The 57,671-nt window shown below is 60.4% G+C and carries 41 protein-coding genes, 3 tRNA genes and 1 pseudogene (1 of these 45 running past the window's edge); 26 read left to right on the top strand and 19 right to left on the bottom strand.

Annotated features, from left to right (window positions below):
• From phaC to M6689_RS14695, 4 genes are all read left to right on the top strand, one after another.
• A protein-coding gene (phaC, locus tag M6689_RS14710; protein ID WP_298273196.1) for a class III poly(R)-hydroxyalkanoic acid synthase subunit PhaC crosses the window boundary here: on the top strand, positions 1–407 show its 3' portion. The gene continues 709 nt to the left of window position 1, outside the view; the window shows 407 of its 1,116 coding nt (coding positions 710–1,116); its start codon lies beyond the left edge, outside the window; its stop codon occupies positions 405–407.
• Between the two features lie 81 nt (positions 408–488).
• Positions 489–1,247: an SDR family oxidoreductase gene (locus M6689_RS14705; RefSeq protein ID WP_298273195.1), complete on the top strand. Its 759-nt coding sequence runs from the start codon at positions 489–491 to the stop codon at positions 1,245–1,247.
• Positions 1,248–1,348: 101 nt separating this feature from the next.
• Positions 1,349–2,512: a thiolase domain-containing protein gene (locus M6689_RS14700; protein ID WP_298273194.1), complete on the top strand. Its 1,164-nt coding sequence runs from the start codon at positions 1,349–1,351 to the stop codon at positions 2,510–2,512.
• 3 nt (positions 2,513–2,515) lie between these two features.
• On the top strand, positions 2,516–2,737 hold the full coding sequence (locus M6689_RS14695) for an OB-fold domain-containing protein (RefSeq protein ID WP_298273193.1): 222 nt from the start codon (positions 2,516–2,518) through the stop codon (positions 2,735–2,737).
• Positions 2,738–2,809: 72 nt separating this feature from the next.
• Here M6689_RS14695 and M6689_RS14690 read toward each other — a convergent pair whose 3' ends face one another.
• A complete protein-coding gene (locus M6689_RS14690) occupies positions 2,810–3,646 on the bottom strand; it encodes a 3-oxoacyl-ACP reductase family protein (protein WP_298273191.1) in 837 nt (278 codons plus the stop codon).
• Between the two features lie 329 nt (positions 3,647–3,975).
• On the opposite strand from M6689_RS14690, the gene M6689_RS14685 reads away from it, so the two are divergent.
• From M6689_RS14685 to M6689_RS14665, 5 genes are all read left to right on the top strand, one after another.
• Positions 3,976–6,429, top strand: a complete 2,454-nt coding sequence (locus tag M6689_RS14685) for a PAS domain S-box protein (RefSeq protein ID WP_298273189.1) — start codon at positions 3,976–3,978, stop codon at positions 6,427–6,429.
• A gap of 12 nt (positions 6,430–6,441) precedes the next feature.
• On the top strand, positions 6,442–7,869 hold the full coding sequence (locus tag M6689_RS14680) for a sigma-54 dependent transcriptional regulator (RefSeq protein WP_298273187.1): 1,428 nt from the start codon (positions 6,442–6,444) through the stop codon (positions 7,867–7,869).
• A 363-nt stretch (positions 7,870–8,232) separates the two neighbouring features.
• The gene (locus M6689_RS14675; RefSeq protein WP_298273186.1) at positions 8,233–12,804 is read left to right on the top strand and encodes a biotin carboxylase N-terminal domain-containing protein; all 4,572 of its coding nucleotides are present in this window, start codon (positions 8,233–8,235) and stop codon (positions 12,802–12,804) included.
• A gap of 92 nt (positions 12,805–12,896) precedes the next feature.
• Positions 12,897–14,069, top strand: coding sequence for a hypothetical protein (locus M6689_RS14670; RefSeq protein WP_298273184.1), 1,173 nt, complete (start codon positions 12,897–12,899; stop codon positions 14,067–14,069).
• A gap of 115 nt (positions 14,070–14,184) precedes the next feature.
• Entirely contained in the window at positions 14,185–14,367 is a 183-nt protein-coding gene (locus tag M6689_RS14665) for a hypothetical protein (protein ID WP_298273183.1), read from the top strand.
• A 212-nt stretch (positions 14,368–14,579) separates the two neighbouring features.
• On the opposite strand, the gene M6689_RS14660 is transcribed toward M6689_RS14665, so the two are convergent.
• The 3 genes from M6689_RS14660 to icmF all read right to left on the bottom strand — a co-directional run bounded on the left by M6689_RS14660 (position 14,580) and on the right by icmF (position 20,218).
• Positions 14,580–15,746 (bottom strand): Xaa-Pro peptidase family protein, encoded by a 1,167-nt coding sequence (locus M6689_RS14660; protein ID WP_298273181.1) that lies wholly within the window; start codon positions 15,744–15,746, stop codon positions 14,580–14,582.
• A 43-nt stretch (positions 15,747–15,789) separates the two neighbouring features.
• The gene (locus M6689_RS14655; RefSeq protein WP_298273179.1) at positions 15,790–16,857 is read right to left on the bottom strand and encodes a hotdog domain-containing protein; all 1,068 of its coding nucleotides are present in this window, start codon (positions 16,855–16,857) and stop codon (positions 15,790–15,792) included.
• 112 nt (positions 16,858–16,969) lie between these two features.
• A complete protein-coding gene (gene icmF, locus M6689_RS14650) occupies positions 16,970–20,218 on the bottom strand; it encodes a fused isobutyryl-CoA mutase/GTPase IcmF (RefSeq protein ID WP_298273178.1) in 3,249 nt (1,082 codons plus the stop codon).
• 473 nt (positions 20,219–20,691) lie between these two features.
• Between icmF and M6689_RS14645 the strand changes: the two genes are divergently transcribed.
• On the top strand, positions 20,692–21,096 hold the full coding sequence (locus tag M6689_RS14645) for a MerR family transcriptional regulator (RefSeq protein ID WP_298273177.1): 405 nt from the start codon (positions 20,692–20,694) through the stop codon (positions 21,094–21,096).
• Between the two features lie 52 nt (positions 21,097–21,148).
• Here M6689_RS14645 and M6689_RS14640 read toward each other — a convergent pair.
• From M6689_RS14640 to serS, 5 genes are all read right to left on the bottom strand, one after another.
• Positions 21,149–21,225: transfer RNA gene (locus M6689_RS14640), tRNA-Arg, on the bottom strand.
• Between the two features lie 15 nt (positions 21,226–21,240).
• On the bottom strand, positions 21,241–21,729 hold the full coding sequence (locus tag M6689_RS14635) for a DUF2155 domain-containing protein (protein ID WP_298273175.1): 489 nt from the start codon (positions 21,727–21,729) through the stop codon (positions 21,241–21,243).
• A 50-nt stretch (positions 21,730–21,779) separates the two neighbouring features.
• Positions 21,780–21,872 (bottom strand) — tRNA-Ser (locus M6689_RS14630).
• A 19-nt stretch (positions 21,873–21,891) separates the two neighbouring features.
• Positions 21,892–21,977: transfer RNA gene (locus M6689_RS14625), tRNA-Ser, on the bottom strand.
• A gap of 108 nt (positions 21,978–22,085) precedes the next feature.
• The gene (gene serS / locus M6689_RS14620; RefSeq protein WP_298273173.1) at positions 22,086–23,357 is read right to left on the bottom strand and encodes a serine--tRNA ligase; all 1,272 of its coding nucleotides are present in this window, start codon (positions 23,355–23,357) and stop codon (positions 22,086–22,088) included.
• Positions 23,358–23,446: 89 nt separating this feature from the next.
• Here serS and M6689_RS14615 point away from each other — a divergent pair, with 89 nt between their 5' ends.
• Both M6689_RS14615 and thpR read left to right on the top strand, forming a co-directional pair.
• Positions 23,447–24,496: a CapA family protein gene (locus M6689_RS14615; protein ID WP_298273171.1), complete on the top strand. Its 1,050-nt coding sequence runs from the start codon at positions 23,447–23,449 to the stop codon at positions 24,494–24,496.
• 22 nt (positions 24,497–24,518) lie between these two features.
• On the top strand, positions 24,519–25,085 hold the full coding sequence (gene thpR, locus M6689_RS14610; protein ID WP_298273169.1) for an RNA 2',3'-cyclic phosphodiesterase: 567 nt from the start codon (positions 24,519–24,521) through the stop codon (positions 25,083–25,085).
• A gap of 50 nt (positions 25,086–25,135) precedes the next feature.
• On the opposite strand, the gene dnaJ is transcribed toward thpR, so the two are convergent.
• The 5 genes from dnaJ to hemW all read right to left on the bottom strand — a co-directional run bounded on the left by dnaJ (position 25,136) and on the right by hemW (position 31,262).
• Positions 25,136–26,251, bottom strand: coding sequence for a molecular chaperone DnaJ (dnaJ, locus tag M6689_RS14605; RefSeq protein ID WP_298273167.1), 1,116 nt, complete (start codon positions 26,249–26,251; stop codon positions 25,136–25,138).
• 93 nt (positions 26,252–26,344) lie between these two features.
• Positions 26,345–28,261, bottom strand: a complete 1,917-nt coding sequence (gene dnaK / locus M6689_RS14600; RefSeq protein WP_298273165.1) for a molecular chaperone DnaK — start codon at positions 28,259–28,261, stop codon at positions 26,345–26,347.
• 89 nt (positions 28,262–28,350) lie between these two features.
• Positions 28,351–28,923, bottom strand: coding sequence for a nucleotide exchange factor GrpE (gene grpE / locus M6689_RS14595; protein WP_298273257.1), 573 nt, complete (start codon positions 28,921–28,923; stop codon positions 28,351–28,353).
• A 25-nt stretch (positions 28,924–28,948) separates the two neighbouring features.
• Entirely contained in the window at positions 28,949–29,980 is a 1,032-nt protein-coding gene (gene hrcA / locus M6689_RS14590; protein WP_298273164.1) for a heat-inducible transcriptional repressor HrcA, read from the bottom strand.
• Between the two features lie 130 nt (positions 29,981–30,110).
• Positions 30,111–31,262, bottom strand: coding sequence for a radical SAM family heme chaperone HemW (hemW, locus tag M6689_RS14585; protein WP_298273163.1), 1,152 nt, complete (start codon positions 31,260–31,262; stop codon positions 30,111–30,113).
• Between the two features lie 124 nt (positions 31,263–31,386).
• Between hemW and M6689_RS14580 the strand changes: the two genes are divergently transcribed.
• The 7 genes from M6689_RS14580 to ybgF all read left to right on the top strand — a co-directional run bounded on the left by M6689_RS14580 (position 31,387) and on the right by ybgF (position 37,017).
• On the top strand, positions 31,387–32,166 hold the full coding sequence (locus tag M6689_RS14580; RefSeq protein WP_298273162.1) for a carbon-nitrogen family hydrolase: 780 nt from the start codon (positions 31,387–31,389) through the stop codon (positions 32,164–32,166).
• A gap of 60 nt (positions 32,167–32,226) precedes the next feature.
• Positions 32,227–32,901, top strand: a complete 675-nt coding sequence (gene tolQ / locus M6689_RS14575; protein WP_298273161.1) for a protein TolQ — start codon at positions 32,227–32,229, stop codon at positions 32,899–32,901.
• 9 nt (positions 32,902–32,910) lie between these two features.
• A complete protein-coding gene (gene tolR, locus M6689_RS14570; RefSeq protein WP_298273159.1) occupies positions 32,911–33,330 on the top strand; it encodes a protein TolR in 420 nt (139 codons plus the stop codon).
• Entirely contained in the window at positions 33,327–34,085 is a 759-nt protein-coding gene (locus tag M6689_RS14565) for an energy transducer TonB (protein WP_298273157.1), read from the top strand. The genes tolR and M6689_RS14565 overlap by 4 nt, the downstream gene beginning before the upstream one ends.
• The gene (gene tolB / locus M6689_RS14560) at positions 34,085–35,374 is read left to right on the top strand and encodes a Tol-Pal system beta propeller repeat protein TolB (protein ID WP_298273255.1); all 1,290 of its coding nucleotides are present in this window, start codon (positions 34,085–34,087) and stop codon (positions 35,372–35,374) included. Before M6689_RS14565 ends, tolB begins: the two co-directional genes overlap by 1 nt.
• Positions 35,375–35,510: 136 nt before the next feature.
• Complete coding sequence (gene pal, locus M6689_RS14555; RefSeq protein WP_298273155.1) at positions 35,511–36,089, top strand: peptidoglycan-associated lipoprotein Pal; 579 nt, start codon at positions 35,511–35,513, stop codon at positions 36,087–36,089.
• A gap of 91 nt (positions 36,090–36,180) precedes the next feature.
• Positions 36,181–37,017, top strand: coding sequence for a tol-pal system protein YbgF (gene ybgF / locus M6689_RS14550; RefSeq protein ID WP_298273153.1), 837 nt, complete (start codon positions 36,181–36,183; stop codon positions 37,015–37,017).
• A gap of 61 nt (positions 37,018–37,078) precedes the next feature.
• Here the strand turns inward: ybgF and M6689_RS14545 are convergent, their stop codons facing one another.
• Positions 37,079–37,402, bottom strand: a complete 324-nt coding sequence (locus M6689_RS14545; RefSeq protein ID WP_298273151.1) for a TatA/E family twin arginine-targeting protein translocase — start codon at positions 37,400–37,402, stop codon at positions 37,079–37,081.
• 226 nt (positions 37,403–37,628) lie between these two features.
• On the opposite strand from M6689_RS14545, the gene nadA reads away from it, so the two are divergent.
• Positions 37,629–38,543: a quinolinate synthase NadA gene (nadA, locus tag M6689_RS14540; RefSeq protein ID WP_298273150.1), complete on the top strand. Its 915-nt coding sequence runs from the start codon at positions 37,629–37,631 to the stop codon at positions 38,541–38,543.
• 115 nt (positions 38,544–38,658) lie between these two features.
• Here nadA and M6689_RS14535 read toward each other — a convergent pair whose 3' ends face one another.
• Positions 38,659–39,546, bottom strand: a complete 888-nt coding sequence (locus tag M6689_RS14535) for a pentapeptide repeat-containing protein (RefSeq protein ID WP_298273148.1) — start codon at positions 39,544–39,546, stop codon at positions 38,659–38,661.
• Between the two features lie 217 nt (positions 39,547–39,763).
• Here M6689_RS14535 and mfd point away from each other — a divergent pair, with 217 nt between their 5' ends.
• From mfd to M6689_RS14520, 3 genes are all read left to right on the top strand, one after another.
• Positions 39,764–43,240: a transcription-repair coupling factor gene (gene mfd, locus M6689_RS14530; RefSeq protein ID WP_298273146.1), complete on the top strand. Its 3,477-nt coding sequence runs from the start codon at positions 39,764–39,766 to the stop codon at positions 43,238–43,240.
• Positions 43,241–43,296: 56 nt separating this feature from the next.
• A complete protein-coding gene (locus tag M6689_RS14525; RefSeq protein WP_298273144.1) occupies positions 43,297–44,226 on the top strand; it encodes a peptidylprolyl isomerase in 930 nt (309 codons plus the stop codon).
• A gap of 73 nt (positions 44,227–44,299) precedes the next feature.
• Positions 44,300–45,262, top strand: a complete 963-nt coding sequence (locus tag M6689_RS14520) for a peptidylprolyl isomerase (protein ID WP_298273142.1) — start codon at positions 44,300–44,302, stop codon at positions 45,260–45,262.
• Positions 45,263–45,347: 85 nt separating this feature from the next.
• On the opposite strand, the gene M6689_RS14515 is transcribed toward M6689_RS14520, so the two are convergent.
• Complete coding sequence (locus tag M6689_RS14515) at positions 45,348–46,238, bottom strand: DnaJ C-terminal domain-containing protein (RefSeq protein ID WP_298273140.1); 891 nt, start codon at positions 46,236–46,238, stop codon at positions 45,348–45,350.
• A gap of 149 nt (positions 46,239–46,387) precedes the next feature.
• Between M6689_RS14515 and M6689_RS14510 the strand changes: the two genes are divergently transcribed.
• Together M6689_RS14510 and hemG are read left to right on the top strand one after the other, a co-directional pair.
• Positions 46,388–46,816 (top strand): MarR family transcriptional regulator, encoded by a 429-nt coding sequence (locus M6689_RS14510; RefSeq protein WP_298273139.1) that lies wholly within the window; start codon positions 46,388–46,390, stop codon positions 46,814–46,816.
• Between the two features lie 50 nt (positions 46,817–46,866).
• Positions 46,867–48,276, top strand: a complete 1,410-nt coding sequence (gene hemG / locus M6689_RS14505; RefSeq protein WP_298273137.1) for a protoporphyrinogen oxidase — start codon at positions 46,867–46,869, stop codon at positions 48,274–48,276.
• On the opposite strand, the gene M6689_RS14500 is transcribed toward hemG, so the two are convergent.
• A complete protein-coding gene (locus tag M6689_RS14500; protein WP_298273136.1) occupies positions 48,254–48,400 on the bottom strand; it encodes a hypothetical protein in 147 nt (48 codons plus the stop codon). The genes hemG and M6689_RS14500 overlap by 23 nt on opposite strands.
• 21 nt (positions 48,401–48,421) lie before the next feature.
• Positions 48,422–57,280, bottom strand: a complete 8,859-nt coding sequence (locus tag M6689_RS14495; protein WP_298273134.1) for an SBBP repeat-containing protein — start codon at positions 57,278–57,280, stop codon at positions 48,422–48,424.
• Positions 57,281–57,597: 317 nt separating this feature from the next.
• Here M6689_RS14495 and M6689_RS14490 point away from each other — a divergent pair.
• Positions 57,598–57,671, top strand: a pseudogene (locus tag M6689_RS14490) (IS3 family transposase); the annotation flags it as partial.

The raw sequence follows: 57,671 nt of genomic DNA, 5'->3' as shown, positions 1-57,671 counted from the left end.
GCGTGCAGAAGTACATAAACATGGTGCAGATCATGGACGACGCCGAAAAATTGGCCGACTTCCTGCGCATGGAAGCCTGGATTTTCGATAGTCCCGACCAGCCCGGCGAGACGCTGCGCCAGTTTCTCAAGGACTTCTATCAGGACAACAAACTGGTGAAAGGAGAGTTTAAGCTCGGGGGGCGCAAGGTGGAACTGAAAAACATCACCATGCCGGTGCTCATTATTTATGCCGAGCACGACACGCTGGTCCCCCCCGTCTCCTCCAAGGCACTGCAGAAGCACGTCGGCAGCAAGGATGTACAGGAGTTGGCCTACCCCGTCGGACACATCGGCATGTTTGTGTCCGGCAAGACGCAGCAAACGCTGGCGCCGAAAATCGCCGAGTGGATCAAAGCAAGAGTATGAGTGACTCGATCTTGATACGTTAGTATTTTCCGAGCCCCAAAGGCTTCTGCGTATTTCATTTTTTTATGACAGGAGGGTCCAATGGTCATCAAGGATAATATATTCGTTGTTACCGGTGCTGCTCGTGGATTGGGCTTCGCCTTCGCCAGGAACCTGACTGAAGCCGGCGGCAGGGTGGCGATGGTCGACCTCAACGCCGAGGTGTTGGAGAAGGCCGCAGAGTCGCTGCGGGACCAGGGGGCCGAGGTACGATTCTATGTCGCGAACGTTACTTCGGAAGGTGAGGTGACCACCCTTTTTGACAATGTGGAGAAGGATTTCGGCGGGATCGACGGCCTCATCAACAACGCCGGCATCACGCGCGATTCCATGCTGGTAAAGCGCAAGGGCGATGGGCTTGAAATGATGACGAAAAGCGATTGGCAGCAGGTTATCGACGTCAATCTCACCGGAGTATTTCTTTGCGGCCGAGAAGCCGCAGCCCGCATGGTTCGAGCGAATCGCCAGGGCGTGATCGTCAACATCAGCAGTATCTGCAGAAACGGCAATATCGGTCAGAGCAATTACTCGGCAGCCAAGGCCGGCGTCGCTGCCCTGACGTCCACGTGGGGCAAGGAACTTTGCCGCTACGGCATTCGGGTTGGGGCCATCGCTCCGGGGTATGTCAACACGGAAATGGTGCAGAAGATTCGTCCCGAGGTTTTGGAAATGCTCAAATCGAAAGTCCCGTTGGGGCGTTTGGCCGAGCCGGAGGAGATCGCTCACACAGCTCGCTACATCATTGAAAACGATTACTTCACCAGTCGGACCATCAGCGTGGATGGCGGTTTCCGTCTCTGACAGGCTGTTAAGCCCTTGCGGCTCAACGCAGAGCCCCCACTCCCATGATGAGAAGGGGGCTTCTTTTCTGTCGGCGTCACCCATGGGGTGAGAGGTACACAATGCGTAGCGTGTCGGTCATAGGTATCGGGGAAACCAAGATAGGCAGATATCCGGACAGGTCATTGAGAGGTTTGATTCTGGAGGCGGGAGAAAAGGCCATCGCTGACGCCGGGATAGGAAGAGAGGATATTCAAGCCCTCTTTATGAGCAACTTTAACTCCCAGTTTCTGTGCGGCCAGGGGCACATCGGGCCTCTGGCTTCCGAAATTCTGGGGTTGGGGAATATCCCCGCGATCCGTGTCGAGGGGGCGTGCGCCTCGGGAAGTCTTGCCTTCAGACAGGCTTTGATTGCCGTGGCGTCGAACATGTATGACATTGTGTTGGTCGGCGGGGTGGAGAAGATGACCCATCAGTCGACCGAGACCGTAACCGCTGGCATTGCCAGTGCCTCGGACTTTGAACTGGAGGCCAGCCTCGGAGCAACTTTTCCCGCAATCTTTGCCATGATCGCCAACCGGTATTTTCATGAGTACGGTAATGCTCGCGACGAAATGGCAATGTGCGCGGTACAAAACCATGAAAACGCATTGCTTAACCCCGACGCGCAGTTGCAGAAAAAAATTACCATCGACCAGGTCATAAATGGTATGCCGATAGCGTCTCCTCTTACAATCTTCGATTGCTCGCTGGTCTCGGACGGTGCCGCCTTCGTGGTGCTCGCGGCAACCGACCTGGCAAAGTCGATTTCCCGTAAGCGCATTGTGGAGGTGGTCGGCTGTGGACAGGCCGGCGACACCTTGACCATAGCATCCAAGAAAAGCCTGACAACATTCGATGTCACCGTGAATGCCGCCAGGCAGGCGTACGCGATGGCGGGGATCACACCCGCGCAGATTGATCTGGCAGAGGTGCATGACTGTTTCACCATCACGCAAATAATCAATACCGAGGATTTGGGATTCTTTGCAAAGGGGAAAGGGGCGGTCGCAGTGGCAGAAGGGAAGACTGCCGTCAACGGTCAGATTCCGATCAATGTGAGCGGCGGGCTAAAGGCTAAGGGGCATCCGATTGGAGCAACCGGTTTAAGCCAGATTTACGAAGTAGTCACCCAACTGCGCGGGGAAAGTGGAGCACGGCAGTTGAAGCGGGCGGACATCGGCTTGACTCATAACCTCGGTGGCACTGCAGCCACCTGCGTTGTGAGCATCTTCCGGGGGAGGTAGGACATGAGCCGACTCGGCACTGTCTATACATATTCAATCATTCATAGTGGAACAGGCAATTTCAAAAACAAGACGCCGTACGTGGTGGCCCTGGTAGAAGAGAATCAGCAGATGAGGCTAGCGCTTGTCGAAGGGTATACCCAGGATCTTCAAGTAAGAATCGGGATGGAAGTGGGGTATCTGACGGCAGATGAACGAAATAATCCCGTTTACAGGTTCATATAGTGCCTGAACTCTCAAACTGCCAGGGGCCCCCGGCTTTGCGTGGGGCCCCTGGTGCCACGGGCTAGGCACACATCACATGTCCATGCCGCCGTTCACGCCCCAGATTTGCCCGGTGATGTAGGTGGACGCGTCGGCAGCGATGAAGTGCACGACGCGCGCGACCTCTTCGGGCGTGCCGAGGCGACCAAGGGGGATCTGGGCCAGGATCTTCTCCATCACCTTTTCGGGGATGTGTTCGAGCATTTCCGTGGCGATGAATCCCGGCGTGACGGTGTTGACGGTGAGGCCTATCCCGTTGGGATCGGGGAGCTTCCCCGACCTGGCGAGCAGGAGGGCGGCTTCCCGTGCGAGCGTCTTGGTTAACCCGAACAGGCCCGACTTCGATGCGGCGTAGTTTGCCTGACCGATATTACCCATCTCGCCGACGACGCTCGACACGTTCACGATGCGTCCGCTGCCCCGTTCGGCCATGTGGCGAAGGGCTGCCTGGGAGAGAAAGAAGACGCCGGACAGGTTCACGTTGAGCACATTGAACCAGTCGTCGTCCGCCATCTTGAGCACGGTCTTGTCGATGGTGATGCCGGCATTGTTGACAAGGATGTCGAGACGTCCATGCGTTGCGATCACCTCGTCGACGGTGCGGCGGCAATCCGCCGGATCACCCGCGTTAGCCTTGTGGATGCTGATTGGCGTGGAGTATGTCCTGCTAAACGTGTCACGAAACTCTCCCGCTACCTTTTCATTGCCGGCATAGCCCGCGGCGATCACGGCCCCCTGGCTGGCGAGACTGCGACAGATAGCCGCGCCGATGCCCCGGGTGCCTCCCGTGACAAACGCCACACGGCCCTTGAGCTTGTCGCCGACTCGGCTCGTAACGTTTTCGTTCTGCGTGAGATCCGGATTGCTCATGCTGCCCTCCTTAATGCTCTGCGAGATAGGGATTGGTAGACTTTTCAATGCGTAACGGCACCGCTCCGAATGGGTAACCGCTTTTGATACAGCGTCGCACACCACATTCTTAATTATTGTTTTTTAACTCACCTCCTCTCCAAGATTGCGAATTGATTACCATAAATACACCATAACCGGAAAATCGTGTTATAAAATATCATAAAATTTATTATTTTCATTAGTGTCCCGACGTTTATCTGAATAAAAAACCTGAACTTGGTTGGAAATATCTAACGGAATGCTGTGAATCACCTGCATGCGGACGCAACTCTTCACCCGGGAATAATATGGATGCTTTTCCAGTAAATTCAAAGCTATCGGATCTGCGCAAATTCACTATCCTGATTGTTGATGATGATGCCAGCGGTCGGGAAGCAGTTTCAGCAGTTCTGAAAAAAGCTGATTTTGACATTATCGTGGCCGAAGACGGCGAAAACGGGCTGAAAAGGGCTCACGAGGCGAGGCCCGACCTCGTCCTGCTTGACGTAATTATGCCGGGAATAGACGGATTTGAGGTCTGTCGCAGATTGAAGGCCTCGGAAGAGACTCATGATATCCCGGTTATTCTCATGACGGCCCTGGCTGCCACTGAGCATAAGGTAAGAGGGTTTGAGGCGGGAGCCGTGGACTGTGTTACCAAGCCCTTCCAGCGGGCAGAGCTCCTGGCGCGCGTTGGCGTTCATCTGCGGATTCGAGAGCTTACCAGAAGACTTCAGGAAGCAAACGATTCTCTGGAAAAACGGGTCGATGAGCGGACCGCGGAGTTGATGACGTCTAAAAGACGATTGACTGACATTATCAATTTTCTTCCCGATGCAATCTTTGCCGTTGATCTGGAAGGAAGAATCACCTTGTGGAACCGAACGGCTGAAGAGTTCACCGGCGTAAAGGCACAGGATATGCTCGGCAAGGGAAACCGCGAATATGCCCTCCCCTTCTATGGAATCAGACGGCCTTTGCTCATCGACCTGGTGCTCTCGCCTTCCCTGCAAATCGAAGATCTGTACCCTTCGGTCAAAAGGATCAACGGAAAGGTCACAGGCGAGAGCTACGCCCGGAATGTCAAGCGCGGCGAAGCGTATATGCTGGTGACAGCTGCCCCTCTCTACGATTCCGAGGGAAAGATGGTCGGGGCTATCGAGTCGGTCCGCGACATCACCAACCGCAAGCAGGCCGAGGAAGAGGTGCAATTCTCGAACGCCATCCTGCGGACGCAGCAGGAGGTATCCCCTGACGGCATACTCGTTGTGGGCGAGGGAGGACAGATTCTTTCCTATAACCGGCGATTCGTCGATATGTGGCAGATTCCCGCCGATGTCCTTGCATCGGGGTCCGACGAGCGCGCTCTGCAATCGGTAGCGGACAGACTGGTCAAGCCTGAAGAGTTTCTTGAGCGTGTGCGATATCTCTACGAACACCCTGAGGAGAAAAGTCACGATGTAATTGAGCTGGTCGGCGGCATCATGTTCGAGCGGTACTCGGCACCGATGAGCGGCATCGACAAGAGCCATAACGGCAGAGTCTGGTACTTCCGCGACATCACCCGCCGCAAGAGAGCCGAGGAAGCGTTCAGGCAAAGCGAGGAGCGCTTCAGACAGATATTCGAGCAGCATCAGGATGCTGTCCTGCTTCTCAACAGCGCGACTCTGGCGCTAATCGACGCAAACGCTGCGGCGGAGCAGCTTTATGGTTTCACCCGTGAGGAATTGATCAAATCAGGTCCGGAGATATTCTTTGACCCGGGCGATTATGAGGAATTCAGGAGTTTCATCAGTGAAATCAGAAGGAGCGGCAGCGGATACCTTGCAAACAAGGTGAACCTCAGAAAAAACGGCGAGAAAATCCTTGTCGCCATACGCGGACAGTTGATTCAACTGCAGGGCGAAGAAGTTGCCTACTGCTCTTTCAAGGATGTAACAAAAAAAGTCCAGATGGAACGAGAGGCAAGGGAAACCGAAGCAAAGTTGATCCATGCGAACAAAATGGCATCGCTCGGCACGCTCGTTTCCAGTATTGCCCACGAAATCAACAACCCGAACAATTACATCATGTCGAATGCTTCGCTCCTCTCCGCCACCTGGAAGGACGCCATGGAAGTTCTGGAAGAATACGCCAAGGAGCATGGCGAGTTTTACCTTGACGGGGTACCCTTCTCAGCAGCCCGCAAGGAGATTCCGGAGCTCCTGTCGGGCTTGATGGGGGGGACACGCAGAATAAACGCCATCGTCAACAGTCTGAAGGACTTTGTCCGCCAGGATGGTTCCAACCTTGAGGAGCGTGTGGATGTGGGGAAAGCGGTCAGGATTGCGTGTCAGATTGTCGAGCATGAAATTAGAAAACATACCGTCAATTTCAATCTCGATATCGAAGAGAATATTCCTTACGTGCGGGGTAATGCGCATCAATTAGAGCAGGTAGTGATCAACCTGGTAATAAATGCATTGAACTCTCTGCCGGACAAAAACGGGAGGATGTTCGTCTCGGTCAGTCATCCTGAGCATACCGAGTACGTCGAAATAATTGTGCAGGACGAGGGGGTGGGAATGCCTGAAAACGTGCTTGCCAGGTTGTTCGAGCCGTTCTTTACCACCAGGAAAGACTCGGGGGGGACCGGCCTTGGGCTGTTCATTTCCCGATCAATCATTGAGAAGCATAACGGCGTCATGGAATTCGAATCCGAACCCGGGAAGGGGACGACCGTTACGGTGAAGCTGCCGATTACCAAGAATGGACGAGAGTAAAGGAGCCTTCCCATGGATCAGAAGAATCACGCCTCTTCAGCAATCGTTCTGGTGGACGATGAGCCGGAAATCCTGTTCAGTTCCGCGGCGATTCTGCGCAGGGCAGGACTGGACAATCTGCATACGCTTGAGGATAGCCGCAAACTCCTTCCTCTTCTTGCAGAACAAGAGGTGGCGGTAATCGTCCTGGATCTGTGGATGCCCCATGTCTCCGGGCAGGAGCTGCTCGAGGAAGTCGTTTCCAATTATCCCCAGGTGCCGGTCATCGTCATGACCGCGGCAAGCGAGATTGAAACCGCCGTGGCATGCATGAAGGCCGGCGCCTTCGATTACCTGGTGAAGCCGGTCGAGATGAGCCGTTTTATCTCCTGCATCAGGAGGGCGCTGGAAATGAGTTCCCTGCGCCGCGAAAATTCGTCATTGCGGGAGAGTCTGCTGACCGGACGATTGAAGTGTGAGGATGCGTTCTCGGACCTTATCACGCAGGACAGCAGAATGAAGGCGATTTTCGGTTATCTGGATGCGGTGGCGGAGACAGGCCAGCCGGTTCTCATCGCCGGAGAGACCGGGGTGGGAAAGGAGAGGCTGGTCAGGGCGCTGCACAGACTGAGCGGCCGAAAGGGCGACCTTGTTGCCGTGAATGTGGCCGGCCTCGATGACATTATGTTTTCCGATACCCTTTTCGGCCACAAGAAAGGGGCATACACGGGGGCCGAGCAGGCGCGGGAAGGGATGATCGCCAAGGCGGCAGGCGGGACCCTCTTCCTCGATGAAATCGGTGATCTGAACCTGGCATCGCAGGTAAAGCTGCTCCGCCTTCTGCAAGAGGGGGAGTACTATCCTCTCGGCTCGGATGTCATCAGGCGGAGCGACGCCCGGATCGTCGTGGCCACCAATCAGAACCTCCGCCAGTTCATGGCGGAGGGGAAATTCAGGAAGGATCTGTACTTTCGCCTGAGCGCCCACCAGGTTGATGTGCCGCCCTTGCGCGAACGCAAAAAGGATATTCCGCTGCTGCTTGACCATTTCCTTGCCGAAGCGGCAGCCACCTTCAACAAGAAAAAGCCGGCAGTCCCACCTGAGCTGGTCAGTTATCTTTCGGTCTACCATTTTCCCGGAAACATCCGGGAACTCAGGGCAATGGCTTACGATGCCATGGCACGCCATGAGCGGGGGGTGCTGTCGATGTCCGTATTCAGAAACCAGATCGGTCACCAGGCTCATTTCGAGGAATCTTCCCCGGCAACGCCCGAGTTCAACTGGCCGAAGGGCCCCTCAGGACGGTTTCCCACCCTGAAGGAGGCCGAAAACTATCTCATTGAGGAAGCGCTGGCGCGGGCAAAGGGAAATCAGGGTGCCGCCGCATCCTTTCTGGGCATAAGTCGCCAGGCCCTCAATCAGAGACTCGCCAGAATGCATGCCGACAAGAGCGGGACGTAAAAATCTCCGGAGTGAGCCCTGTCATTGGCATGCTTTAGTGGCCATCTCGGGTAGCCTGTCTGAAGACTCGTTTAGTGCAAGGTTTGATTCACCTGCAACGTTTATTGCAATTTAGTCCAACCACCTGTGTTTACATAAATTTTTTCATTTTAGCCCTTTCATCCTCGCAAGCTTTATTGCACCCCTTCCGTGTATCCTCACTTTGTCGGCCTTACGTAACCCACTGATCTAACTACAAATTTGTCCACGACTATACTGGGCATGCATCATGCTATTAGATAGCATGTGACTGAGCCAAAAAGTCAATCGAGAACCCGGGGCTCCGGGTCTTCACAATCCCAACTTAAGTGAGAAAACACATCTATGGCAAATGCACCAACCATCGACCGCTTTTTCGAACTTGCCGAACAACTCGCTTCCGATTTTTCACTGCTCAAGGGAGTCAGCCGATCGAATCGGGTCCGCCAGAAGCAGGAGGTGGAACTGGCCCTGGCGGGTCTCGTCGATCACCGTACCATCGAGGAGACCACCGAGCGCCTCAGGAATCTGGACGTCGACACCTATATCAGGGAAACCGTCGAACCGTCCGAGCAGAAGAGCCGCATCGGCTTCAAGGCCATCCTGAAACAGCTGAAGCTTAAAATTGTCGATGAAATCTCTTTCGGCCCCTTGCACTGCGTCGAGGCCGAGTTTGATTTCAATGGCCGCCAGCGCCGGCTCTGCCTGCTGGCCCAGGAGCGCAACACCAATAACGGCGTCTGGAGCCCTGAGCACCACCACAAGGCCATCGAAATCGTCCGCAAATACGAGCGTTACGCGATACCGGTAGTCACCTTTATCGACACCCCGGGCGCCGATGCCGGCGAGTTGGCCAACGCCAACAATCAGGCCCATTCGATCTCCCACTTTATCGCCGAGATGGCGAATCTCAACGTCCCATCGGTCGGCATCATCCTTGGAAACGGCTATTCGGGCGGCGCCATCCCGCTGGCCACCACCAACATTCTGCTCTCGGTCCGCGATGGCGTGTTCAACACCATCCAGCCCAAGGGGCTGGCCGCCATCGCCCGCAGCTTCGATCTCAGTTGGCAGGAGTGTGCCAAATACGTCGGGGTCAGCGCGTACGAACTTTACCAGCAGGACTTTATTGACGGGATCATCGACTACGTCCCCGGCGAAAGGGGGCCCCAACTGGAGAATCTGCGCAAGGCCATCGTCTCGGCCGTGACCGCCATCGAGAGCCGCGCCGTCGCCTTCGTCAAGGAGACCGACGGGGTCATGGATCACTACCGGGCGAGCCTCAATCGCTACCTCAACCCGTCGGAAAAACTCAAAGCCCTCAACAGCCTCTCGGCCCTATCCCTCACCCATCACCCGACTGAATATTTCAGCGTCTTCGGCATCACCTACCGGTACATGCGCTATCTCAGCCTGCGGGGGCGTATCCAATCAACCTCTTCGGCCAATTACAGCCGTTCCACCAATCTGGTTCCCCCCAAAGGAGACTTGTCGAAGCGGGTTCAGGAAGAGCTGGCCAATGCGTTTGCCAACTGGCTGGAAAAACCTCTGCACATCCGCTACGACGATCTTCTGGCCAAAAGCTACAAGACCTATCTCGACCGCAAAAAGTATCTGTTCGACGAGCGCGGACGCCTATCCAAACTGATCCTAGGCGATCCGAGCGAGAACTTCGAAAAAGCCCAACGCACCACCTACCTCACCTACGGCTTCCACCTGTACAACCTCTGGAAGGCTGGAAGCCAGCAAAACTTTCTCGCCCTGATCAAGTATCTCGGCTCGACGGCGGCCGACGCCAAGGCTTCGGATGCCTCGGAGATGACCGTTCTCGACGTGATCACCCTTCCTGATTTCCGCGAGGGGATGATTCAGGAATGCCAGAACTGCATTATCTTCGACCTGGTCTACGATCAGATCATCTCCGATCTGCGTCCCATCGCCGCCGAGGCCAAGGAGACCAATACCTTCTCCAAAAAGTCCTTCCAGGCGCTCTTGGGATCGTCGATCCAGGCGGCTACAACCAAGCTGAAGGCCATGTTCGGCGAAGAAGCCGTTGATGAGGCCCGTCTCGAAGACAACTTCTACGGCTGGCTCAACACCCTCCTTCAGCACCCGCAGATGAAGGATTTCATCCGTCCCGTGCAGGAATGGAAGAAGATCCAGTATCCCCGCATCTCGGAACCGCTGTTCGCCATTGTCACCTTCCTCTTCGAAAAGCTCCTGCTTGAATACGTGGAGTCCGAACGCGAAGGTAGCAGCTACGACGGCCGGATCAGGCTGCGCGATATCGGCATGAAGGATTTCTGGAACCGTTTGGCGACCGCCTACAACGGCCTGTTGATCCAGGATGTCCTGCTGCAGGTCAAGCGCTCCAAAAAGTGCGGGGTTGAAGCGATCATCTCGGAGTTCTTCACCGATTTCAAAGAGCTCGACGGCGATCTGATGACCGCCGACCCGGCGAACTTTCCCGGGTTTCGCCTCTCCATCGAGAAGGCGCTGGACAGCGGGGTTAAACCCTGCGGCGTCATTACCGGTCTGGCGAAACTGAAAAAAGATGGGGATCATCCCGCCACCAGGGTGGGTGTGCTGTTGTCCAATCTCGATTTCCAGGCGGGGGCCTTTGATATGGCTTCGGCCGAGAAGTTCTGCAACCTCCTGCTGCAATGCGCCCGCCGCAGGCTCCCGGTGATCGCCTTTGTCTCTTCGGGGGGCATGCAGACCAAGGAAGGGGCCGGCTCGCTCTTCTCGATGGCGATTGTCAACGACCGAATCACCCGCTTTGTGCGGGACAACGAGCTCCCCATCATCTGCTTCGGCTTTGGGGATTGTACCGGGGGTGCCCAGGCCTCGTTCGTCACCCACCCCCTGGTACAGACCTACTACTTCTCCGGGACCAACATGCCCTTCGCCGGGCAGGTTGTGGTCCCCTCCTACCTCCCCTCGACGGCAACCCTGTCCAACCACCTCAGCTGCACCCCCGGTGCCATGCAGGGGCTGGTGAAACACCCCTTCAACCACGACCTCGACCGGCAGCTTCGCGCCATCGACCCCGCAATCCCCACGCCGCTGGAAAGCGTCATGGATGTCTGCCACCGCGTGTTCAAGGGGCTCTATCTCCCCGATGTGGAACCGGCCGCAACCGAGGCCAATACCCTCGTGAACGAACGGGCCCTGCTGAAACCGGTCAGGCGTACCCTGATCCACGCCCGCGGCTGCACGGCCGCCAAGCTGATCCAGGTCGCCCAGCGCGAAGGGGTTGAGGTGGTGCTGGTCCAATCGGACCCCGACATGGATTCAGCGGTCGCAGGCCAGCTCACCGAGTGGGACACCCTGGTCTGCATCGGCGGCAATACCCCGGATGAATCCTACCTCAACGCCAAATCGATAATGCGGATTGCCGAACAGGAGAAGGTCGATTCGCTCCATCCCGGCATCGGATTCCTCTCCGAAAATGCAGACTTCGCCCTTCTGTGCCGCAATCGAGGGATCAACTTCGTCGGCCCCTGGGTCTCCAGCATGGAGTTGATGGGGAATAAGTCCAACGCCATCGACACCGCCACCAGGGCGGGCGTCCCCGTTGTCCCGGGGAGCCACGGCATCATCGACAGCGTGGAGACCGGGATGGAGGTCGCCGAGACCATCGGCTACCCCGTTCTGCTCAAAGCCGTCCACGGCGGCGGCGGCAAGGGGATCAAGGTGGTGGAAAGGCCCGAGGATTTCCGCGAGATCTTCTACACCATCTCTTCGGAGGCGAGGGCGGCGTTTGGTTCGGGGGACATCTACCTGGAAAAATATGTCACCAACCTGCGCCACATCGAAGCCCAGATCCTGCGCGATTCTCATGGCAACTGCTCGATTCTCGGCCTGCGCGACTGCTCGGTTCAGCGTAACAACCAGAAGATCTTCGAGGAGTCCGGCTCGACCATGCTCCCTGAAAACCTCGAACGGGATGTCTATCGCTACGCAGAGCTGATTGCGAACCAGATCGACTACGTCGGCGCCGGAACCGTCGAATTCATCTTCAACTTGGACAACATGGCCATCTACTTCATGGAGATGAATACCCGGCTCCAGGTAGAGCATCCGGTCACCGAGAAGGTGACCGGCGTCGACATCGTCGCCAACCAGTTCAAGATTGCCGGTGGCGGCTCCATTGCCGATCTCTCCTACACCCCCCGGGGGTATGCCATCGAGGCGCGCATTACCGCTGAACGCACTGCCGTTGAAGGGTCTGCCATCAAATTCATTCCGACCCCCGGCGTGGTAACGGCCTTCAGCATCCCCGAAGATGAGCATATCACGGTGATCAGGATGGTCGAGGCGGGTAAAGCGATCACCCCCTACTACGACTCGCTGATCGCCCAGATCATCGCCACCGGTGAAAACCGGGAAGACGCCGCGGACAAACTCCTTGCCGCCCTGGAGAAGACCGAGATCAAAGGCGTGCACACCAATATCCCCCTGCTCAAGCGGGTCCTGACGGATGAGACCTTCCGCAAGGGGATCTATAACACCCAATATCTCAACGGATTCCTTGATCGTATCGACGTCGAGGAGATGATTGCGGAGGGGGACGCGGCGTCCGATTCCGTTCAGGTGTCTCTCGATCGATCCGCGGTGGAGATCGAGGGGAGCACCGAACTCAAAGTCATCTCCCCCTCCACCGGGGTCTTCTACGATGCCCCATCGCCCAGCGAACCCCCCTTCGCCCCCATCGGCAAGGAGGTGAAGACCGGAGACACCATTGGCCTTTTGGAGGCCATGAAGCTCTTCTCTCCCCTCACTCTCAAAAACTGCAGCCCAGGGGGCAATTTCTACGATCCTGAAAAGGAGTATGAGGTGGTTCGTGTCATTCCCACCCCCGGACAGGCCGTGAACAAAGGGGATCTCCTCTTTGTCATCAGGGAGGCGGCATGACGACCTGAAAGATTCGTCCTTGCGGGACGTCCGCAGCTACCCGGTCGGAGTTGAATCACCAATGGCTAACTGCCAATTAATAAGGAGGACGTATGAGAGACGTATATTTGATAGGAATAGGCCAGACCAAAATCAGCAAAAACCTCGGTGTTCGCGGCCGTTATATGGCAGCGGAAGCCATTGAGAAGGCGATTGAGCACGCGGGAATCGACCGGAAACAGATCGGCATGCTCATTACCGGCAACATGACCGGTGGCATTCTGGCAAATCAAACGCAACTGGGGGCCTTGATTGCAGACGCTGCCGGGTTGCGGGGTATCGAGGCCATGAACTGCGAGTCGGCCTGTGGCTCCAGTGCTGCAGCGGCGCGCTTGGGAGTGATGGCCGTTGGGGGAGGCTACCACGATGTCGCGCTGGTCTGCGGCATCGAGCGCATGACCCATGTACCCAACGAAGCCATGACTGCTGCCCTGGCAACAGCCGCCGACTGGGAACTCGACAGCATGAATACCGTATCCTTCATTTCGCTGAATGCACGACTGATGAGGCGCTACATGGACACCTACGGGGTTACCGCAGAAGACTTCGGTCACTTTGCGATTGTCGCCCATGACAACGGCCTCACCAACCCCAACGCTTTTCTGCACAAGAAGATCGATATGGAGACCTACCTCAACTCCCGGATGCTGGCCGATCCGGTCAAGCTGCTCGATGCGCCCCCCGTTTGCGACGGCGCCGCAGCGATCCTGCTGGCGACGGAGGAGGTCGCCCGGGCCGCGCATCGCAGCGGTCTCCCCATGATCAAGGTGGCGGCGTCGGCCATTGGCACCGACTCGCCTGGTCTGGATGCCCGCCGCGAAATGCTGGAACTGGACGCCGTGACAATTTCCACGCGCAATGCCCTTGAACAGGCCGGCCTTAAAAACGAAGACATTGACATCTTCGAGCCGCACGATGCCTACACCATTATTACGGCCCTCAGCCTTGAGGCCGCGGGCTTCGCCGAAAAGGGGAAGGGCGTTCATTTCGGCAAGAATGGCGAGATCACCCGCACGGGGAAGCTCCCCATCTGCACCTTCGGCGGTCTCAAGTCCCGCGGCCACCCGGTGGGCGCCACCGGTGCCTATCAGCTGGCCGAAACCTACATGCAGCTGACCGGTACCGCCGGCGAAAACCAGGTGCCGGATCCGGAATTTGCCCTGGTCCAGAATATCGGTGGAACCGGCACCACCGTCGTCAGCCATATTCTGCAGCGATGCGCATAGGTGCGGAAAACTGATTGAAACGGACTCCTTGAATGTATGCCGACCTTTTGAGGAGCCGCGCCACGGATACCCCGAAATATCGGGAGAAGAACGAACACAAATAAGGAGATCAAGAATGGAGTCAGAAACCTGTTTCTGTGGATGGTGCCAAGAGGCCAACAAGTACGGTGCCGGCCTTGATGTCCAAGATGGCCAGTGGATCGAGGAGATGGGAGACATGATTGAAGCTGCTGTGGAAGGAATGAGAAAGAAGCAGACGATTTCTGACGGTTGCTACGGAAGATGGATCAGGGCCTGAAAACCTCTATACCGAAAGCGGGGCGTCCAGGTGCCTGAGACCCCCCACTTTTTTCCCTTGAAAATTCCGGATCCAAATGAAAACCCCCGCTTTTTGTAAGGCAGGGGTTTTTATTTGGGCTGAGACCGCCCAGAGGACGGGGGTTTTCAAGTATCAAGTAAAGAGGGGCAACCCGTCGGTTGCCCCATGGCAAAAGGAGTGGCAGAAAACAGTTACAGGTACACAACATCATCCGTCAGGTCGGTGATCTTCACCCCACCCTTCTCGCTGACCGCAAAGGTGTTTTCGATCCCGATCACTCCCTTGCCGGGGAGGACGAACTTGGGCTCGATGGCAATGGTCTGGCCCGCCTGGAGCGGCACCTTGAACCCCTGGGCGAGGACCGGGAATTCGTCGAGCTCGAGCCCGACACCGTGGCCGACGAAACGGGCATTCTCGCCGGGAGGACCCATGTAGTTCCTGCCGAGGCCCGCCTGCTCGGCCATCTCGGCCGATTTGAGGAACAACTCCTCGCAGATGGCCCCCGGCTTCAGATTTTCCGCCAGGTAACGCTGGATGGCGATGGCAGTGCCGAAGGCGTGCCGCAGTTCGGGTGCGAGGGTGCCGATGACGAAGATCCGGGTCATGTCGACGATGTAGCCGTTGAAGACCCCGGCGTAGTCCAGGAACACGGGGGTGTCGGGCTGGATCGTTTCGGTGGAGGCGCCTTGGGGCCAGGCGGTGGAAAGCCCCCGGCCGGTGACGGCGCCGTCGAAGTGGCCGGGCTCCCCGGCGGTGGCGGAGAGCGCCAATCCCTGGAAAAACTCCTGGTTGAAGGCCCGCATCCGGACGAACCCCTCGTTCCCCACCTTTCTCAGCCGGCACTCGAACTCGGCAGACAGGTCCAGCTCCCGCATCCCCACCTTCAGAAACTGCGGCACCTGCCTGAATACATCGCACAGCCGGGCGCCGCTCTCCCGCATTTTCTCCAACTCCCACGCCGACTTCACCGAGCGGATCTCCCGGATGCTCGCCGAGATGTCGATGAACTCCCGCCCGGCGAGAAGCCTGGCGTAATAGTTGTACTGCTGCACCGGCACCACGTCGAAGGTCACGCCGACCTTCTTCACCTCCTCACCGAAGAGGGCCGGGAACTCCTTGCTGGAAGGAAACGGCCGGGTATCCTCGATAAGGCTTTCCTTCAAGGCCCGGACAAGGCTCTTCCGCACGAGAAGCAGCGGATTCCCCTCGGCCGGTATCCAGAGGACCGAGTTCTGCCGGGTGCCGGCGAAATAGTAGATGTCGATCGGGACGAGGAGCAGCGCCCCGTCGATCCCCTTGGTGCGCAGCTCGTTCTGCAGGCGGATGATCCGCTGTTCCGATTCCCATTTGGTCAGCATCGACTGTTCTCCTGTTCGGTAAAGTAGTTGAGTGCCCGTCCGTTCAGATCATCCGGTAGTGGCCGGCCAGCGCCTGGTAGCTCCGGTACGCCTCCAGGTAGCGGGCATCCTCCCGGTAGGTTGCCGGGTAGACGGGGGGGACCGGTTGGTGGTTCAGCTCCCGGTCCACGTTGACAAAGGTGAAGAGGCAGGAGTTGGAGAGGGCGCTGACCGTCCGGTCGCGGCTGATCCGCTCGATGCCCGCCTCGACACAGACGAAGCTTTCGCTGGTGAAGACCACCCGGCTGGTGAAGTGCAGCTTGTCGCCGATCCGGACCGGATGGAAGAAGTTGATCCGGTTCACGGCGGCGATGATGGAGCGGTTGGCGGCCACCTGCTCGGAGCAGATCGCCGAAAGCTCGTAGGCGCGCCGGATCAGGTAGCCGCCGAAGATCCGCTGCGGAACGTACTCCTGTTCCGGATACATCCGCTCCCAGGCATCGGTCACCAGCCGGCCGGCCCTGAGCCCGGCAAAGGCCGGGTCCTCCTGGGCCCGGTGCAGCCGATCCAGCATCTCGTACTCCTCCAGGCTGGGAGGGGCAAGGAGCGACGCCTGCTGCTGCCGGTACTCCTCTCGTCCCGCCACCGCCTTGGCCGCGCGCCGCTGCTCCAGCTCGCCGGGGTATTCCAGCGGCGGCAGCGGGATGCTCTCTCCGGCCGCCGGCCCACCCCGGGCGACCATGGTGAAGTAGCAGGAGGCGATATGGAGCGAGTCTGCCGAATGGGGGTCTTTCGAGGCTGCTGCCGGCTGCTCCACCCGGATGCCGATCTCCAGGGACGAGCGCCCCACGTGGTTGATCCGGGCATACAGGACGATGTCCCGGGTGACATCCACCACGTGGCGCACCATGATGTTGTCGATGGCGGCGGTCACCACCTTTCCCTCGGGGTGGAAGCGCCGCACGTAGCCGAGGGCCGTCTGCTCTGCCAGGATGTCAAGCTCTTCCAGCAGGAGGCCGAAGCGGAAATTGCCGGGGATCTCCTCGTCGACCACCATGTAGCGCCGCCGCAGCTTCAGATCGCTCCCCAGCGGCAATGTCCGGTAGGTCGAGGTTTCTGTCGGGGTAGTCATGGGATGGCTCCTGATCGCAATAAAATAGCAGCTGGCTCCAGTTTACCCTGTTTCCCCCGATCGTAAAGGAGCAGCACCCGATGAAGGGGCCATCACGGATGGCCTCTCCGCATCACATGTTCCGCCGGTACTTCCCCCCCACCTCGTAAAGGGCATGGCTGATCTGCCCCAAGGAGGCGACCTTCGTGGTTTCCATCAGTTCGGCAAAAATGTTGCCGCCGTTCACCGCCATCTCCTGGAGCCGCCGAAGGGCCGCCGGCGCCTTGTCGCTGTTTCGCTTCTGGAAGGCCCGCAGGTTGGCGATCTGCTGCTCCTTCTCCTCTTTTGTGGCCCGGGCCAGCTCCCCCGGCACCTGGTACCCCTCCTCTTCCAGACGGGGGTTGAGGAAGCAGTTGACGCCGATGATGGGAAGCTCCCCCGAGTGCTTCCGGTGCTCGTAGAGGAGCGACTCGTCCTGGATCTTGCTCCTCTGGTACATGGTCTCCATGGCCCCCAGGACCCCGCCGCGCTGGTCGATCCGCTCGAACTCCGCCAGCACAGCCTCCTCCACGAGGTCGGTCAACTCCTCGACTATGAACGATCCCTGGTACGGGTTTTCGTTCCTTGCCAGCCCCAGTTCCCGGGTGATGATCATCTGGATCGCCATGGCCCGGCGCACCGACTCCTCCGTCGGGGTGGTGACCGCCTCGTCGTAGGCGTTGGTGTGGAGGGAGTTGCAGTTGTCGGAGATGGCCATGAGGGCCTGGAGGGTGGTCCGGATGTCGTTAAAGTCCATCTCCTGGGCGTGGAGCGAGCGACCGCTGGTCTGGATGTGGTACTTGAGCTTCTGGCTCCGTTCGTTGGCGCCGTACTTCTCCCGCATGACTACCGCCCAGATGCGCCGCGCCACCCGGCCGATGACGGTGTACTCCGGATCGAGGCCGTTTGAGAAGAAGAAGGAGAGGTTCGGGGCGAAGTCGTCGATCTGCATCCCGCGGGAGAGGTAGTACTCGACATAGGTGAAGCCGTTGGCCAGCGTGAAGGCGAGCTGGCTGATGGGGTTTGCCCCCGCCTCGGCGATGTGGTAGCCGCTGATGGAGACCGAGTAGTAGTTGCGCACCTTCTTGTCGATGAAGTACTGCTGGATGTCCCCCATCATCCGCAGGGCAAACTCGGTGGAGAAGATGCAGGTGTTCTGCCCCTGGTCCTCCTTGAGGATGTCGGCCTGGACCGTGCCGCGCACCGTCCGGAGGGTGCAGTCGCGGATCTCCTCGTGCTCCCCGGGAGTCGGCGCGCGCCCCTCTCTTTCGCGGAAGCGCTCCACCTGCTGGTCGATGGCGGTGTTGAAGAAGAAGGCGAGCATCATCGGGGCCGGGCCGTTGATGGTGATGGAGACGCTCGTGCTGGGGGCGCAGAGGTCGAAGCCGGCGTAAAGCTTCCGGCAGTCGTCCAGGGTGCAGACGCTTACCCCGCTCTCCCCCACCTTGCCGTAGATGTCGGGGGGGTAGTTCGGGTCCTCGCCGTAGAGGGTGACGCTGTCGAAGGCGGTGGAGAGCCGCTTGGCGTCGTCGTCCTTGCAGAGGAAATGGAAGCGGCGGTTGGTCCGCTCCGGGGTCCCCTCCCCGGCGAACTGGCGCTTCGGATCCTCCTCGGCCCGCTTGAACGGGAAGACCCCCGCGGTGTAGGGAAAGCTCCCCGGCACGTTCTCTGCCATGGACCAGCGGACGATCTCCCCCCAGTCGGCGAAGTCGGGGAGGGAGACCTTCGGGATGCGGGTCCCCGAGAGGGTGGTGGTATGGAGGTCGGTCCGGAGCTCCCGGTCCCGGACCCACGTCACCAACTGGTCCCGCCGGTACTCTTCCTTCAGTTCCGGCCACTGGGCGAGGATCTTCCTCGTCTCCTCCGAGAGCGTCTGCTCGTGGAGCGCGATCTGGAGGTCGAGTTCAGGGGCGGCAGGCCCGTCACCCACCAGTTCCCGGGCACCGGCGAGCTGGAAGAGCCGGCGGGCCGCCTCGGCCTGCTCCCGCCCGTGACGCTTGTACCCCCGCACGGCCTGGACGATCTCGCCGAGATAGTGGACCCTCTCCGGCGGGATGATGGCATGGGTGCAGCTCTCGGTGCCGCCGATCTCCAGCTGCGAGTGCCAGTGGAGCCCCTTCTTCCGGTTCAGGGTGTCGATGAGGGCCCGGTAGAGGGTGTTGGTGCCGGGATCGTTGAACTGGCTGGCGATGGTGCCGTAGATCGGCAGCTCCCCGTCGGAGACCTCGAAGAGGGCGCGGTTTCGCCGGTACTGCTTCCGGACGTTGCGCAGGGCATCTTCTGCCCCCTTCCGCTCGAACTTGTTCAAGGCCACGAGGTCGGCGAAGTCGAGCATGTCGATCTTCTCCAGCTGGGTCGGGGCGCCGAACTCGCAGGTCATAACGTAGAGGGAGACGTCGCAGACCTCCACGATGGCCGCGTCCCCCTGCCCTATCCCCGAGGTCTCCACCACCACCAGGTCGAAGCCGGCCGCCCTCACCACGGCGATGGCATCGCCGATGGCGGCCGAGAGCTCCGAGCGGGAGTCCCGGGTGGCCAGGGACCGCATGTAGACCCGGTCGCTGTTGATGGCGTTCATCCGGATCCGGTCCCCGAGAAGCGCCCCGCCGGTCCGCTGCCGCGACGGGTCCACCGCCAGGATCGCCACCTTGCGGTCGGGGAAATCCCTCAGCAAACGGCGCACCAGCTCATCTGTGAGGGAACTCTTGCCGGCGCCGCCGGTCCCCGTGACGCCGACGACCGGCACATCCCTCCCCTCGCCCCTCACGGCGTCGCGCAGCTCCTTCAGCTCGCCGGTTACCTCGTGGACGTTCGCCTCGAAGGCGGTGACCAGGGCGTTCACCGCCCGGAGGTCCCCCCCCGCCAGCCGCGCAAGCTCTTCACCGAGGTTGCGGTGAATGACGAAATCGCACCGCTCCAGCATGTGGTTCACCATCCCCTGGAGCCCCATGCGGCGGCCGTCCTCCGGGGAGAAGATCCTGGCCACCCCGTACTCCTCCAGTTCCCGGATCTCCTCGGGGATGATCACCCCCCCGCCGCCGCCGAAGACCTTGACATGGCCGGCCCCCCGCTGACGCAGCAGATCGAGGATGTACCTGAAAAACTCGTTGTGCCCTCCCTGGTAGCAGCTTACCGCGATCCCCTGGGCGTCCTCCTGGATGGCGGCGGTGACGATCTCCTCCACCGACCGGTTGTGCCCCAGGTGGATCACCTCTGCCCCAGAGGCCTGGAGGATCCGGCGGATGATGTTGGTGGAGGCGTCGTGGCCGTCAAAGAGGCTGGTGGCGGTCACGAAGCGAACCTTGTGGGTGGTCTTGTAGACTTCCGGCGCAGTTGTGTGCATGGTCAACTCTCCTTCACTGCCATGTCATCTTCGACGGCGAACTCCCGCTTGGCGTCGTCGACGATGATCCTGATCAACTCCCCCCGGGACAGGCCGCTGAGGAGCCGTATCCCCTTATCACCAACCTGCCGCGGCCCCCATCTCTGCCGTTACCCCTTCCCTCATGGCACCCTCCCGTTTACGCATGTCGCAAATTGCTTATAACGTTAACGTCATGGCGGATGAGAAATGAGTTCGATTCCGCCCGGAGTAATAGGGAGATCAGCACGTAGACAATCTACTTTCTCGAAACAATACATGCTTCTTACGTGCATGTCAACATTAGGTAAAACAATTTTATATATTTTCTCGAATGTCGATATCCATCACGCAATTGGCGACTTGCACCTTACACTTCAAAGCAAAGTGATTGACATCCTCTCTGGATTGACGTACACATTTATAAATATTTTACGTAAAGGTGAAAAACAAACATGACCTCTTCCGCTCCCCCAGAAGAACTCATTTCCATTGGTGACATTGCAAAGAACCTCGGCCTGACGACGCGAACACTCCGTTACTGGGAAGAAGTCGACATAATCGAGGCCTCTCCCCGCTCCGAGGGTGGCAATCGCTACTACACCCCGTACATGGTGCGACGGATGAAGTTCATCCTCAAACTCAAGGAACTTGGCCTGACCATAAAGGAGATGCAGGACCTTTACGTTGCCTACGGAAATGCCAAACAGACCGAAAACATGATCCCGCGCCTCATCGAGATTCTCGACTCCCACATCAACAAAGTGGACGAAAAGATGGAGCGTCTCGCCTCCCTGCGCAAAGACATTGTCGATTATCGGCTGAAAATGATCGAAAAATTGAACTCGACCGCCCGGTGAACGCCCTTGAAATAAAAAGGGGTCAGGCAATCTGCCTAACCCCTTGATTTTATGGCGCGCTCGGAGAGATTCGAACTCCCGGCCCTCAGATTCGTAGTCTGATGCTCTATCCAGCTGAGCTACGAGCGCGTATGTTTGCTGCAATTAGCTGGCGGGGATGAAATCCACCAGAGTGAAGCCGTACTTGGGATGGTTGAACGCGTGGGTGGTCGGATACAGCGAGAAGAGCCACCCTTTGAACACTTCCTTGCCCCCCTCCATGATCCGAATCTGTGCTGCCGGATTCTTAGGCTCATTCGATTGGGAGGTGAGTGTTGTCCCATCCATCGTGAACTGCGGAAGGAACGTTTCTACCTTAATGGAGAGATCGCTGTTGGGAATGGCAAGCTCCGATCCGATCCCAACCGTGTAAACGGATTCTTTATTGGCCGTTTTGTCGGTGACGGCGATCTTCACCGCCTTCCACTTCCCCTTGACGCTATCGGGGACGACAACGATCGACTCTTTCTTAGCGGGCCCCTGGGCCTGGGACGGTGCCGCCTGTTCGGCTTTCTTCTCATCCTGTTTCTTGCATCCGGCGACGACGACCATCGCCAGGGTTGCAAGTGCTACAGCCTTTGCTACCGCTCTCACGGTTCCTCCTCGTCTTCCTGCACCCGCTTGGGACTGCCGTGTCTCATATCTGGCGGAGAGAGAGGGATTCGAACCCTCGATACCGGTTTCCCAGTATACTCGCTTAGCAGGCGAGCGCCTTCGACCTACTCGGCCATCTCTCCCTGAAAGTCATTCTGATGGTGGCGGAGGAGGTAGGATTCGAACCCACGGAACTTTCGTTCAACGGTTTTCAAGACCGCCGCCTTAAACCACTCGGCCACTCCTCCGAGAGTCCAACCGTTCTCACATACCTTTTCCGCCCAAACCAACCGCACGGAACGTCCTGTTTACCATACTTTGCCGGGCCACGCAATCAATTTTTTCGGCATCCGCTCCTACCGGCCGATGACCGTGCATCCCCCCATGTAGGGTCTCAATACTTCGGGAACCACCACGGTCCCGTCCTCTTGCTGGTAATTCTCGAGGATGGCAACCAGGGTCCGGCCAACGGCAAGACCCGAGCCGTTCAGGGTGTGGACAAATTCGGGCTTGGCCTTGTCGTCCTCCCGGAAGCGTATGGAAGCCCGGCGGGCCTGGAAATCCTCGAAGTTGCTGCACGAGGAGATCTCCCGGTAGGTATCCTGGGCCGGGAGCCACACCTCGATGTCGTAGGTCTTGGCGGCCGAGAACCCCATGTCGCCGGTGCAGAGCTCCACCACCCGGTAGTGGAGCCCCAACTGGCGGAGCACCTCCTCGGCGTCGGCCAGAAGCCGCTCCAGCTCATCGTAGGAGGTGGAGGGATGGGCGAACTTGACCAGTTCCACCTTGTTGAACTGGTGCTGGCGGATCAGGCCCCGCACATCCTTGCCGTAGGAGCCCGCCTCCTTCCGGAAGCAAGGGGTATAGGCAGTGTAGGAAAGGGGGAGTTCCGTACCCTTCAGGATCTCCCCCCGGTGGATGTTGGTTACCGGCACCTCGGCAGTGGGGATCAGGTAGTAGTCGGTGTCGGCCAGGCGGAAGAGGTCTTCCTCGAACTTGGGGAGCTGGCCGGTGCCGGTCATGCTCTCGCGGTTCACCATGAACGGCGGGAGGGTCTCCACGTAGCCGTGCCGCTCCGTGTGGAGGTCGAGCATGAAGTTGATGAGGGCACGCTCAAGGCGCGCACCGGCACCGCGGTAAAGGGTGAAGCGGGCGCCGGTAAGCTTGGCACCCCGCTCGAAATCGAGGATGCCGAGCCCTTCGCCCACCTCCCAGTGGGGCTTGGGCGAGAACCCGAAGCGGGGAGCCTCTCCCCACTTCCGCACCTCCCGGTTGTCGACCTCGGAGGCGCCGACGGGCACCGATTCGTGGGGGATATTGGGGATCGTCAGGAGGACCGCCTGGAGTTCGTCGTCGACCCCCCGGAGCTCTTCATCAAGGACTTTGATCCTGGCGGAGACTTCGCGCATCTCGGCGATGCGGGACTGGGCCTGGCTCTTGTCCTTGATCCGGCTGATCTCTTCGGAGACGGCGTTGCGCAGCGCCTTGAGGGATTCGGCCTCCCTGAGGAGTTCGCGGCGGCGGGAGTCCAGCTCCCGGAACCGGCCCAAGGTCACCGCGCCGCCGCGGGTGGCGAGACGCTGTTCGACAGACTCGAGATTTTCCCGCAGGTGTTTGGGGTCAAGCATGGAAAGTCCTTTACTTTTCAGGCATTAAAGCTATAGTTCTTAGCATTCGCGCCCCGAAGAGTCAACCGTTTTTCCCCCACGGAGCCACCATGTGCCTGACCCGGCTGATTGTTGCCGCCATCGTGACCCTCCTCGCCATCCCCGCCTTTGGCGCCGAGGGAATCGTCATCACCTGCGTCGGCGACATCATGCTCGCCGGCAGCGCCACGGCCACCCTCGCCCGGAGGGGTTACGACTATCCCTTCGCGAAGACAGCCCGGGAGCTTCGGCGGGGAGACATCGCCATCGGGAACCTGGAGGCCCCCCTCACCCTGAGGGGGAACGAGTACCGGGACAAGACGTACCGCTTCCGGGCCAACCCGGCCGCCGCTGAGGCCCTGAAGCGGGCCGGCTTCTCGGTCCTAACCCTCGCCAACAATCACATGATGGATTACGGCGACGAGGGGCTCCGGGACACCCTGGCAACCCTCTCTCGCCACGGCATCGCCCACACCGGTGCCGGGGGGTCGCTGGCGGAGGCCCGCCGGGAGGCGGTGGTCGTGGTGCGGGGAAAGCGGGTCGCTTTCCTCGCCTACTCCCTCACCTATCCGGCCGAGTTTTTCGCCGGCGCGGATCGGGCCGGCACCGCCCCCGGCTACGCGCCCCATGTGCGGGAGGATATCGGGCGGGTGAAGGCCGAGGCCGATTACGTGGTGGTATCGTTTCACTGGGGAGCGGAGCGGGCGGAGTTTCCGAAGCGGTACCAGATGGAGACGGCCCGTCTGGCCATCGACGCCGGCGCCGACGCCGTCATCGGCCACCACCCCCACGTGCTGCAGGGCATCGAGTTCTACCGGGGAAAGCCGATCCTTTACAGCCTCGGCAACTTCGCCTTCGGCAGCCGGAGCACCGCCGCCGACCGAAGCGTCATGGCGCGGCTGACCCTCTCCGGCACCGAGACCACAGTGGAGCTGATCCCCCTGAACGTCCTCCACCGGGAGACCCGCTACCAGCCCGAGATCCTCGCGGGGCCCAAGGGGGCGGAGGTAATGGAGCGGTTGAACCGGCTGTCACAACCCTTCGGCACGGTGATTTCGGGTTCGGAGGGGCGCTTCACCGCCAGGGTCCCCGGAACCGACCAGCGCATCGCTGCCCGCTGATGGGGCGGAAAGGAGAAGTGCCATGCGCCTGTTCGTGGCAATCGATCTTCCCGACGAGGTAAAGCAGTCGGTGGCGGCCCTCTGCCAGGGGGTTCCCGGGGTGCGGTGGCTGCCGCCGGAGCAGCTCCACCTGACGCTGCGGTTCATCGGCGAGGTCGACGATGCCGTCGCTGGGATCATCCGCCGCGGCCTGGCAGAAATCACATCCCCACCCTTCCCCCTCTCCCTCCGGGGAGTGGGCTGCTTTCCTTCCCCCCGGCGCCCGCGAGTCCTATGGGTGGGGCTCAATGGCAACGAGCCCCTCAAACGGCTCCAGCAGGGGGTGGAGGCGGCGGTGGTTGCGGCGGGAATCCCGGCGGAAGAGCGCCCCTTCTCCCCCCACATCACCCTGGCACGCCTGAGGGAGCACCGGGAGGCGGAGATCACCCCCTTCCTGGCGCGAAACGCCTCCTTTCACAGCGAGCCGTTCACGGTCGACACATTCCACCTCTATTCAAGCAGCCTGACCCCAAAGGGGGCCATTCACCGGCGCGAGGCGAGCTATCCCCTTGCGGGGCGGGCGGAGACGGTTGTCGTTCGGGAAAAATAGAAGAGCGGCCGCCTTCCGGAGGGGATGGCGGCCGCGGTCGTTGGGAGGGATCAGCTGATGATGTCCATCACCTTGTCGAAGAACCCCTTCTTCAGCGGATGGGCTTCCTCGCCGCTGATGCGGGCGAACTCCTCAAGGAGCTCCTTCTGGCGCTTGTTGAGGTTGGTGGGGGTCTCCACCCTGATGACGACCAGCTGGTCGCCCCGGCCGTACCCCTGGAGCTGGGGGACCCCCTTGCCCCGCAGGCGGAAGATCCGTCCCGACTGGGTCCCCTCTGGGATCTTCATGGATACCGTCCCGTCCAGGGTCGGCACCTCCACCTCGCAGCCGAGGGCCGCCTGGACGAAGCTGATGGGGAGTTCGCAGATAACGTCGTTCTCTTCGCGGGTGAAGATCGGGTGCTCACGGACCGAGATCGCCACGTAGAGGTCGCCATTGCCCCCCCCCTTGATCCCCTGCCCCCCCTCGCCGGTGAGCTTGAGCCGCGTGCCGGTCTCCACGCCGGCGGGTACCTTCACGGAGAGGGTCTTGGTGTCCCGCACCATGCCGGAACCGCGGCATGACATACACGGGTTTTCCACCACCCGCCCCTCGCCGTTGCAATGGCCGCAGGTCTTGCTGACGCTGAAGAACCCCTGCTGGAACCGGACCTGCCCGGCACCGCGGCAGGTGGGACAGACCTTGGGCTCGGTCCCCGGCTTGGCGCCGCTGCCGCCGCACTCGCCGCACCGCTTGCCGTAGGGGACCTGAATCTCCTTCTCGACGCCGAAGGCGGCCTCCTCGAAGGCGAGCTCCAGGTTGTACTGGAGATCGTCGCCGCGGCGCCCCCGGCCCCGCTGCCGCCCGCCGAAGATATCCCCGAAAATGTCGCCGAAGATGTCCCCGAAGGGGGTCCCGGCGCCGAAGCCGAACCCGCCGGAGGAGAAGCCGCCGGCGCCGACCCCCGCATGGCCGAACTGGTCGTACTGGGCCCGCTTCTGGGAATCGGAGAGGACCTCATACGCCTCGGTGATCTCCTTGAACTTCTCCTCCGCCTCCTTGTCCCCCGGGTTCTTGTCGGGGTGGTACTGGATCGCCAGCTTGCGGAAGGCCTTCTTGATCTCGGTGTCCGACGCATTGCGGTGGACTTCGAGAATCTCATAGTAATCGCGTTTTTCTGCTGCCAAGATCGGTCCTTTTCTCACGACGAAAGGCTGAAGGGAGGGGGTACTTCACCTAGTCCCTCTCCCTTCAGCCTTCTTCGTCATCCCGGGTAATGGTTACTTCTTGTCGTCCTTGACCTCTTCGAAGTCGGCGTCGACCACCTTTTCTCCCCTGGCGCCGGCCCCCGCCTCGCCGGCCGCCTCGGCCCCCGGCTGCGCCCCTTCGGCCTGGGCCTTGGCATAGACCGCCTCGGCCAGCTTGTGGGAGGCCTGCATCAGCTCGTCGCTCGCCTTCTTGATGGCGTCGAGGTCGTCCCCTCCCATCACCTTCTTCAGGGCGGCGACGGCATCCTCGATCTTCTGCTTCTCGGCGGCGTCGATCTTGTCGCCAAACTCCCGGAGGGACTTCTCGGTGGAGTAAACGAGGGAGTCGGCCTGGTTGCGGGCCTCGATCAGATCGCGCTTCTTCCTGTCCTCGGCGGCGTGGGACTCGGCGTCCTTCACCATCTTGTCGATCTCATCCTTGGAGAGGCCGCTAGAAGCGGTGATCCGGATCGATTGCTCCTTGCCGGTGCCGAGGTCCTTGGCCGAGACATGGACGATGCCGTTGGCGTCGATGTCAAAGGTGACCTCGATCTGGGGAACGCCGCGGGGTGCCGACGGGATGCCGGTCAGCTCGAAGTTCCCGAGGGCCTTGTTGTCGGAGGCCATCTCCCGCTCCCCCTGGAGGACGTGGATGGTGACCGCCGGCTGGTTGTCGGCGGCGGTGGAGAAGACCTGGCTCTTGCGGCACGGGATGGTGGTGTTCTTCTCGATGAGGCGGGTCATGACCCCGCCGAGGGTCTCGATGCCGAGGGAGAGCGGCGTCACGTCGAGAAGGAGCACATCCTTCACGTCACCCTTGAGGACCCCCCCCTGGATGGCAGCGCCGATGGCGACCACCTCATCCGGGTTCACCCCCCGGTTGGGGGTCTTGCCGAAGATCTCCTGCACCCGCTTCTGGACCACCGGCATCCGGGTCATGCCGCCGACGAGGATCACCTCATCGATCTCGGCGGGAGAGAGGCCGGCATCCTTCAGGGCGGTGCGGCAGGGGCCTTCGAGCTTGTCGATCAGCTCGGCGCAGAGGGCCTCCAGCTTAGCCCGGGAGAGCTTCAGCATCAGGTGCTTGGGGCCGGTGGCGTCGGCGGTGATGAACGGGAGGTTGATGTCGGTCTCCATGGAGGAGGAGAGCTCGCACTTGGCCTTTTCGGCCGCCTCCTTGAGGCGCTGGAGCGCCATCTTGTCGCCGCGCAGGTCGATCCCCTGCTCGCGCTTGAACTCGTCGGCGATCCAGTCGATGACCTTCTGGTCGAAGTCCTCGCCGCCGAGGAAGGTGTCGCCGTTGGTCGACTTCACCTCGAAGACCCCTTCGCCTAGTTCCAGGATCGAGATATCGAAGGTGCCGCCCCCCAGGTCGAAGACCGCGATCTTCTCGTCCTTCTTCTTGTCGAGGCCGTAGGCAAGGGCGGCGGCGGTCGGCTCGTTGATGATCCGCAGGACGTTCAGGCCGGCGATCTTGCCGGCATCCTTGGTTGCCTGGCGCTGGGAGTCGTCGAAGTAGGCCGGAACGGTGATGACGGCATCCGTGACGGTCTCGCCCAGGTAGTCCTCGGCGGTCTTCTTCATCTTCTGGAGCACCATGGCCGAGATCTCGGGGGGGGAGTACTGCTTGCCGCGCACCTCCACCCAGGCGTCGCCGTTGTCGGCCTTGACGATCTTGAAGGGGGAGATCTTGATGTCTTTCTGGACCGCTTCGGTGTTGTACTTGCGGCCGATGAGACGCTTGATGGCAAACAGGGTGTTTTCCGGGTTGGTGACCGCCTGACGCTTGGCCTGCTGCCCCACGAGGCGCTCGCCGCTCTCGGCGAAGGCAATCATGGACGGTGTGGTGCGGCTTCCTTCGGCGTTGGCTATGACAACCGGCTCCCCCCCCTCCATGATGGCAACGCAGGAGTTGGTGGTACCGAGGTCGATACCGATGACTTTACTCATGAACTTAATCCTCCTTTGGTGTGTCTCTCAACCAGAACCTAGTCATCCCCCCGCCGGAAAGCAAGGGGGGTGTGCCGTTTTTTCGCAATTTACCTTGGGGCCACCGTCACGGAGACCATGGCGGGGCGGATGAGCCGCTCGTTCAGCAGGTACCCCTTCTGGAAGACCTCGGCCACGGTGTTGGGGGGGAGGTCGTCGTCCTCCACCTGGCACATCGCCTGGTGGAACGCGGGGTCGAAGGGGGTCCCCTTCTCGGTCTCCACGGCGGCGACCCCGAACTTCTTCAGGGCCGCCACGAGCATGCCGTGGGTCATCTTCACCCCCTCGATCACCGCCGACAGGCTCTCTTCGTTGGCGTGGGTCAGGGCCCGCTCCATGCTGTCGACGATGGGGAGGAGCTCCGTCACGAGGCTCTCATTGCCGTACCTGAGGAGCTCCTCCTTCTCCTTCTGGGTCCGCTTCCGGTAATTTTCCAGGTCGGCCCGCTCGCGGACGAACTTGTCCCAGTTGGCGGCTGCCTCGGCCTCCTTGGTCGCAAGCCGCTCCTCCAGCTCCCTGATCCGTTCGGCCCCCTCCGCCGGCGCCGCCTCCGCCCGGGGAGCGGCGGCCTGTTCTTCCGTATGGGGGGCCTCCAGGTGAGAGGCGTGTTTTTTCTTGTCCACGGTCATTCCTTTCTCCGTTTCAGTTCTATTCTTCCTCAAGGAGCCTGCTGACGAGCTTCGCCGTGTAGTCGACGATGGGGATCACCTTGCCGTATCCCATGCGGGTCGGACCGATGACCCCCAGGACCCCGAGGGTGTTCTTCCCCGAGAGGTAGGGGGAGGTGATGACGCTGAGCCCCTCCATCTGGTTCAGCCGGGTCTCGGCGCCGATGAAGATCTGAACCCCTTCGGCGGAGAGGCTGCGATCGAGGAGGTGAATAAGCTGGCTCTTCTCCTCGAAGGCCCGGAACACCTCCTTCATCCGCCGCACGTCGGTGAACTCGGGCTGCTCGAAGATATTGGTCTGCCCTTCGATGAAGATCTGGGCGCCCCCCTCCTCGATCGTCTGCTCCGAGAGCTTCAGCGCCCGGGTGAGGAGGGCATCGTAGAGGACCTTCTCGTTCTGCATCTCCGCCAGAATCTTCGCCCGGACCTCGGAGACGGGAAGCCCCTCCAGGAGCTCGTTCAGATAGTTGGACATCCGGACGAGATCGTCGGCCGAAAGCTCTTCCGCCGACTCGATGAGCTTGTTCTGGACGGTGCCGTTTTGGGCCACGAGGATGGCGAGGATGCGCCGGCCGCTCAGCTTCACGAACTCGAAATGCCGGAAGATGGTCGACGAGAAGCGGGGGGCGAGCACGATCCCCATGTAGTGGGAGACGGACGACAGCAGCTTGCTCGTCTCGTGCAGGACGGCGCCGATGTCGCGCCCCGCCAGGCTGTAGCGCTTGCGGATCCGCTCCCTCTCGGCCTTGTCGATGGTGCCGACCGCCAGGAGCGAATCGACGTAGAAACGGTACGCCTTGTCGGTGGGGACGCGGCCGGCCGAGGTGTGGGGGGAGGTGAGGAACCCCATCTCCTCCAGGTCCGCCATGACGTTGCGGACCGTGGCCGGCGAAAGCGTCAGCCCGTGCCGCCTGGTGACGGCCCGGCTGCCGACCGGTTCGGCCGTTACGATATAGTCCTCGATGATCGCCTCGAGGATCTTCTTGTTCCGCTCCGAGAGCCCTTCGCGCATACCGTACCCCATAACGCACGTTAGCACTCAGACAAGATGAGTGCTAACCAGGGTAAAGTTAACAACCACCCTCCATTTTTGTCAAGGGATTTAACGGCTGGGGAAGGGGCTTGCGCGGCGGCGGGAAAGGCTAGAGAAACCGGGCGAAGACCTGGTTCGAGAGGAGAATCCCCCGGCGGGTGAGCCGCAGCACCCCCCCTGCGGCATCGAGGAGCCCGGCGGCGCGAAGCCTCTCCACCTCCCCGCCGTAGACCGCTTCGAGCTCCGCGCCGAACTCCTCCCGGAACCGGGCGGTCTCGACCCCGTCGAGCATCCGGAGGCCGAGGAAGAGCCACTCCCCCATCGCCGCCCGCCCGGAGAGGCTTACGACATCCTCGTCGGGAAGGCTCCCGGCGGCGAGGAGTCGGCCATAGCGGGCGAGCTCGTCGGGGTTCTTCCAGCGGACCCCCGGCCAGGGGGAACGGAGGAACGAATGGGCGCCGGCCCCGAACCCGAGATAGTTCCCCCGGCGCCAGTAGACCCGGTTGTGGCGGGAGCGGCGCCCCGGCCGGGCGTAGTTGGAGATCTCGTAATGTTCGTAGCCGAACGCCGCCAGGAGTTCCGCCGTCTCCTCGAACATCCGGGCCGATTCCTCCTCCCCGGGGAGAAGAAGCGCCCCTTGCGCCTCAAGCCGGGCAAAGGTGGTCCCCTCCTCCACGGTGAGCCCGTAGGCGGAGATATGCTCGGGGGAGAGGTCGGCGGCGCGGCGCAGCTCTCCCCGCCAGTGACCGATATCCTGTCCCGGAAGGGAGTGGATCAGGTCGATGCCGACGGAGTCGAAACCGGCCCGCCGGGCCGCGTCGAACGCCTCCCGGGCCTCCCGGGCCGAGTGGACCCGGCCCAGGGTGGCGAGCATCCGGTCATCAAACGACTGGACCCCCAGGGAGAGGCGGTTAACGCCGGCCGCCCGGTAGCCGGCAAGGGATGCCGGCGTGACGGTGCCGGGGTTCGCCTCCAGGGTCACCTCGGCATCGGCCTCGAGCCCCAGCAGCCGCCCGGCGGTCTCTATGATCCGTCCGACCTCTCCGGGGGGGAGGAGCGACGGGGTGCCGCCGCCGAGGTAGAGGGTCGGCGCCCGCGAGGGAACCGCCCCGCGACCGGCGCGCAGCGCCATCTCCCGCAGCAGGAGGTCCGTGTATTCCCGGGGGGAGAGCGGCGCGTCGGCCTCCGACACGAAGGAGCAGTAGCGGCACTTGCGCACGCAGAACGGGATATGGATGTAGAGTGAAACCGGTTCGGCCATGGAACCATGATACGCCACCCCTCCCGTCGATGTCCAAGCATCTTTGTATTGAAATGATGGCAGGTTACCGCTACACTGGCAGGGTTATTGACCAAGCCCGGTCGCCGGGCGGGGAGGGACGTGGATGAAACGAACCGTCAAGGTCGGGGCCGTCCAGTTCACCGTGAGGCTCGGGGATGTGGATGCCAACATGGCGTACGTTCGCGAGGCACTGGGGCGGCTCGCCGCCGGGGGGTGTTCCCTGGCCGTCCTGCCGGAGATGTGGAACACCGGTTACGCCTACCGGGAGCTGAACGAGCTCGCCAAGCGGACCCCCGAGGTGGTGACCGAGCTGGGGCGGCTCTCGGAAGAGTACGGGATGGTGATCGTGGGGAGCCTCCCCGAACCCCACGGGGAGAGGGTCTGCAACACCGCCTACGTCCTCGACCGGGGACGGCTCCTCGGCAGCTACCGCAAGATCCACCTCTTCTCGCTGCTGGGCGAGGACCGGGCCTTCGACGGCGGGGAGAACTGGCTCGTGGTCGACACCCACGTGGGACGGGTCGGGGTATTCATCTGCTACGACCTCCGCTTTCCGGAGCTCCCCCGCCGGCTCGCCCTGGAGGGGGCCGAGATCCTCGTGGTGCCGGCCGAGTGGCCCAAGCCCCGGGAGGAGCACTGGCGGGCCCTGCTGCGGGCACGGGCCATCGAGAACCAGCTCTTCGTGGTGGCGGCCAACTGCTGCGGCGTCCAGGGGAAGCTCGATTTCTTCGGATCGAGCCTCATCATCGACCCCAAGGGGGAGCTTCTGGCCGAGGGGGGATACGAGCAGTGCGAGATCTGCGCCGACCTCGACTTCGAGCTGATGGAAAACTGGCGTCAGGCGATCCCCTGCTTCGCCGACCGCAAGCCCGAATATTACTGAAAGGGTCCGGACAGCCGGACCGCCGCAATCAATAGACCATTCAACACTGGAGGTACTGTCGTGACCCTCTTCGCCGGAACCGGCCTCGTCGTCAAGCTGGTGCTGATCGTCCTGATCTTCTTCTCGGTGGTCTCCTGGGCCATCATTTTCTTCAAGCTGCTCCAGGTAAATCGCGCCAACAGCGAGTCGGAACGCTTCCTGGAGTTCTTCTGGAAGGCAAAGCGCTTCGACGCCATCAACGCCCAGATCGACCGCTTCGCCAACTCCCCCCTCACGGTGCTGTTCAGCGAGGGGTATGCCGAGCTGAAGCGGCTCGTGGAAAAGGGAGACCAGAAGGAGGAGCCCGATGTGGTCAGCACCGACCTCGGCGGGATCGACAACATCTCGCGGGCGCTGCGCCGCGCCACCACCTCGGAGATCACCCGGCTGGAGAAGTACGTCACCTTCCTCGCCACCACCGGCTCCACCGCCCCCTTCATCGGCCTCTTCGGGACCGTCTGGGGGATCATGACCGCCTTCAAGGGGATCGGCGAGACCGGCTCCGCGTCCCTGGCCGTCGTCGCCCCCGGCATCGCCGAGGCGCTGATCGCCACCGCCATCGGCCTCGTGGCCGCCATCCCCGCCGTCATGGGATACAACCACTTCCAGCACAAGATCAAGGTCCTCATCGCCTCCATGGATAACTTCTCCACAGAGTTCCTGAACATCGTGCAGCGGACCTTCGCGCGGAAATAGGAGGAAGGGATGGAAGTCGGCAGCAGAAACAACGGCGACCGCGGCACCATGGCGCAGATCAACGTCACCCCCCTCGTCGACGTCATGCTCGTGCTCCTGGTCATCTTCATGGTCACCGCCCCGATGATGCAGCAGGGGATGCAGGTGAACCTCCCCAAGGCCGAGACCAAGGCGATGAGCGCCCAGGAGGAGGCGGTGGTGGTATCCGTCGACCGCAGCGGCAAGGTCTACATCAACAGCGCCGAGGTCGCCGCCGGCGACCTGAAGGCGAAACTCACCACCATGGTGGCCAACCGCACCAAGAAGGAGGTCTTTCTCAAGGCTGACCGTGACGTCCCCTACGGCGACGTGGTGCGGACCATGGCCGAGATCAAGGGTGCCGGCATCGAGCGTCTCGGCATGGTGACGGAGCCCGCCCAGAGGAAATGAACCGCACGACCGTATCACCAGAGCGGGGGCTCGGTTGGGGAATCACCGCGTCCCTCATCCTCCACGCCATCCTCTTTTCCGCCGTCCTCTTCGCCCGCTTCCCCTCGCCCCCCCTCCAGGAGGCCCCGGTCTACTACGTCGACGTCGTGAACCTGCCGGTGGCCTCCCCCCGCGCCGGTAGCCCCACCGTGGCGGGAGGAAGCGTGCCGCAGCCCCCTCCCCCCGCCGCCCCGAAACCGGAGATGGCCCTGCCGCGCAAGCCGCTCCCGGTGAAGGGGACGCTTCCGGGCAAGCAGAAGCCGGTGCCGGCCGAGGAGAGCAGCCGGGAATTCGAGCAGCGGCTGGCGAAGCTCCAGAGCACCGCCGATGAGCGCCACCAGGAGGCGGCCCTCGATGCCATGCGGAGAAAGGTTGCGGGAAGCGCCCGCAGCGCCGGACAGGCGGGAATGCCGGCCGGCACCGGCACCCAGGCGGGAAGCGACTACGCAAGCTACATCCAGTCGCGGCTGCGGGACGCCTTCCGCTCCACCATCGTCTATCAGACCAGTTCGCCGGAAATGGTCATCAGGCTCACCATCGATGCCGGCGGCCACATCATCCGACAGCGGGTCGAGCACTCCACCGGCGATCGCATCTTCGAAGAATCGGTCTCGAAGGCGATAGCCCGGGCGGAGAAGACCTTTTCTCCCCCGCCGGGTGGGGGGACCTTCGAATGCGGCTTCATTTTCCGGCCCCAGGGAGTGGGAAAGAAATGATTACGAAACGAACCTTTTTCCTTCTGACCATCGTCGTCGCACTGTTGTTCCCGTCGCTGCCGCAGGCCCAGGAAACGTACCGCGAGGTGACCGCCGCCGGCGCCAACAAGCTGACCCTGGCCGTCGATTCCCCCCGGCGCCTGGGGGGAGGCGACTTCCCCGGTGCCGGGGAGATCGCCGAGGTCCTCCGGGCCGACATGACCCTGGCCGGCCTCTTCACCGTCGCCGCCCCGGCGGCACCGGTCACCGCCGCCGGCATCCGACCGGGGGAGTTCGATTTCGCCCCGTGGCGCGGCGCCGGGGTCGACCTCCTGGTAAAGTGCGGCTACACCCTCTCCGGCGACACCCTCACGGCGGAGTTTCGCCTCTACAACGTGAACCAGGGGCGGGAGGTCCTGGCCAAACGCTATTCCGGCCGGCAGAGGGATCTGCGCAAGATCGCCCATACCTTCTCCGACGACATCCTGGAGTCCCTGACCGGCGAGCGGGGGCCGTTCACCGGCAAGATCGCCTTCGTCTCCAACCGGAGCAGGAACAAGGAGCTCTACCTGATGGACTATGACGGGTACCACGTCCAGCAACTCACCCGCAACGGCTCCATCAACCTCAACCCCGACTTCTCTCCCACGGGGCGGGAGCTCGTCTACACCTCCTACCGGCGCCGCAACCCCGATCTCTACCGGCGCGTACTGGCCACAGGGGCCGAGGCGGCCATCTCCACCCGTCGCGGGATCAACGTCACCGGCGCCTGGTCCCCCGACGGGAAGCAGATCGCCCTCGCCCTGAGCAAGGACGGGAACTCGGAGATCTACGTCATCTCCCGGGACGGCAGGCAGATGAAGCGCCTCACCAACAATCCGGCCATCGACGTCTCCCCCGCCTGGTCCCCCGACGGAAAGCAGATCGCCTTCGTCTCCGACCGCCTCGGCAAGCCCCAGCTCTTCATCATGAACGCCGACGGTTCGGGTGTCCGAAGGCTCACCACTAACGGCGCCTACAACGTTTCCCCCCGCTGGTCCCCCAAGGGAGACCGGATCGCCTACTGCCGCCAGGAGAGGGGGTTCCAGATCTACGTCATCAACGCCGACGGCAGCGGCGACACGAGGCTGACCGGCGAAGGGAGCAACGAGCACCCCCGCTGGTCCCCCGACGGCCGCTTCATCACCTTCAGCTCGACCCGCGACGGCGGCGAGGCGATCTACGTAATGCGGGCCGACGGCAGCGGCCAGACCCGTGTCTCCCGGGGAGCCCGGAAGGACTCCCACCCGACCTGGTCCCCCCGCTGGTAGCCACGATTTTTTTCTCCGCGCGTCGCATGGATGTATTGAAAACGGGCTCCGATCATATATAATTGACCCGTTTCGGGGCACCTGCCCTCCAATACTGCCATTTGCGTCCGCAATTCAACCAAAGGAGAGAAATTCTATGCGTACAGGAACCCGTGGTCTCGTCGCCCTGCTCTGTGCCACCCTCATGGTCGCCGGCGGCTGCGCCAAGAAGGAGATGGTGAAGCCCGAGGAAGGGGCCCCGATGGCCGCCCCGACGCCCACCCCCGCTCCGGCGCCGGCGCCGGCGAAGACGGAAGAGCCGATGGCGGCCCAACCGGTGTCGGAAGCAGCGGTGAAGGCAGAGGCGCCCCAGGAGGGGGTCAAAGGGGAAGAAGCTGAAGCGGCTCTCGAACGGATCTACTTCGACTTCGACTCCTATGTCCTGAGTCAGCAGGCCCGCGACACCCTCTACCGGGACGCCGAAATCCTCCTCAAGAAACAGCCCGCGTCGAAGGTGTCGCTCGAAGGGCACTGCGACGAGCGCGGTTCCGACGAGTACAACCTTGCCCTCGGCGAGAAGCGGGCCAAGGCCGCCATGGATTACCTCGTGACCCTCGGCGTTCCGGCCGAACGGCTCTCGACCATCAGCTACGGCAAAGAGAAGCCCCTCGACCCCGCCCACACCGAGGAAGCGTGGGCAAAGAACCGGCGGGTCGAATTAATCATCGTCAAGTAGTGGAACGACACGATCGGTAACGATTGGGGAGCCGGCGACGGCTCCCCTTCTCTATACCGCATCAATTAGGACCATGGAGGCATAACTATCGATGAACAAGATTGCCAGAACCATAACTGCGGCAGCCCTGATCGCTCTGGCGGGATGTGCCACCAGGAGCGACCTGGACGTTGTCCAGCGTGACAACGAGGAGCTCAAGGACCGCCTGTTCCGGATGGAAAAGGAGCTCGGGGGAGTACGGACCGAGACGCGGGAAAGCATCGAGACAACCCTCAAGGGGTTTCAGACCGAACAGGAGCGGGAACGAAAGATACTGGCCGATCTGCAGGCATCCATGGACGGGATGAAAGTCGATAACCAGGTGCTGGCGGGAAAGGTTGACGACATCGGCCAGGCGGTACGGAAACCGGCCGACGACGTCAAGCTCCTGCGCGAAGATCTGGAACGGCGCCTGGCGGCCGTCGAGGAGCGGATTGCCACCGTGGAGAAAGGGATCGAGGGTCTCCAGAAAAAGGTCGCCGATACGGAAACCAAAATCCAGAATGCCGCGGTTGCCTCTCCAGAAGGACTCTACCAGAAGGGGCTCGATACCTTCCGCGCCGGCAACTTCGCCGCCGCTAGGGAGCTCTTCACCAAATTCCTGGAGCAGTACCCTAAGAGCGAGCTGGCGGCCAACGCCCGGTACTGGAACGGCGAGACCTATTACAGCGAGAAGAAGTACGAGCAGGCGATCCTCGAGTTCCAGGAGGTGATCAAGAACTTCCCCGGCAAGGAGAAGGTCCCGGCGGCGATGTTCAAACAGGCGGCCGCCTTCCAGGGACTCGGCGACGCGAAAAGCGCCCGCTACGTCCTGAAAAAGCTGGTGGAGGAGTACCCCGCCTCCGAGGAGGCAAAGCGGGCCAAGGAAAAACTGAGGGAGCTGAAATAGGAAAAGGCGGGGATCATCTCCCCGCCTTTACGCTAACCACACCCAACGCCGCGCCCGCGCCCTACACGGTCTTCTGCCCGGCCTTGTCCGCCGGGACGGCATCCGCGGCACCCTTTTCGTGGGCGACCTGGTCCTCGTAGGCCTTGACCTCCGCGGCCAGGTCCCGCTTGGCTGGATCCGCCGCCGACTCTTTCTCGGTCCGCTCCTTCTCATCCAGAGACCTCACCTCTTCGGCCAGGTTCCGCTGGAAGTCGTCGGAGGCGCGCTTGAACTCCGCCAGCCCCTTGCCGAGGGAGCGGGCGATGTCGGGGAGTTTCTGGGGTCCGATGACGATGAGGGCGATCACCAGGATGACGATCAGCTCCGGCATTCCGATTCCGAACATGGAAACTACCTCCCTGCCGGCTGCCGGAGCTTCCGACCCGCCGGTGACAAATCGTAATCCGCGGGAAATCCCGACCGGATAGATGTGAAAATAATAGATGTTTTGCCCACTTGTGTCAAGCACGGCCTCCTCCGGGCGCCGCAAAGGGTTTGACAGGTTGCGGGACCTTGTTTTACTATCACCCCATTTCGCGCCGTATACGGCCCGGGAGAAAGGAACAACTCCGATGCACGCCGACGAGATCAAGCAGGAGATCCGGACCCTCCTCAAGGAGCGCAACGCCGTCCTCCTGGCACACAACTACATGCGGGACGAGGTTCAGGAGATCGCCGACATCACCGGCGACTCCCTGGGGCTCTCCCAGGAAGCGGCCAAGACCTCCGCAGCGGTGATCGTCTTCTGCGGGGTCCACTTCATGGCCGAATCGGCCTCCATCCTCTCCCCCGACAAGACGGTCCTGCTGCCGCGTCTCGATGCCGGGTGCCCCATGGCCGACATGGTGACCGTGGAGGGGCTGCGGGAGCTGAAGGCCCGGCACCCCGGGGTGCCGGTGGTCACCTACGTCAACTCCTCGGCGGCGGTGAAGGCGGAGAGCGACATCTGCTGCACCTCGGCCAACGCGGTGAAGGTGGTGAACTCGCTCCCCGACCGGGAGGTGATCTTCGTCCCGGACCGCAACCTCGGCCAGTTCGTGGCGGCCCACTCCGACAAGACCTTCCACTTCTGGGACGGCTACTGTCCCACCCACGAGCGGCTCAAGCCGGAGGATGTCCAGCGCATGAAGGCGGCGCATCCCGGCGCCCTCTTCATCTGCCACCCGGAATGCAACCCGGTGGTCTCGGCCCTGGCCGACCACGTCTGCTCCACCAGCGGGATGTACGACTACTGCCGCACAAGCCCGGCCCGCACGTTCATCGTCGGCACCGAGGCGGGGATCCTCTACCGCCTGCGGCAGGAAAACCCCGGCAAGGAGTTCATCCTCGCCTCCCCGGCCCTGGTCTGCCCCAACATGAAGCTCACCTCCCTGGAGGATATCCTCGAAGCGCTGAAGACCATGACTCCGGTGGTAAAGGTGCCGGAGGAGATTCGGGTGCCGGCCAAGCGGGCCCTGGACCGGATGATCGCCATTCCGCGGGACTGAGCCCCCCATGATCCGGCGGGAAACTCCCTAAAGCAAACATCTCCATTTCATGCAAAAAAGCCGGCTCCCTCCCGGGTGGCCAGCTTTTTCCCTGTGGTCTGGATGGTTTTCGAGACTAAAACGTGAGGCGGGCCACCTCCCCGTTGACCGGAAGAAAAGAGGCGCCCCGCACCGCTTCCCGAGCCCCGACCCGCTCCATCCCCTCTCCGCGAAAGGGAGCCGTCGCCAGATTCGCCGCCCCGGGGGGCGCCCCCACGACTGCCTTGGTGAACACTCCGCCCCGCAGGGTGGCGGTTGCCAGCACCACCCCCCGCAGGTTGGCGCAGACGGCGTAGACCCCGGTCAGGTCGGCCCCGGCGAGATCCGCCCCTTCCAGGTCCGCCTTGAAGAGTCCGGCCCCCTCCAGCTTCGCTCCCCGCAGCGATGCCCCCCGCAACGATGCCATCTCCAGCGATGCTCCCCGCAGGTTGGCTCCGTCCGCGAGCGCTCCGTCGAGATTCGCCCCGAAGAGGTCGGCATTGACGAGTACCGCCCCCCGCAGGTCGAGGCCGGCGAAGTTTGCCCCCCGCAGCACCGCACCCCTCAGGTTGCGACTCGTACGGAGAATCTCCCGTACCTCCTCCGGCGAGGGGCGCCATTCGCGCTCCCGCGGACGGGGAAGGGGAACGGCCGGCAGGAGGGCCACCGTCTGCACGGAAGAAACTGCCGTAGCGACGGGGGCCTTTGCGGTCTTCGCCGGAGCCTTCACGACCCGGGGCGCCTTTGCCGTCGCGCGTTTGGCACGGTGATGGCGGGCGCCTCTCCGCCTCGACACGAGGCGGACATACTCCGCGTACCCGAGGGGCTCCTTCTTCCCCTCCAGGGCTTCCCCGGCCTTCCCCCCGTCGGCCGCCGCACCCTCCCGGCGGCCCTTCGCCCCCTTTGCCCAGGCTCCGGTGACCGGCAGGGAGAGCCCCATGACCAGGAGCGCACCTGCCAGGCGCATGAACATGACTGACTTCATGTGGCATCCAGTCCTTGTGTCGTGATGTCGTCAGGGGAGCCGCCGGAGCTGCGGCCGTTACCCCCTGTTGATCCGTATCGGATTTTTTTCGGATTACTTGAGCGATTTCTCGTTTCCCGCATCCCCGCCGGCTCCTCGATGGTGGATAGTTCCGTTCGTTTCTGCTATGCTTTTTTGGGTGTGGAACACCCCCATTTTCAGACAAAGCACCATCGCCATGACCCCCATTGACACGTCTCTCATCCGCCGCATCGCCGACCGTCTCGCCGCCGAAGACGCCCGCCTGGAACTCACCGGCCTCAAGGGGTCGGCGCCGGCCTACCTTCTTGCCCGACTCATGGCGGAGACGAACCGGCCGATGCTCGCAGTCGCCGCCGACCCCGATGCCGCCGCCGAACTCGTCACCGAGCTCCGCTTCTACAGCGGCCGCGGCGACGACGTCCTCCCCTTCCCCCCTTGGGATGTGAGCCCTTTCGAAAAGGGATCGCCCCACGCCGACGTGACCGGCGTCCGCCTCGCTACCCTCCGCCGGCTTGCGGACCGCAAGGCGGCCGTCGTGGTAACCACCCCCGAGGCGCTCCGCCAGCGCGTCCTGCCGCGGGCGCTCCTCGACGGCGCCTCCCTCTACTTTCTCCCGGGGGAAGAGAGCGACCGGGAAGAGCTCCTGACAAAGCTCGTAACCCTCGGCTATCTCCATGTCCCCCTCGTGGAGGACCGGGGGACCTTCGCCGTGCGCGGCGGCATCGTCGACCTCTTCCCGCCGGGGTTCGAACAGCCGGTCCGGATCGAGTTCTTCGGCGATTTCGTCGACACGATCCGGAGCTTCGACCCCCTTACCCAGCGCTCCCTCCATCCGCTGGAGGAACTGCTCCTCCTCCCCTCCCGGGAGCTGGTCCTGACCGACGAGGTCCTGAAGGGCGCCGCTCCCCGGCTCAAGGAGCGCTGCGACGAGCTGGAGATCTCCCCCGTGGCCCGGCGCGAGCTGATGGAGCAGCTCCAGAGCGGCCTCTACCCGGCGGGGGTGGAGTGGCTCCTCCCGCTCCTCCACCCGCAGCTCGAAACCCTCTTCGACTACGCCGGCGATGCCGTCCGGATCATGATCGACCCGGCGGCCATTGCCGACGGGAATCGGCGGATCGACGGCGAACTGGAGGCCGCCGTCTCCCGCGCCCGCGAGCGTGGCGACCTCTTTCCCCACCCCGAATCCCTCTTTCTCCCTGAGGGGGAGGCAACGGCCCTCCTCAAAGCCGGCCGGCTCGTCACCATTCCCTCCCTGGCCGTTGTCGAAGAGGGGCGCGGTGGCGAAACGGCGTCCGTCGACACCCAGGAGAACACCGATCTGAAGGTGACCCTCTCCCCCGACGGCGAAGGGGTGCTGAAGCCTCTTGTGGCCCGCCTCAACGGCTGGCTGGAGGAGCGGCAGCGGGTGATCGTCGTCTGTCACCAGCGGGGGCAGGCTCAGCGCCTCTATGAGCTCCTCGCCCACTACCCCCTTCCCCTGAATGTCTCGGACCGCGGGTTCCCGGCCGAGCGGGAGCGCGACGACGGCAGGGTGGACGTGATCATCGGCGACCTCTCCCGGGGGTTCAGGCTCCCGGAGGGGCAGCTCGTGGTAATCGCCGAGGAGGAGATCTTCGGCCGGCGCCAGAAGCGGCGCGGGGTCTCGGAGCTGCGCAAGAAGCAGATCATGACGTCGCTGGCCGAGCTGAAGCCCGGCGACTACATGGTCCATCTCGACCACGGCATCGGCATCTACCGGGGATTGCAGCATATTTCGCTTAGCGGCTGCGCCGGCGATTTCCTCCTCCTGGAGTACGCGGGGGGGGACAAGCTCTACCTCCCGGTGGACCGCCTGAACCTCGTCCAGCGCTACGTGGGGGCCGAGGGGATAGAGCCCCGGGTCGACAAGCTGGGGGGAACCGCCTGGGAGAAGGCCAAGGGGAAGGCCCGGGCCGCCGTGGAGGAGATGGCCGGGGAGCTCCTCCAGATCTATGCCGCCCGCCAGCTCCACGAGGGACACCCCTTCTCCCCCCCCGACGACCTCTACCGGGAGTTCGAGGCCTCCTTCACCTACGAGGAGACCTCCGACCAGATGGCGGCCATCACCGATGTGATCAGCGACATGACGAGTCCGAAGCCGATGGACCGCCTCGTCTGCGGCGACGTCGGCTACGGCAAGACCGAGGTCGCCATGCGGGGCGCCTTCAAGGCGGTGATGGACGGGAAGCAGGTGGCGGTGCTGGTCCCCACCACGGTCCTCGCCCAGCAGCACCTGGAGACCTTCCGGGCCCGTTTCGGCGCCTACCCCGTCACGATCGAGATGCTCTCCCGCTTCCGCACCCCGAAGGAGCAGAAGGAGATCCTGGAGCGGGTCAAGAAGGGGGCCGTCGACATCATCATCGGTACCCATCGCCTGTTGCAGAGCGACGTCGCCTTCAGGGACCTGGGGCTCCTCATCGTGGACGAGGAGCAGCGTTTCGGCGTCACCCACAAGGAAAAGCTCAAGAAATACAAGGCGGTGGTCGACATCCTGACGCTGACCGCCACCCCGATCCCCCGCACCCTCTACATGTCGATGATGGGGATCCGGGACCTCTCCATCATCGACACCCCGCCGGTGGACCGGCTGGCGGTGAAGACCTTCGTCGCCCGCAACTCCGACGACCTGATCCGGGAAGCGGTGATGCGGGAGCTGCGCCGCGGGGGGCAGATCTTCTTCGTCCACAACCGGGTCCAGTCGATCATGAACTGGGCCGAGCACCTGCGCCGCATCGTCCCGGAGGCGCGGATCGCCGTGGGGCACGGGCAGATGGACGAGGGAGAGCTGGAAAAGGTGATGCTCGGCTTCATGCACGGCGAGACGAATCTGCTGCTCTGCACCACCATCATCGAATCGGGGATCGACATCCCCACCGCCAACACCCTCATCGTCGACCGGGCCGACACCTTCGGCCTGGCCCAGCTCTACCAACTCCGGGGGCGGGTGGGTCGCTCCAGACAGCGGGCCTACGCCTACCTCCTGATCCCCGGCGAAGGGGCGATCTCGGCGGACGCCCGGGAGCGGCTGAAGATCATCCAGGAGCTGACGGAGCTCGGGGCCGGCTTCCGGCTCGCCACCCACGACCTGGAGATCCGCGGCGCCGGCGACCTCCTCGGCGCCAAGCAGTCGGGGAACATCGCCGCCGTCGGCTTCGACCTCTACACCGAGCTTCTGGAGGAGGCGATCCAGAATCTCAAGGGGGAGGAACGGATCGAGCGGGTGGAGCCGGAGATCAACCTCCGGATCCCCGCCTTCATCCCCGAGGAGTACGTCCGGGAGCCGAACCAGCGCCTCATCATCTACAAGAAGCTGACCCAGGCCGAGACCGGGGCGGAGGTGGACGAGGTGATGGCGGAGCTCGTGGACCGCTTCGGCAAGCTGCCGCTGGCCGCCACCTATCTGCTGGAGGTGATGAAGCTGCGGATCCCCTTCAAACGGCTCCTCGTCCGGCTGGCCGAATTCGACGGCCGGCGCCTCAGCCTCGCCTTCCACGAGCGGACACCGGTCCCTCCCGATGCGGTCATCGGCCTCATCCGCTCGAACCCGAAGCGCTACCAGTTCACCCCCGACTTCCGGCTCATTGCCGAGCTCGCCGACACGAGCTTCGAGGGGGTCATCGCCGAGGCCAGAAATCTCTTGAAAACGCTGGGTTGATATGCTAGTTTCCGCAAGATTGTTCAGTAGTTAATTAATCTGCAAAGGAGAAATCGGTGAAACTAAAAACGGTTGTCACGATACTCGCGGCCGCCTTGGCCATCACCCCCCTGGCGGGCTGCAAGGGGAAGAGCGAAAGCGGCGCCCCGTCAGGCACACCGGCCAAGAAAGAGGGACAGGTCGTCGCCGAGGTGAACGGAGATACCATCACCACCTCCGATTTCAAACATGAGCTCGACAACCTTCCGCCGTACCTGAAGCCGATGGCCGACACCCCGGAGGGGAAAAAGGAGCTTCTGGACACCATGGTGGTCCGGGAGCTTATCCTCCAGCAGGCCAAAAAGGACGGCCTCGACAGGAGCCCCGAGGTAGCCGCCAAGCTTGAAGAACTCAAGAAGCGGGTCGTCGTGGAGGCGTTCCTGAAGAAAAAGGTCGAGGAGCAGGCCAGCGTCTCCGAGGCGGAGATGAAGAAGTTCTACGACGAGAACAAGGAGAAGTTCAAGACCGGCGCCCAGGTCCACGCGAGCCACATCCTCGTGAAGAGCGAGAAGGAGGCGCAGGACCTCCTGAAGGAGCTCAAGGGGGGAGCCAGCTTCGAGGAACTCGCCAGGAAGCACTCCATCGACTCGGCCGCCGCCAGGGGGGGTGATCTCGGCTGGTTCAGCAAGGGGTCCATGGTTCCCGAATTCGAGAAGGTGGTCTTCGGCCTCAAGGAGGGGGAGATCTCCGGCATCGTCAAGACCAAGTTCGGCTATCACATCATCAAGCTGACCGGCAAGCGTCCCGCCGGCATCCGCTCCTTCGACGAGGTGAAGGATCAGATCAAGGCGGCGCTGCTCCCCACCAAGCAGCAGGAAGTCTTCCAGAAGCTCAAGGACGACATCAAGAAAAACGCCAAGATCTCCATCAAGGAAGACGTCCTGAAGGAGCTCGGCGGCAAGGCCCCCTCCCAGGCAACACCCGCTCCGGCACCGGAGAGCAAATAGACAGCCACACACCAGCACCTCCCGCCGGCCGAACGCGTGTTCGGCCGGTTTTGCGTCGTGCGACCGGGAAATTATGAACAAACTCCTCACAGCTCTCATTCTCGCCCTCTCCCTCGCCACCCCCCTCCTTTCCGCCGCGGCGGTGGTTGACCGGATCGTCGCCGTCGTCAATGACGAGGTGATCACCTCCTACGCGGTCGACAAGGAAAAGGCCTCCCTCCTCAAGGAGATCGAACGCCAGCAGCTCCCCCCCGACGATCCGGTCCGCGCCAGGCTCGACGAGACCGCCCTCAACCGCCTCATCGACCGCAAGCTCGTGGAACAGAAGGTCCGGGAGCTCGATATCCGGGTCAGCGAAGAAGAGATTCGCCAGGCGATCGAGGACGTGAAGCGTCAGAACAGCCTCTCCCAGGAAGCGCTCGTGGCGGCCCTGGCCAATCAGGGGCTCTCCTTCGACCAGTACAAGGCCCAGATCCGTGAGCAGCTGGAGCGGCTCCGGCTGGTGAGCCAGGAAGTGCGGGCCAAGATTCAGGTGGGGGAGCGGGAAATGCGGGAGTACTACGAGGCGAACCAGAGCAAGTTCGGCGCCGAGGAGAGCTACCGGGCACGGAACATCTTCTTCCGCCTCGACGACAAGATGCCGGCCGATACGGTCAAGAAGGTGATGACCACCGCCATGACCGTCCTCTACGAGGCGAAGGCGGGGCAGGATTTCGCCGGGCTCGCCCGCCAGTACTCGGACGATCCGGCGGCCAAGAAGAACGGAGGGGATCTCGGCACTTTCCGGAAGGAGGACATCCTGCCGGAATTCGAGGAAAGCCTCACCAGGATGAAGCCGGGAGAGGTGAGCGACCTGATCAACACCCCCACCGGCCTCCATATCCTGAAGCTGGAGGCCCGGATTCCCGGCACCCCGAAGCCGTTCGAACAGGTCAAGGGGGAGATCGAGGATATCCTCTACCGGAAGAAATCGGAGGAGCGCTTCAACCAGTGGGTCGCCGACCTCCGCAAGGGGGCGGCGATCGAGATAAAGTAGCGCGGGAGCCGGACCGGAAAATACGAAAGCGCGGCGGGAGTTCGCTTCCCGCCGCGCTTTTTTCATAGGAATTCCGTGCGGGACGTCAGAGCCCCGCATGGCGCAGCTGCTCCACTGCTGCCTTCTGCTCGGCGGTGAGACTTTCGGGGACCGTAACGCCGACCCGGACGTACAGGTCCCCCTTTCCCCCCATCCCCAGGTGGGGAAAGCCGAGCCCCTTGAGCCGGATCTTCGTTCCGGACTGGATGCCGGCGGGGACCTTGATCCGCTTCGTCCCCTCCAGGGTCGGGACATCGAGGGTGGTCCCGAGGGCAGCATCGCTGAAGCGGACGTAGCGCTCCACCACCACGTCGTCTCCCTCGCGGCTGAATACCGGGTCGCCCGCAACCTGCACCACGAGATAGAGGTCGCCGGTCGGCCCACCGCCGCTGCCGAAACCACCCTTGCCGGCCACCCGGAGCCGGGCGTCGCTCTCCACCCCAGCCGGGACCTTCACGGATATCTCCTCCCGCTTGCCGTCCCGCATGAACGCCACCCGCTTCTCGCAGCCGCCGTAGGCCTCGCGGAAGGTGACCCGCAGCTCCATGGAGAAATCCTCCCCCCGCCGGCGCCCGCCACCGAAGCCGACCCCCCCCTGCCGGAAGCCGCCGCCGAAGATGCGGGAGAAGATGTCGTCGGTGCCGAACCCCATATCCTTGAAGAGGTCTCCCACGTCGAAACCGCGGAAGATATCCTCCTGGGAATAGCGCTGGTGGAATCCGCTGGAGCCGAACTGGTCGTACTGGGTCCGCTTCTGGGGGTCGGAGAGGACGGCGTACGCCTCGTTGATCTCCTTGAACCGGTCCTCGGCCTCCCTGTTGCCCGGGTTCTTGTCGGGATGGTACTTGAGGGCGAGCTTGCGGTACGCCTTCTTGATCTCGTCCTCCGACGCTCCCTTCTTTATCCCGAGCACTTCATAGTAGTCCTTCTGCGCCATGGACGGTTCCTTTCTCACTGAAGTCGGCGCTTTGAATGTAATCGCTGTTCCCTCCCCTGTCAACACCGCGCCGTTTTTTCCCTTGACAGGCAACCTTCGCACCTCTAACATTTAGGCATCCGAACATTTTATCTGCCGCCGAGAGTGCCATGGAACGAATCGAACGCATCGCCCAGCTCTACCCGGTCATCATGCGGGTCATGGGGCGGATCAGGAGCCTCGTTCACGAGGGGATGGACCTGACCTACAACCAGTACAAGATGCTCCTCACCATCTACGACAAGGGGAGCTGCCCCCTGAACCTCCTGGCAAGGGAGCTGGAGATCGCCATGAGCTCGGCCAGCGAGATGGTCGACCGGCTCGTGAACCTGGGCTTCGTCTACCGGGCGGTGGACGAGGGGAACCGCCGCCAGGTGATCATCTACACCACCGGCAAGGGGGAGGAGCTGATCCGGGAGGTCCGGCGGGGGATCGTGGAGAACTACCGCTCCCTCCTCGCCCGCCTTCCGGAGGGGGACCAGGAGCGACTCGTGGGGGCCTTCGAAACCCTGGCCGAGGTCCTCGGCAAACTCAACTAGGGGCATGGCAAAGCGAAACGCATCGTCAGGAAACACAAGGAGAGACTGACATGAAAAAGGCTATCGTCGTCGGAGGCGGCATCTCGGGCCTGTCCACCGCATACCTGCTGCGCAAGCGCGCCCGGGAGGCGGGAATCGAGCTGGACGTGACGCTCCTGGAGAAGGAGGAGCGGGTCGGCGGCAAGATCTGGAGCATCAGGGGGGAGGGATACCTCTGCGAGTGGGGGCCCAACGGCTTTCTCGACTCCAAGCCCCAGACCCTCGACCTCTGCCGGGAGCTGGGGGCGGCGGAGCGGCTCCTGCGGAGCAACGACAACGCCCGCAAGCGCTTCATCTACACCGGGGGCGCCCTGCACCGCCTCCCCGAAAACGGCCCCATGTTCCTCAGGAGCGGGCTCATCTCGTGGCCCGGGAAGCTGCGCCTCGCTCTGGAGCCGTTCATCCCGAAGCGGAGCGACGGCGCCGACGAGACGCTGGCCTCCTTCGGGCGCCGCCGCCTGGGGGAGGAGGCCCTCCAGAAGCTCATCGCCCCCATGGTCTCGGGGATCTTCGCCGGCGACCCGGAGACCATGTCGCTGCGCTCCTGCTTTCCCCGCATCGCGGAACTGGAGGAGGAGTACGGGAGTCTCGTCGGGGCGATGATCAAGCTGGCGAAAAAGAAGAAAAGGGAGGCGGCCCAGGGGAAGGCGGTAGCGGGCGCCGCCGGCCCAGGCGGGGTCCTTACTTCCTTCCGCAACGGCATCCAGGAGCTGACCGACACCCTGGCGGAAGAGCTGGGCCCCGAGACCATCGTGACGGGACAGGCCGTGACGGCCCTCGCCCGGGGAGGAAGCTCACCCTGGCGGTTGCGCACCGATGCCGTCGACATCGACGCCGACGTGGTGATCCTCGCCTCCCCCGCCCACGCCGCCGCCGCCATCCTCGCCGACGTGGACTCCGCCATGGCCCGGGTGCTGGGGGAGATCCCCTACGCCTCCATGACCGTCGTCTGCTTCGGCTACGAGCGGGAACGGATCGCCCGCGACCTGGACGGCTTCGGGTATCTCATCCCCAAGGGTGAGGGGATGAACACCCTCGGCACCCTCTGGGATTCCAGCATCTTCGAAAACCGCGCCCCCGAGGGGCGGGTGCTTCTGCGGAGTATGCTCGGCGGCGCCTGCTTCCCCGAGTATGTGAAGCTCCCCGACGACGAGGTGCTGCGCAGGGTGCAGGAGGACCTCCGGACCATCATGGGAATCACGGCCGAGCCCTCCTTTGCCCGGATCTTCCGCCACCCCCAGGCGATCCCCCAGTACACCACCGGCCACGGCAAGCGCCTGGCGGCCCTCCAGGAGCAGGCCTCGGCCCACCCGGGGCTCTTTCTCACCGGCAACTCCTACCGGGGGATCGGCCTGAACGACTGTGCCGCCGCCGCCAACCGCACCGCCGACGAGGTGATCACCCACCTTCTTTCCCGATGAAATCGACGAAGGGGAGCTCCCCCGTGGCAGCTCCCCTTTCTTCATGCAAAAGCATCAGATGCACCAAAGACATATCCCGATCACCGAATGTGAGCTCTTCGGTCTTCTCTTCGCTGATCCCCATCTTTTGGCCCTACTTACGTACCTATCTCCGAGTCTTTTTAGCTACGTTGCAATTTAATTTAATGAAATCAAGCACGACAGCATTATTCCCGGAAGAGTTCCATGAGTTTTTCCTGGAATAAACCCATTTGAAGCTATGCTTTCCACTTGCAACTGCAAAACTAGCCCAAGCCATGGGACTCTGCAAAGTCGACTCAAGGTTTTCAATTCCATCAATGTAAAAACGAAGCGCTGAGTAATCATTGGATGATCCGTCGACCTCGTACAGGAATTGCACGGTGCCATTTGTTACACAGTTATACGTCACCTCCATGACAGCATTCTGTCCGTATTGGAGTGAACTCGGCGACTTGGCGCCATACGAAGCATTGTAGCCTATCCCTGGAACAACCGACCACATCCCTTCTCCACTCAAAACCCAAGGCAGTTTGCTCAGGTCACCGGTCTCGAAGTCTTCCACTACATTGAGCTGTATCGGCGAATTTCCCACGGTAAATGCAAGCGACGAGAACCCGGTGTTTCCGGCGATATCGGTTGCCCCCACAAAGATGGTGTGATTCCCGGCAGACAGATCGAGGAAATCACCTGAATAGGCTTGCACGACCTTCCCATCGACTCGGACCTCAACCGTTACCGGATTCTGGTCGCTTACGCTGAACTGGAGCATTGGTGCAGTAGCATAAGCTGCATTGACGGCGGGAGACGTTATCGTCACTACCGGTCGTGATTGTTCAATGGTTATGTTTTTGTAAATCACGTCAGAACCATAACCATCAAAGCCGTAAAAGGTTACGATGTTGTCTCCCTCCCTGAAAAGGCCGGGGTCCAATGGATCGGAACTCCATGTGGTCGGCGTCGGGTACTGAACCTGAAGCGGAAAGTCGGGCAAGCTCAAAGAGACGCCCACATTCTCGCTTCTTGTACCCGCCAGAGAATCCATGCCCTTATTCATCAACAACCTTACAGGACTCATCGTTGCCAAGGGGGGGCGTGTGATTACCGCAACATCAATTATCTTCGTCTCACCATCGGCGACATCAACGCTTTGTATGGTATCACTGAAAATTGCGTCAGGTGATGATTTGAACAGCAAGTCCCATCTTCCGGCGCCAACCCCCACGCTGTACGTTCCATCAGCGTCTGCCTTTAGAACTCTTACCGTGCCGGCTTGACCGTTGATGGCACCCTTCACCCTGATCTCGGCATCTCTGAGCGGAATATCACCCGGGCCCGTCAAGCGTCCCTCGATCCATGCTGTCACTTTCCCGGCGGTAAGATTATTCCCGGAAAGGGAATTACTCGACGTCGAGAACGGGTATTGGAATGCACCGACATATCCGCTGTAGTCCTGATTGATGCCCATGTTCCATTTGTCTCCAAGCCCAAGCCCAAGGGAATAGTTTCCATCGGAATCGGTAAGCGCACCTCCCCGTGGCCCATTGCTCTCACTATACTGATCGAACATATAGTTCTGCTGTCTCCCCTCGATCGGCACTCCACCAAGGGGATTGCCCGAAGGATCGGTGACCCTTCCGGTCACGAATACTTCCGGCCGCGGCAGCTTGAACTCGATACTGGCGCTGTAACCCGGTAGTGACACCCTGTCCACTCCCCGTTGAATGCCGAGGTACCCTTTAGTTGACGGGTTGGGCGTGGTGAGATCGAAGGAAGAGGTGATTTCATACTGACCGGCGGGGAGCGTGAGATCGAAGCTGCCATTACTGTCTGTAATGGCGACACCGGTGTAATCGGAGCTCAAGGCAACTATCCATACGCCGTCAACTCCGGTGGTACCCGTTGTGTCAGTGACCTTTCCATAAAGACGATTGTCTCCCTTAACGAGGGCGACGTCCAGGCCAAAAACGGTCTGGCCAGAGGCGATTGTCACTGCGGGAATGGCGTTTCGTGCCGCATAGCCATATGCGTAAGGCACCAGATAATACTGCCCCGGGTAGTCGACAGCGACTGAATAGTTGCCAGTTCCGTCGGCGACGGTATATCCAACATGGCGCTGCCATTTGTCCAGCAGTCGGACGAGCGCACCGGGGACGGGACCGGCGCCGTCTGAGACGAGACCATGAATGGCTTGCGGTCTGCTGACCGGCGTTACGTTGAAAGCGGCAACGGCGGTGGTGGTTCCACTCGCCACCCGGAAGAGATACCGTCCAGGGGCGTGATAGACATCGTTGGTCATGAGATAATTCAGTGACGTCCGTATGGTGGCGTCAGCCATGCCGTCTTCGTCGCCCTGGACGTTGGGGTTGGTAGAAGGTGTTCCGTCGGTTACCCGGAAAGACCGGATCACATAGTCTCCGGTATCGATTACGTCGTTCTGGTTGGCATCCACGAACTGCTCGACGACCACCTCGCTGCCTGAGGGACTTAGATTACCGATGGTCAGCGCCACATTACCCCGGTAATCGGCGGCAATCGTACCCTTCGAAAGCGCGATGGCCACTCCGGGTTTGTAGTCAATCGTCACGGACGCCAAACTGTTGTTGCCGGCCTGGTCAGTGGCGGTAACGGTAATGGTATTGAGGCCTGCCGCCAGGTTGCTTACCATGCACTGCCATGTGGTCTGTGTCGGGTAAATTACGGTTCCAATTGATGCCGTGCCATTGGTAGAGAGCGTTATGACACTTCCTACCTCAGTTGTGCCGGAAAGGGTCTGGTTCGCTACGCTGGTCGGTATGGAGACAGGATTGATCGACAGGCTTGGCGGCACGGTATCGACAGTGAATGGACTATCCGCGGAGCTGCTATTCCCGGCAGTATCCACGGCGTCGATGTAGAGGGTATGGCTGCCGTCAGCCAAGGGACCGAGAGCGCTACCAGAGAATTTTGAAATAACCACATTGTCCAGTCTGACCGTCGCGGTTCCCTCGTTGACGGTGTAATTCAGAATTGGCGAGCTATTCTTGACGAAGCCTTTCGGGGACGTGATCTGAATCACCGGTGGCGTAGAGTCGCGGGTAACCGTTGCATTTGCGGTGGAGCTTAAGCCGCCGGCATCGGTGGCTTTTACGGTAAAGTGTGTCACCCCTTCCGGCAATCCGGACACTGTGCAACTCCATGTGGAGGCAGTTGGGTAGGCCACAGATCCGATAAGTGCTGCCGTATCCGCGGTTACCGTCACCATCGCCCCTTCTTCCATCGTGCCAGTAAGGGTTATGACCTCAGAATTGGTTGGACTCTCAACGGGAGTAACGGTAACAGTTGGAGGGATCGTATCGGGCAATAGTTGCTTCAGTTGCATGATGAACAGGTTCTTGTTACCTGGTGATGATGTGCCCAAAATGCTGCCGTAAGTATCTCCGAGCAGATAAACATTCCCATCTGGATCGACGGTGATGTCCGCAGGATAATCATTATTGTCATTACCAATTTGAGTCGACCAGAGTTTTTTTCCGTTCACGTCGAACTTGACGACGAAGATATCGCTGCCTCCCCGATAAGAGTTCCCATCGAAGATACCACTGGCATAGCCTGTTATAAAGACATTGCCGGTTGCATCCAGTGCCAGACCCCAAACATCATCTCCAGCTGTTTCCATAGCACTGATCCATTGTTGATTGCCTGCTCCATCATATTTGGCCAGAAAAAGATTCCACCCAGTGACGGTAACGCTCCCCGTGACATAACAGTTCCCTGCGCCGTCTACTGCGACGCTATAACCTGAACCAGCGTGTTGCGAATCTATGATTTTAGTCCACTGCACCACACCGCTCGTATTATACTTGACCAAGAATGGGCTATTGTTGGCAGCCAAACCATTCAACCCGCTTTCGGTTTCCCCTGTTATATAAATGTTTCCACTTTTATCGAGCGCAATATCGTAAGAACCATCGTATCCTTTCTGACCAGATAGTTTTGTCCACTGTTTAACGCCATTAGTATCGTATTTAGCTACAAAAAAATCATTGACCCCACCAAATGTTTTATTATCTACTGATCCTGCAGCATCTCCTGTAATTAACACATTACCGTTCTCATCGACGGCAATGTCGCTGAGATAATCTTCATTACTAGAACCAAGTTGTTGAGTCCACAATTGATTGCCTGTACTGTCAAATTTAACAACGTTGACATCGGTTAAATTAGTGCCACTTGCAGTAACAGGATCATATTCCGTCGTCCACGCAAGGTAGATATTTCCTGTTGTATCTACCGCTATCCTACTGCCATATTCTACGTTAGTGGTGCCAATAAGCCACGCCGGCCCAAGTTTGTTTCCCTGAGCATCAAATTTCATGACAAAAACATCTGTCTGACCTTGAATAGTCTTTCCGTCAAGCCCCCCCGAGGTCGTGCCGGTTACATAATAGTTCCCAGCTCCATCTCGCACGAAATCAGAAACCGTATCACCAACAATCAAGGAATTCGACATCTGAATGAGACTATCGCGGGTAAAACCGGCGTGCTGTGCCCATGATGTTCCGTAGGGAAGTTCTCCCACCGCAGCACCTTCAGCAAAGATAGCCACTTCTGCAAACCGGCTGCTGCCAGCTTCATTGGTCACCTCTACCCTGACAAAATTCAAGCCCGGAGAGAGACTATCAAGAGGGAAACCAGAATGCTTGAATACTTCAACACCGTTAACTCTGACCTTCACTGTACCATCGCTGACCGTATAGATCAGATTTGGCTTCTCCAGATAAGTTTGCCCCTCTACAGGGGAGACGATCTGAACGATCGGAGCAACGGTATCCAATACTACCGTTGCCGCGGCGCTGTCCGTAAAGCCGAGGCTGTTCTTTGCTGTCACAATGACCAGATTGGCCCCTTCGACAAGCCCGTTAAACGTACATTGCCAGCTACCAGGCGTTGGGTACGTGACGGTTCCGGGAAATGCACCCGGGTCCAACTTGACTGTTATCAGGGCACCGGTTTCCATCGTTCCGGAAATGCTCGCAGTGCCAGAGTTTACTTGGAAGGTATTCTTATCAAAAGCAACCTGGGGCAGGCGCGGGTCACGCAATTTGTCTATGTAAACACTATCTCCTGGAGCTACTGGAACATCCCACGATAGATAAAGGTATCCATTTGCCCCCAGCAGTAGACGATCAATACAGCTGAACGATCCGTGATCGATCTCCTTTGTCCAAATTTGATTACCACTTATGCCGTATTTCGTGACAACATCATGTCCGTCAATTTCGAATGCCGCATAAAAAACACCATTTTTCTCAGCAATAATAGCGTGGCCTTTATCGGACAAAGAGCTACCTAACTGTCGGGTCCATAGTTTAGTGCCACTGCTATCATATTTCACCACATATGCATCAGAAGATCCCAAGTTTGTGTTGCCGTCCAGGCCACCACCGGTCTCGCCAATGACGTAAACACCTCCAAGCGAATCGACCGCCACGCCATGCGCCCAGTCAGTTTGACCCGTCCCCTCCTGTCTCACCCACTTTACAACCCCGTCGGTATCAAATTTATACAGGAAATAATCAAAGCCACCTGCATTTGGAGTATCACTAAGGGTTCTATCGGTAGGGCCAGCCACGTAAACATTGCCATCATCATCCACTGCAAGGCCAGTTGGCATTTGTGCCAAAAAATCTTTAATTAACAAATTGGAGTAAAAATTTTGGATCGGTAATTGACGTGCCCATTGTATAGACCCCTTTTTGTCCAATTTGGTCACGAACAGGTCCACCGTAGAGCTTAGTGAAAATTGAACCCGCGCCAGATCCCCAGTAGTCATTCCAGTTAGGTAAACATTGTCGTTCTTGTCGACCGCAATCCCTTGAGCCGCTTCGGTAACATTTGAGTCGAACAAATGCATCCACTGTTGCACACCTTGCGAGTCGTATTTGACCAGGACTGCATCAGTAGCATTATTGAAATTGCAGCCAGCCGCATAAACACTTCCCTCCGAGTCAATGGCAATATTTCTGACTTCGTCCATGGGTACAACACTCTGCCATAGCTTCTTCCCAGAACTATCCAGTTTCTGGAGTCCCTCATTTTGTATTACAACATAGTAGTTCCCGAATTTATCAATAGCTGTCGGATCAGTTTTGTGCAGGTAAAGACTCAAAGCATTTTCATAGGGGGCCTCGGTGCCAGTGTAAACTGTGAAAGATACTTCGGCAAATCCGGTGTTAGTTCCGTTGGTGGATTCAACTCTCACGGTATGGCTGCCATCGGAAAGAGTACCGAGATAACCGCCGGAGGTTGTACTGACGGCAACCCCATCCACCATAACCTTAACCGTACCGCTGTCAACGGCATAAATGAGACGCGGTGCATTTTCCCTTGTTACACCTGCGACGGGAGAGAAAATCCTCACCGCCGGGACCGGTTTGCTATCCAAAATCGTATATGTGTGTCGGCTGTTTGTTATCACAGCCTTCCGGTCTATTTCGTACAGAATAATATCCGGTTCGTATAAATCAATGACAACGGTTCTGTTTGGTCCGGGGGAAGGGTTATCAACGACTGAAATATCGATAAATTTAACTGTCTCACCGGGATTAAAGGTCAGTGTGCCCGGATTAAGAGTAAAATCGGCAGGACTAGAGGCTGTGCTCTTTATGCTTGCAGAATATGCAACTGTAACAGGCTCGAACCATGGTTTATCCAATGAGACAGGCACCTTGACTGATGTAACTGACTCTGACCCACTAGATACCGTTTGTGTGAAGCCTACCGTAGGTTTTTGGACATTATTTTCAATTTTTATCAAAATATAATTATTGTTTTCATTTGATTCGTTTACCGTGTTTACTGGATCGATCTCCATTTTGTAATAATGATGACTGTTATCGTTGATATTTAATGGGAATACCACTGTGGCTGAACCTTGAGCCGCTATAGCGATATTTGACTCCGCCACTTTGTTTAGGCCCTCATATAGCACTACAGTTGCACTTGGCACGTTAGTTCTGCCCAAATTTCTAATGATGCCATTGACTGTAACATTGGCTGGGATAGTCGTAATAGGATAGATAGTAGTCATAGCATTGCTATCGAACTCCAAGTCAGGGGCAAGATCAGTATCATCTCGCAACAATGCCTGTACTGCCAAGGCTGTTTGATAGGCACTTTCATTCCAACTGCCAGTAGCCGATTGGCTATTTCGAAGGTACTGAAGGCCGGCATAGGTCACAGCGCTCGAACCTCCACCCGCATCCAGTAAGGCAAGTACTGATTGCGCCGTATCGTATACTGTGCTCGGGCTGTTCCCGAACCCGCCATCGGCATTTTGTTTCCCAGTAAGAAATGCTCTGCCCAAGCTTATCTGGTTCTCCAAATCATAGCTTTTTCGATAGGTGTTAAAAATGCGAACAACCTCAGCTGTCGGTTGTATAGCACTGACCGTATCGTTGCCACTCCATCCGCCGTCGTTATTTTGGGTCCCTTTAAGATAGGCTAGTCCTGCATCGATTATTGCTTGGTCCGAGAATGAGGCTCTCGACAAAGCTCTCAGGGTCAAGGCGGTATCGATCGGATTACTTATGAAGCCACGACCGCTTCCCCATCCGCCGTCAGTATTGCGACGGTCAAGCAGTTGAGTAATATGCAGAGCACCGTTTCCGCCCCCGTTAGCGATTGCTTCCAGCCTGCGTGCCAGAAAGTCGGTGCTGGCGGACAAATTGGCCCCCAACCACTGGAGTCCGGCTGAGAACTGGAGCTGTGCTGCGGGGAATAGTTGAAGGGCGGTGATGGCCTCCGCCGTGTCCCGCTCGGTGGTAAGGGAGAAATCAGTCCAGCTGCCATCGGCCTGCTGGTGGGTGGTGAGCCACTTGATCCCGTCATCGATGGAGGGAGGGAGAACCCGCGGAGTGGAGGTGGGAGGGAGCACGCCAGGGTTGACAGGGATATCGTCCTTTGGAGTGGATGCTACTTGGACGAGCCCTTTTCCATCGGTGAGGACGGAGTAACGGGGAAGGAATCCGTTGCGGATGCTTTCGATGCCGTACAGTTCGTCGCCGGTAAAGGTGCCGGGGGCGGTAACAAATATAAAGGCAGTCTTGAACTGCTTCTGGGCGTCCTTGCTGCCAGGGATCCGTTCCCCTTCTGCCGCGATGATGTCGTCGATGGTGACGTAACGGGGGGTACCGGTGATCATGGCACCTACTTCCGGCATTTTGTTCGGATCGATTGACGGATTTTCGATGAGAAGCATGGGGGGGACTTGGGACTTGTCAATCATCCCCATAAGATAGAGATCGAGGGGGCTGTAGTACTTGCGGACGGCAACGGAGGTAAAGGTGCCATTGCCGTTATCTTGCCATTGGTTGCCGTACTCCAGGGATCCCTTGGTGTCGAGGAGGAAACTCCAGTGGGCGTCGTCCTTGCCGAGAAGCGCTTTGCTTATACTTCCTGCCTGGTCCTTGAACTTGACGTACGAGCCCCAACGGTGCAGCATCTCGTGGCCCAGAGTGTCAAGGGTGAATTCAAATTCGGGGGAGAGGGGATCAGTGGCGATTTTCGCGATATTCCCCATATCGATGGTGCCCTGCAGCTTTCCCGCACTTCCATAAAGGTGGGAGTTGTCGAAAATATCTTGGCCTATGCCACGGATGTCGTTCTTGATCTGGAGGTAGAAGGCCGCCGTGTCCGAAGTTAACGTGAAATCGAACTTGGTGAAGATGACGAGAAAATCGTAGTCGTCCTTATGGGTCTTGAAGAACTCCTGCGCAATCACCTGCCGCGGCACGGCGTTTATGGTGCCGTCAGCGTTGTGCTCATCGTAATTGCCGGTGACCTCCATGACGGTGACGTTGCCGTAGTCGCCGATCTGGCGGGCCGTGAAATCTTGGGCTTGAACCTCACTGTGAATGACGCTGAAGAAGCTTGCCAGAAGGAAGCTCAGAGCAACAGAAAGCCATTTGAGAGTTACCAAGCGCTCGGACGCCATCTTCTTCATCGTACAACCCTCCTGAGTGGGCAAATGCATCAATACATGAAAGTATAGTGTGATAGGCATATCCGTCAGACTGGATCTGCTTTACTGCGATTTTCCCGGTAGCGAATTCCCGAAATTCCCCGGAGCAATCAACACAGGGCGGACTTCCGGCGATTTCCGCAAACGCTCCACACTGGATTTACCGTTCTCTATCCGGATGATAACGGTCTCCGGCTCTTTATCAGCCTTATCCTCCAGCACAACACGCCCAGGTATGGCGGCCCCGGTTTTCTTGGACACGAAAATGAGGTAAATGTACGCGTTCAAGGAGGTCGTCAATGGCAAAGGATGTAAATGTCTCCGGTGCAGCGGAAGGAGAGCGTAGCTCGACTGGAGCGGCACCGGAAATCAA

The sequence above is a fragment of the Geobacter sp. genome, from assembly GCF_027327745.1.
Taxonomy (GTDB): domain Bacteria; phylum Desulfobacterota; class Desulfuromonadia; order Geobacterales; family Geobacteraceae; genus Geobacter.
This window is presented reverse-complemented; position numbering and strand designations above follow the sequence as displayed.

Excerpts from the sequence above, each read along its gene's own strand:
- M6689_RS14705 (WP_298273195.1), top strand. The coding sequence starts at position 489 with ATGGTCATCAAGGATAATATATTCGTTGTTACCGGTGCTGCTCGTGGA.
- M6689_RS14700 (WP_298273194.1), top strand. The coding sequence starts at position 1,349 with ATGCGTAGCGTGTCGGTCATAGGTATCGGGGAAACCAAGATAGGCAGA.
- M6689_RS14695 (WP_298273193.1), top strand. The coding sequence starts at position 2,516 with ATGAGCCGACTCGGCACTGTCTATACATATTCAATCATTCATAGTGGA.
- M6689_RS14690 (WP_298273191.1), bottom strand. The coding sequence starts at position 3,646 with ATGAGCAATCCGGATCTCACGCAGAACGAAAACGTTACGAGCCGAGTC.
- M6689_RS14685 (WP_298273189.1), top strand. The coding sequence starts at position 3,976 with ATGGATGCTTTTCCAGTAAATTCAAAGCTATCGGATCTGCGCAAATTC.
- M6689_RS14680 (WP_298273187.1), top strand. The coding sequence starts at position 6,442 with ATGGATCAGAAGAATCACGCCTCTTCAGCAATCGTTCTGGTGGACGAT.
- M6689_RS14675 (WP_298273186.1), top strand. The coding sequence starts at position 8,233 with ATGGCAAATGCACCAACCATCGACCGCTTTTTCGAACTTGCCGAACAA.
- M6689_RS14670 (WP_298273184.1), top strand. The coding sequence starts at position 12,897 with ATGAGAGACGTATATTTGATAGGAATAGGCCAGACCAAAATCAGCAAA.
- M6689_RS14665 (WP_298273183.1), top strand. The coding sequence starts at position 14,185 with ATGGAGTCAGAAACCTGTTTCTGTGGATGGTGCCAAGAGGCCAACAAG.
- M6689_RS14660 (WP_298273181.1), bottom strand. The coding sequence starts at position 15,746 with ATGCTGACCAAATGGGAATCGGAACAGCGGATCATCCGCCTGCAGAAC.
- M6689_RS14655 (WP_298273179.1), bottom strand. The coding sequence starts at position 16,857 with ATGACTACCCCGACAGAAACCTCGACCTACCGGACATTGCCGCTGGGG.
- icmF (WP_298273178.1), bottom strand. The coding sequence starts at position 20,218 with ATGCACACAACTGCGCCGGAAGTCTACAAGACCACCCACAAGGTTCGC.
- M6689_RS14645 (WP_298273177.1), top strand. The coding sequence starts at position 20,692 with ATGACCTCTTCCGCTCCCCCAGAAGAACTCATTTCCATTGGTGACATT.
- serS (WP_298273173.1), bottom strand. The coding sequence starts at position 23,357 with ATGCTTGACCCCAAACACCTGCGGGAAAATCTCGAGTCTGTCGAACAG.
- M6689_RS14615 (WP_298273171.1), top strand. The coding sequence starts at position 23,447 with ATGTGCCTGACCCGGCTGATTGTTGCCGCCATCGTGACCCTCCTCGCC.
- thpR (WP_298273169.1), top strand. The coding sequence starts at position 24,519 with ATGCGCCTGTTCGTGGCAATCGATCTTCCCGACGAGGTAAAGCAGTCG.
- dnaK (WP_298273165.1), bottom strand. The coding sequence starts at position 28,261 with ATGAGTAAAGTCATCGGTATCGACCTCGGTACCACCAACTCCTGCGTT.
- hrcA (WP_298273164.1), bottom strand. The coding sequence starts at position 29,980 with ATGCGCGAAGGGCTCTCGGAGCGGAACAAGAAGATCCTCGAGGCGATC.
- hemW (WP_298273163.1), bottom strand. The coding sequence starts at position 31,262 with ATGGCCGAACCGGTTTCACTCTACATCCATATCCCGTTCTGCGTGCGC.
- M6689_RS14580 (WP_298273162.1), top strand. The coding sequence starts at position 31,387 with ATGAAACGAACCGTCAAGGTCGGGGCCGTCCAGTTCACCGTGAGGCTC.
- tolR (WP_298273159.1), top strand. The coding sequence starts at position 32,911 with ATGGAAGTCGGCAGCAGAAACAACGGCGACCGCGGCACCATGGCGCAG.
- M6689_RS14565 (WP_298273157.1), top strand. The coding sequence starts at position 33,327 with ATGAACCGCACGACCGTATCACCAGAGCGGGGGCTCGGTTGGGGAATC.
- pal (WP_298273155.1), top strand. The coding sequence starts at position 35,511 with ATGCGTACAGGAACCCGTGGTCTCGTCGCCCTGCTCTGTGCCACCCTC.
- ybgF (WP_298273153.1), top strand. The coding sequence starts at position 36,181 with ATGAACAAGATTGCCAGAACCATAACTGCGGCAGCCCTGATCGCTCTG.
- M6689_RS14545 (WP_298273151.1), bottom strand. The coding sequence starts at position 37,402 with ATGTTCGGAATCGGAATGCCGGAGCTGATCGTCATCCTGGTGATCGCC.
- nadA (WP_298273150.1), top strand. The coding sequence starts at position 37,629 with ATGCACGCCGACGAGATCAAGCAGGAGATCCGGACCCTCCTCAAGGAG.
- M6689_RS14535 (WP_298273148.1), bottom strand. The coding sequence starts at position 39,546 with ATGAAGTCAGTCATGTTCATGCGCCTGGCAGGTGCGCTCCTGGTCATG.
- mfd (WP_298273146.1), top strand. The coding sequence starts at position 39,764 with ATGACCCCCATTGACACGTCTCTCATCCGCCGCATCGCCGACCGTCTC.
- M6689_RS14520 (WP_298273142.1), top strand. The coding sequence starts at position 44,300 with ATGAACAAACTCCTCACAGCTCTCATTCTCGCCCTCTCCCTCGCCACC.
- M6689_RS14515 (WP_298273140.1), bottom strand. The coding sequence starts at position 46,238 with ATGGCGCAGAAGGACTACTATGAAGTGCTCGGGATAAAGAAGGGAGCG.
- M6689_RS14510 (WP_298273139.1), top strand. The coding sequence starts at position 46,388 with ATGGAACGAATCGAACGCATCGCCCAGCTCTACCCGGTCATCATGCGG.
- hemG (WP_298273137.1), top strand. The coding sequence starts at position 46,867 with ATGAAAAAGGCTATCGTCGTCGGAGGCGGCATCTCGGGCCTGTCCACC.
- M6689_RS14500 (WP_298273136.1), bottom strand. The coding sequence starts at position 48,400 with ATGGGGATCAGCGAAGAGAAGACCGAAGAGCTCACATTCGGTGATCGG.
- M6689_RS14495 (WP_298273134.1), bottom strand. The coding sequence starts at position 57,280 with ATGAAGAAGATGGCGTCCGAGCGCTTGGTAACTCTCAAATGGCTTTCT.